64 protein-coding genes (2 of these 64 only partly in view) are annotated in these 57,552 nt (G+C 35.7%); 24 read left to right on the top strand and 40 right to left on the bottom strand.

Translation table 11 applies throughout. The annotated features are described in order from the left end of the window. Positions 1-651, top strand: the final stretch of a protein-coding gene (locus tag ACK4M9_RS13495; RefSeq protein WP_409851423.1) for a peptide chain release factor 3. It extends 945 nt beyond the left edge of the window; 651 of the gene's 1,596 nt are visible here — the last part of the coding sequence; its start codon lies beyond the left edge, outside the window; it ends in the stop codon at positions 649-651. 22 nt (positions 652-673) lie between these two features. On the opposite strand, the gene ACK4M9_RS13490 is transcribed toward ACK4M9_RS13495, so the two are convergent. The 5 genes from ACK4M9_RS13490 to ACK4M9_RS13470 all read right to left on the bottom strand — a co-directional run bounded on the left by ACK4M9_RS13490 (position 674) and on the right by ACK4M9_RS13470 (position 3,815). After that, positions 674-841 carry a hypothetical protein gene (locus tag ACK4M9_RS13490; protein WP_409851420.1) on the bottom strand — a complete coding sequence of 56 codons (168 nt, stop codon included), beginning with the start codon at positions 839-841 and terminating at the stop codon, positions 674-676. Between the two features lie 15 nt (positions 842-856). Then, a complete protein-coding gene (locus tag ACK4M9_RS13485; protein WP_409851418.1) occupies positions 857-1,777 on the bottom strand; it encodes an NAD-dependent epimerase/dehydratase family protein in 921 nt (306 codons plus the stop codon). Between the two features lie 133 nt (positions 1,778-1,910). Then, a complete protein-coding gene (locus tag ACK4M9_RS13480; protein ID WP_409851415.1) occupies positions 1,911-2,654 on the bottom strand; it encodes an alpha/beta hydrolase in 744 nt (247 codons plus the stop codon). Positions 2,655-2,827: 173 nt separating this feature from the next. Continuing rightward, complete coding sequence (locus ACK4M9_RS13475; protein ID WP_409851412.1) at positions 2,828-3,013, bottom strand: YjzC family protein; 186 nt, start codon at positions 3,011-3,013, stop codon at positions 2,828-2,830. Between the two features lie 82 nt (positions 3,014-3,095). Beyond that, on the bottom strand, positions 3,096-3,815 hold the full coding sequence (locus tag ACK4M9_RS13470) for a YwiC-like family protein (RefSeq protein ID WP_409851409.1): 720 nt from the start codon (positions 3,813-3,815) through the stop codon (positions 3,096-3,098). 250 nt (positions 3,816-4,065) lie between these two features. Here ACK4M9_RS13470 and ACK4M9_RS13465 point away from each other — a divergent pair, with 250 nt between their 5' ends. Further along, positions 4,066-4,605: a hypothetical protein gene (locus ACK4M9_RS13465; protein ID WP_409851407.1), complete on the top strand. Its 540-nt coding sequence runs from the start codon at positions 4,066-4,068 to the stop codon at positions 4,603-4,605. 79 nt (positions 4,606-4,684) lie between these two features. Here the strand turns inward: ACK4M9_RS13465 and ACK4M9_RS13460 are convergent, their stop codons facing one another. The 10 genes from ACK4M9_RS13460 to lpdD form a co-directional block, all read right to left on the bottom strand. Beyond that, a complete protein-coding gene (locus ACK4M9_RS13460) occupies positions 4,685-5,395 on the bottom strand; it encodes a Crp/Fnr family transcriptional regulator (protein WP_409851404.1) in 711 nt (236 codons plus the stop codon). Positions 5,396-5,608: 213 nt separating this feature from the next. After that, a complete protein-coding gene (locus ACK4M9_RS13455; protein ID WP_409851402.1) occupies positions 5,609-7,111 on the bottom strand; it encodes an MFS transporter in 1,503 nt (500 codons plus the stop codon). A gap of 101 nt (positions 7,112-7,212) precedes the next feature. Beyond that, positions 7,213-8,508, bottom strand: coding sequence for a NarK family nitrate/nitrite MFS transporter (locus tag ACK4M9_RS13450; protein WP_409851400.1), 1,296 nt, complete (start codon positions 8,506-8,508; stop codon positions 7,213-7,215). A 240-nt stretch (positions 8,509-8,748) separates the two neighbouring features. Then, a complete protein-coding gene (locus ACK4M9_RS13445) occupies positions 8,749-8,943 on the bottom strand; it encodes a hypothetical protein (RefSeq protein WP_409851398.1) in 195 nt (64 codons plus the stop codon). Beyond that, positions 8,936-9,469 carry a Rieske 2Fe-2S domain-containing protein gene (locus ACK4M9_RS13440; protein WP_409851395.1) on the bottom strand — a complete coding sequence of 178 codons (534 nt, stop codon included), beginning with the start codon at positions 9,467-9,469 and terminating at the stop codon, positions 8,936-8,938. The genes ACK4M9_RS13445 and ACK4M9_RS13440 overlap by 8 nt, the downstream gene beginning before the upstream one ends. A 220-nt stretch (positions 9,470-9,689) precedes the next feature. After that, entirely contained in the window at positions 9,690-10,232 is a 543-nt protein-coding gene (locus ACK4M9_RS13435) for a 4Fe-4S dicluster domain-containing protein (RefSeq protein WP_409851393.1), read from the bottom strand. Positions 10,233-10,253: 21 nt separating this feature from the next. Then, positions 10,254-12,377: a formate dehydrogenase subunit alpha gene (gene fdhF, locus ACK4M9_RS13430; protein ID WP_409851390.1), complete on the bottom strand. Its 2,124-nt coding sequence runs from the start codon at positions 12,375-12,377 to the stop codon at positions 10,254-10,256. Then, a complete protein-coding gene (locus ACK4M9_RS13425; RefSeq protein WP_409851387.1) occupies positions 12,378-13,583 on the bottom strand; it encodes an MFS transporter in 1,206 nt (401 codons plus the stop codon). It abuts the gene before it with no gap. A gap of 459 nt (positions 13,584-14,042) precedes the next feature. Continuing rightward, on the bottom strand, positions 14,043-15,137 hold the full coding sequence (locus ACK4M9_RS13420; protein ID WP_409851385.1) for a TIGR04053 family radical SAM/SPASM domain-containing protein: 1,095 nt from the start codon (positions 15,135-15,137) through the stop codon (positions 14,043-14,045). A gap of 302 nt (positions 15,138-15,439) precedes the next feature. After that, positions 15,440-15,766, bottom strand: coding sequence for a prenylated flavin chaperone LpdD (gene lpdD / locus ACK4M9_RS13415; RefSeq protein WP_409851382.1), 327 nt, complete (start codon positions 15,764-15,766; stop codon positions 15,440-15,442). 324 nt (positions 15,767-16,090) lie between these two features. Between lpdD and ACK4M9_RS13410 the strand changes: the two genes are divergently transcribed. Then, positions 16,091-16,777 (top strand): Crp/Fnr family transcriptional regulator, encoded by a 687-nt coding sequence (locus ACK4M9_RS13410; protein ID WP_409851379.1) that lies wholly within the window; start codon positions 16,091-16,093, stop codon positions 16,775-16,777. A gap of 414 nt (positions 16,778-17,191) precedes the next feature. On the opposite strand, the gene argF is transcribed toward ACK4M9_RS13410, so the two are convergent. The 7 genes from argF to argC form a co-directional block, all read right to left on the bottom strand. After that, a complete protein-coding gene (gene argF, locus ACK4M9_RS13405) occupies positions 17,192-18,154 on the bottom strand; it encodes an ornithine carbamoyltransferase (protein WP_409851470.1) in 963 nt (320 codons plus the stop codon). 26 nt (positions 18,155-18,180) lie between these two features. Continuing rightward, positions 18,181-21,357 (bottom strand): carbamoyl-phosphate synthase (glutamine-hydrolyzing) large subunit, encoded by a 3,177-nt coding sequence (gene carB, locus ACK4M9_RS13400; RefSeq protein WP_409851377.1) that lies wholly within the window; start codon positions 21,355-21,357, stop codon positions 18,181-18,183. Continuing rightward, entirely contained in the window at positions 21,350-22,429 is a 1,080-nt protein-coding gene (locus tag ACK4M9_RS13395) for a carbamoyl phosphate synthase small subunit (RefSeq protein ID WP_409851374.1), read from the bottom strand. Before ACK4M9_RS13395 ends, carB begins: the two co-directional genes overlap by 8 nt. Positions 22,430-22,611: 182 nt before the next feature. After that, positions 22,612-23,766 carry an acetylornithine transaminase gene (gene argD, locus ACK4M9_RS13390; RefSeq protein ID WP_409851372.1) on the bottom strand — a complete coding sequence of 385 codons (1,155 nt, stop codon included), beginning with the start codon at positions 23,764-23,766 and terminating at the stop codon, positions 22,612-22,614. Between the two features lie 69 nt (positions 23,767-23,835). Next, complete coding sequence (gene argB / locus ACK4M9_RS13385; RefSeq protein WP_409851370.1) at positions 23,836-24,624, bottom strand: acetylglutamate kinase; 789 nt, start codon at positions 24,622-24,624, stop codon at positions 23,836-23,838. A gap of 17 nt (positions 24,625-24,641) precedes the next feature. Continuing rightward, positions 24,642-25,880: a bifunctional ornithine acetyltransferase/N-acetylglutamate synthase gene (gene argJ / locus ACK4M9_RS13380; protein WP_409851367.1), complete on the bottom strand. Its 1,239-nt coding sequence runs from the start codon at positions 25,878-25,880 to the stop codon at positions 24,642-24,644. A gap of 92 nt (positions 25,881-25,972) precedes the next feature. Beyond that, the gene (gene argC / locus ACK4M9_RS13375; RefSeq protein WP_409851364.1) at positions 25,973-27,010 is read right to left on the bottom strand and encodes an N-acetyl-gamma-glutamyl-phosphate reductase; all 1,038 of its coding nucleotides are present in this window, start codon (positions 27,008-27,010) and stop codon (positions 25,973-25,975) included. Between the two features lie 299 nt (positions 27,011-27,309). Between argC and ACK4M9_RS13370 the strand changes: the two genes are divergently transcribed. The 4 genes from ACK4M9_RS13370 to ACK4M9_RS13355 all read left to right on the top strand — a co-directional run bounded on the left by ACK4M9_RS13370 (position 27,310) and on the right by ACK4M9_RS13355 (position 29,910). Beyond that, positions 27,310-27,849, top strand: coding sequence for a DUF2249 domain-containing protein (locus ACK4M9_RS13370; RefSeq protein WP_409851362.1), 540 nt, complete (start codon positions 27,310-27,312; stop codon positions 27,847-27,849). Positions 27,850-27,853: 4 nt separating this feature from the next. Beyond that, positions 27,854-29,137, top strand: a complete 1,284-nt coding sequence (locus ACK4M9_RS13365; RefSeq protein ID WP_409851359.1) for a hypothetical protein — start codon at positions 27,854-27,856, stop codon at positions 29,135-29,137. A 60-nt stretch (positions 29,138-29,197) separates the two neighbouring features. Then, on the top strand, positions 29,198-29,503 hold the full coding sequence (locus ACK4M9_RS13360) for a metal-sulfur cluster assembly factor (protein WP_409851356.1): 306 nt from the start codon (positions 29,198-29,200) through the stop codon (positions 29,501-29,503). Positions 29,504-29,691: 188 nt separating this feature from the next. Continuing rightward, a complete protein-coding gene (locus ACK4M9_RS13355; protein ID WP_409851354.1) occupies positions 29,692-29,910 on the top strand; it encodes an aspartyl-phosphate phosphatase Spo0E family protein in 219 nt (72 codons plus the stop codon). Positions 29,911-30,102: 192 nt separating this feature from the next. Here ACK4M9_RS13355 and moaD read toward each other — a convergent pair whose 3' ends face one another. The 7 genes from moaD to ctaG all read right to left on the bottom strand — a co-directional run bounded on the left by moaD (position 30,103) and on the right by ctaG (position 34,871). Next, positions 30,103-30,336, bottom strand: coding sequence for a molybdopterin converting factor subunit 1 (gene moaD, locus ACK4M9_RS13350; RefSeq protein WP_409851351.1), 234 nt, complete (start codon positions 30,334-30,336; stop codon positions 30,103-30,105). Next, a complete protein-coding gene (locus tag ACK4M9_RS13345) occupies positions 30,336-30,803 on the bottom strand; it encodes a molybdenum cofactor biosynthesis protein MoaE (protein WP_409851349.1) in 468 nt (155 codons plus the stop codon). Before ACK4M9_RS13345 ends, moaD begins: the two co-directional genes overlap by 1 nt. Further along, positions 30,796-31,323, bottom strand: coding sequence for a molybdopterin-guanine dinucleotide biosynthesis protein B (mobB, locus tag ACK4M9_RS13340; protein ID WP_409851347.1), 528 nt, complete (start codon positions 31,321-31,323; stop codon positions 30,796-30,798). Before mobB ends, ACK4M9_RS13345 begins: the two co-directional genes overlap by 8 nt. A gap of 11 nt (positions 31,324-31,334) precedes the next feature. Next, positions 31,335-32,603, bottom strand: a complete 1,269-nt coding sequence (locus ACK4M9_RS13335) for a molybdopterin molybdotransferase MoeA (RefSeq protein WP_409851344.1) — start codon at positions 32,601-32,603, stop codon at positions 31,335-31,337. 270 nt (positions 32,604-32,873) lie between these two features. Beyond that, on the bottom strand, positions 32,874-33,323 hold the full coding sequence (locus ACK4M9_RS13330) for a FixH family protein (protein ID WP_409851341.1): 450 nt from the start codon (positions 33,321-33,323) through the stop codon (positions 32,874-32,876). Between the two features lie 12 nt (positions 33,324-33,335). Next, positions 33,336-33,944 carry an SCO family protein gene (locus ACK4M9_RS13325; RefSeq protein WP_409851338.1) on the bottom strand — a complete coding sequence of 203 codons (609 nt, stop codon included), beginning with the start codon at positions 33,942-33,944 and terminating at the stop codon, positions 33,336-33,338. A gap of 12 nt (positions 33,945-33,956) precedes the next feature. Continuing rightward, positions 33,957-34,871: a cytochrome c oxidase assembly factor CtaG gene (gene ctaG, locus ACK4M9_RS13320; RefSeq protein WP_409851336.1), complete on the bottom strand. Its 915-nt coding sequence runs from the start codon at positions 34,869-34,871 to the stop codon at positions 33,957-33,959. Positions 34,872-35,079: 208 nt separating this feature from the next. Between ctaG and ACK4M9_RS13315 the strand changes: the two genes are divergently transcribed. The 6 genes from ACK4M9_RS13315 (at position 35,080) to ACK4M9_RS13290 (ending at position 38,227) form a co-directional block, all read left to right on the top strand. Beyond that, entirely contained in the window at positions 35,080-35,892 is an 813-nt protein-coding gene (locus ACK4M9_RS13315) for a Cof-type HAD-IIB family hydrolase (protein WP_409851334.1), read from the top strand. 92 nt (positions 35,893-35,984) lie between these two features. Continuing rightward, entirely contained in the window at positions 35,985-36,119 is a 135-nt protein-coding gene (locus ACK4M9_RS13310) for a hypothetical protein (protein ID WP_409851332.1), read from the top strand. A 3-nt stretch (positions 36,120-36,122) separates the two neighbouring features. After that, entirely contained in the window at positions 36,123-36,353 is a 231-nt protein-coding gene (locus tag ACK4M9_RS13305; RefSeq protein WP_409851329.1) for a DUF3813 domain-containing protein, read from the top strand. Positions 36,354-36,493: 140 nt separating this feature from the next. Continuing rightward, the gene (locus tag ACK4M9_RS13300) at positions 36,494-36,949 is read left to right on the top strand and encodes a GNAT family N-acetyltransferase (RefSeq protein ID WP_409851325.1); all 456 of its coding nucleotides are present in this window, start codon (positions 36,494-36,496) and stop codon (positions 36,947-36,949) included. Between the two features lie 201 nt (positions 36,950-37,150). After that, entirely contained in the window at positions 37,151-37,750 is a 600-nt protein-coding gene (locus tag ACK4M9_RS13295) for a hypothetical protein (RefSeq protein ID WP_409851323.1), read from the top strand. A gap of 276 nt (positions 37,751-38,026) precedes the next feature. Then, a complete protein-coding gene (locus ACK4M9_RS13290; RefSeq protein WP_409851321.1) occupies positions 38,027-38,227 on the top strand; it encodes a hypothetical protein in 201 nt (66 codons plus the stop codon). Positions 38,228-38,420: 193 nt separating this feature from the next. Here the strand turns inward: ACK4M9_RS13290 and ACK4M9_RS13285 are convergent, their stop codons facing one another. After that, on the bottom strand, positions 38,421-39,785 hold the full coding sequence (locus ACK4M9_RS13285) for an efflux RND transporter permease subunit (RefSeq protein WP_409851319.1): 1,365 nt from the start codon (positions 39,783-39,785) through the stop codon (positions 38,421-38,423). A gap of 25 nt (positions 39,786-39,810) precedes the next feature. Beyond that, entirely contained in the window at positions 39,811-41,157 is a 1,347-nt protein-coding gene (locus ACK4M9_RS13280) for an efflux RND transporter permease subunit (RefSeq protein ID WP_409851316.1), read from the bottom strand. Positions 41,158-41,387: 230 nt separating this feature from the next. Here ACK4M9_RS13280 and ACK4M9_RS13275 point away from each other — a divergent pair, with 230 nt between their 5' ends. Continuing rightward, positions 41,388-41,741, top strand: coding sequence for a DUF1360 domain-containing protein (locus tag ACK4M9_RS13275; RefSeq protein ID WP_409851468.1), 354 nt, complete (start codon positions 41,388-41,390; stop codon positions 41,739-41,741). Here ACK4M9_RS13275 and ACK4M9_RS13270 read toward each other — a convergent pair. Then, the gene (locus ACK4M9_RS13270; protein WP_182081093.1) at positions 41,738-41,935 is read right to left on the bottom strand and encodes a hypothetical protein; all 198 of its coding nucleotides are present in this window, start codon (positions 41,933-41,935) and stop codon (positions 41,738-41,740) included. The two genes, ACK4M9_RS13275 and ACK4M9_RS13270, sit on opposite strands and share 4 nt — an antisense overlap. Positions 41,936-42,093: 158 nt before the next feature. On the opposite strand from ACK4M9_RS13270, the gene ACK4M9_RS13265 reads away from it, so the two are divergent. Further along, on the top strand, positions 42,094-42,651 hold the full coding sequence (locus ACK4M9_RS13265; protein WP_409851313.1) for a hemerythrin domain-containing protein: 558 nt from the start codon (positions 42,094-42,096) through the stop codon (positions 42,649-42,651). Positions 42,652-42,754: 103 nt separating this feature from the next. On the opposite strand, the gene ACK4M9_RS13260 is transcribed toward ACK4M9_RS13265, so the two are convergent. After that, positions 42,755-43,009 carry a DUF6154 family protein gene (locus ACK4M9_RS13260; protein WP_409851466.1) on the bottom strand — a complete coding sequence of 85 codons (255 nt, stop codon included), beginning with the start codon at positions 43,007-43,009 and terminating at the stop codon, positions 42,755-42,757. Between the two features lie 138 nt (positions 43,010-43,147). Here ACK4M9_RS13260 and ACK4M9_RS13255 point away from each other — a divergent pair, with 138 nt between their 5' ends. From ACK4M9_RS13255 to ACK4M9_RS13235, 5 genes are all read left to right on the top strand, one after another. Next, positions 43,148-43,891: an AzlC family ABC transporter permease gene (locus tag ACK4M9_RS13255; protein ID WP_409851311.1), complete on the top strand. Its 744-nt coding sequence runs from the start codon at positions 43,148-43,150 to the stop codon at positions 43,889-43,891. Then, positions 43,891-44,205, top strand: coding sequence for an AzlD domain-containing protein (locus ACK4M9_RS13250; protein ID WP_409851309.1), 315 nt, complete (start codon positions 43,891-43,893; stop codon positions 44,203-44,205). Before ACK4M9_RS13255 ends, ACK4M9_RS13250 begins: the two co-directional genes overlap by 1 nt. A 185-nt stretch (positions 44,206-44,390) precedes the next feature. After that, entirely contained in the window at positions 44,391-45,977 is a 1,587-nt protein-coding gene (locus ACK4M9_RS13245; RefSeq protein ID WP_409851306.1) for an SWIM zinc finger family protein, read from the top strand. Continuing rightward, positions 45,967-48,984, top strand: coding sequence for a DEAD/DEAH box helicase (locus tag ACK4M9_RS13240; protein ID WP_409851303.1), 3,018 nt, complete (start codon positions 45,967-45,969; stop codon positions 48,982-48,984). Before ACK4M9_RS13245 ends, ACK4M9_RS13240 begins: the two co-directional genes overlap by 11 nt. Before the next feature lie 85 nt (positions 48,985-49,069). Beyond that, positions 49,070-49,240: a hypothetical protein gene (locus ACK4M9_RS13235; protein ID WP_409851301.1), complete on the top strand. Its 171-nt coding sequence runs from the start codon at positions 49,070-49,072 to the stop codon at positions 49,238-49,240. A gap of 20 nt (positions 49,241-49,260) precedes the next feature. On the opposite strand, the gene ACK4M9_RS13230 is transcribed toward ACK4M9_RS13235, so the two are convergent. Next, positions 49,261-49,719 (bottom strand): BsuPI-related putative proteinase inhibitor, encoded by a 459-nt coding sequence (locus tag ACK4M9_RS13230; RefSeq protein WP_409851299.1) that lies wholly within the window; start codon positions 49,717-49,719, stop codon positions 49,261-49,263. Positions 49,720-49,773: 54 nt separating this feature from the next. Continuing rightward, entirely contained in the window at positions 49,774-50,595 is an 822-nt protein-coding gene (locus ACK4M9_RS13225; protein ID WP_409851297.1) for a YitT family protein, read from the bottom strand. 177 nt (positions 50,596-50,772) lie between these two features. Here ACK4M9_RS13225 and ACK4M9_RS13220 point away from each other — a divergent pair, with 177 nt between their 5' ends. From ACK4M9_RS13220 to ACK4M9_RS13205, 4 genes are all read left to right on the top strand, one after another. Further along, complete coding sequence (locus ACK4M9_RS13220; protein WP_409851295.1) at positions 50,773-50,907, top strand: DUF3941 domain-containing protein; 135 nt, start codon at positions 50,773-50,775, stop codon at positions 50,905-50,907. A 308-nt stretch (positions 50,908-51,215) separates the two neighbouring features. After that, a complete protein-coding gene (locus tag ACK4M9_RS13215; protein ID WP_409851292.1) occupies positions 51,216-51,908 on the top strand; it encodes a DUF1538 domain-containing protein in 693 nt (230 codons plus the stop codon). Next, positions 51,905-52,657 (top strand): DUF1538 domain-containing protein, encoded by a 753-nt coding sequence (locus tag ACK4M9_RS13210; protein ID WP_409851289.1) that lies wholly within the window; start codon positions 51,905-51,907, stop codon positions 52,655-52,657. Before ACK4M9_RS13215 ends, ACK4M9_RS13210 begins: the two co-directional genes overlap by 4 nt. Then, positions 52,632-53,366 carry a P-II family nitrogen regulator gene (locus ACK4M9_RS13205; RefSeq protein WP_409851286.1) on the top strand — a complete coding sequence of 245 codons (735 nt, stop codon included), beginning with the start codon at positions 52,632-52,634 and terminating at the stop codon, positions 53,364-53,366. The genes ACK4M9_RS13210 and ACK4M9_RS13205 overlap by 26 nt, the downstream gene beginning before the upstream one ends. A 128-nt stretch (positions 53,367-53,494) precedes the next feature. Here the strand turns inward: ACK4M9_RS13205 and ACK4M9_RS13200 are convergent, their stop codons facing one another. The 5 genes from ACK4M9_RS13200 to ACK4M9_RS13180 all read right to left on the bottom strand — a co-directional run. After that, positions 53,495-53,863: a rhodanese-like domain-containing protein gene (locus ACK4M9_RS13200; RefSeq protein WP_409851284.1), complete on the bottom strand. Its 369-nt coding sequence runs from the start codon at positions 53,861-53,863 to the stop codon at positions 53,495-53,497. Positions 53,864-53,941: 78 nt separating this feature from the next. Then, a complete protein-coding gene (gene pfkA, locus ACK4M9_RS13195) occupies positions 53,942-54,898 on the bottom strand; it encodes a 6-phosphofructokinase (RefSeq protein ID WP_409851282.1) in 957 nt (318 codons plus the stop codon). Between the two features lie 137 nt (positions 54,899-55,035). Beyond that, the gene (locus ACK4M9_RS13190; protein ID WP_409851279.1) at positions 55,036-56,121 is read right to left on the bottom strand and encodes an AI-2E family transporter; all 1,086 of its coding nucleotides are present in this window, start codon (positions 56,119-56,121) and stop codon (positions 55,036-55,038) included. A 135-nt stretch (positions 56,122-56,256) separates the two neighbouring features. Continuing rightward, on the bottom strand, positions 56,257-57,291 hold the full coding sequence (locus ACK4M9_RS13185; protein ID WP_409851277.1) for a LacI family DNA-binding transcriptional regulator: 1,035 nt from the start codon (positions 57,289-57,291) through the stop codon (positions 56,257-56,259). Between the two features lie 77 nt (positions 57,292-57,368). Further along, positions 57,369-57,552 carry the end of a glycoside hydrolase family 31 protein gene (locus ACK4M9_RS13180; protein ID WP_409851274.1) on the bottom strand. 2,195 nt of this gene lie beyond the right edge of the window, so only the last 184 of its 2,379 coding nucleotides appear in the window; its start codon lies beyond the right edge, outside the window; the stop codon is at positions 57,369-57,371.

The raw sequence follows: 57,552 nt of genomic DNA, 5'->3' as shown, positions 1-57,552 counted from the left end.
TTTCTACGAATTACTTCTGGGATATTTAAAAAAGGAATGACTGTAAATCACGTCAGATTAGGAAAACCATTACGTTTAGCACAACCAACACAGTTTTTAGCTCAAAGTAGAAATACTGTTGAAGAGGCTTATGCTGGTGATATTATTGGTTTGTTTGATCCTGGCACGTTCCGTATCGGGGATACACTTGTCGAAAATGGTTCGTTTGAGTTTGATGAGATGCCGCATTTCTCACCAGAACATTTTTGTGCTATAGCTGTTAAAGACGCCTTAAAGCATAAATCTTTTGAAAAAGGAATTCAACAACTAACAGAAGAAGGCGCAATCCAACTTTTCAAGACATACCAAAAAATCGTCGAACAACAAATTGTTGGTGTTGTTGGTGTCCTTCAATTTGAGGTCCTTGAACATCGCTTAAAGTCAGAGTATAAAGTTGATATTCGCCTTGAACGCCTACCTTTTTCTTATGCAAGATGGGTTTCAGGAGATAAAAAGGACATAGAGGCATTCACTCGTACACAACGTAATCTAGTGAAAGACCGAGATGATCGTCTCGTTGTCCTATTCGAAAATGATTACCAAATGAGGACTGCCCAAGATAAATATCCTAAAATTAAATTCTTCGAGAATTCATTCATTAAAGAAAGCTAGGTCAATTGACCTAGCTTTCTTCTCATTGATTTTTTTTACGATATAGTATTTCTGCTCCAAAGCCACCAACAATCGCGAGGATCACATTAACAGCTTCATTTAATTGAAATACATAACTTAACAATAAAAACAACCCGACAGTAACGCTAATAAATAGAGCTACCCCAATTACAATTTGCTTTGCTCCCATTACTTCTCTCCTAAACTACTTTACATAAAGATGCTTATACTTTGTCATATGTTCTTTTTGTGCCTCAATACCCTCTTCTAACGTTGTGATATGGCTAAATCCTAATTGTGTAATTACCTTTTCATTATTGATTGATACTTGTAGCCGTTCGTCTTTAGGAATGATACTGAAATCGTTACAAATAATTGCTTTCCCTCTATGCCACTGATTTATTTTCCCAGTAGCTAGGTTAAATACTTCGTTGCAACATGCTTCTTTCATTCCTGCATTTACTAGTGTATCAAGAATATCATCAATATACAAAACATCTTCTGTAACACGATCACTATCAATTGTTTTTTCTAAACCACTCATTTGCTTCATAATTAATTGACTATAAGTCATGTCACCTCTTTGCCAAGGTCCATAGATTGTTGGTAGACGAAATATGACAAAAGGCACTGATGATTTTATACATTGTGATTGAATTAGTGATTCAGCAGCCATTTTTGTTAGACTATAAGGAGTGATCGGATTTAACGGCGTCTTTTCTGTGATAATACCTGTCCTTTCCCCATATACTTGCGTTGATGAAGTAAAAATAAACTTTGTCTTGTTAGCACAGGCTGAAATCATTTTTCCAGTCACACCAACATTATCCTCAATCGTAGATCGAAGCACCCCCCAATTGCGATCTCTACTCGTCGCTGCGGCTAGGTGATAAACAACATCGATATCCATAAAAATTGTCCTTAAATCAATATCTTCAATCTTTTTATTAATAAAAGTAAACGAAGAATTCCTTCCTATCCATAGGAGTTTTTCCTCATGTAATTCTTTTAAACGATCATCTACCATCCCATCAATTCCAACGACTTCTATCCCTCGTTCTAACAGACGTTGGCACAAGGCAAAGCCAATAAAACCTAGGGCGCCAGTCACAACCACCTTTTTCATATTTAAACTCCCCCATAAGTTTTCATTTGTTATTTATATGTATAAAGATCACTAATTAGTACACGTACAGGCTTCTTAAAGATACTTAGTCAAAAAATATAAACACCCTCTCTCTCAATACTAAGGAAGGTGTTTATAAAAACTTTTGATGTTTTTTTAAGAAATGAATTGTCGGCTTTGCTAACTCTTGAAATGGCTTCGACTTTAGATATATGGAAACTTCGACGTTGCTAGTTACTTTATTGCATAATTGTTCATAAGGTCGGACATGACTTTGTAACGAATAGGGCGTTGCCTGTATACAATGAAAAATTTTTGTAGGTACAGAAATTATTTTATAATTGTTTATGTCCATTGCAATGATTGCTTTTTCGAGTTCTGTTTCCTCTAAATAATATGCCGATTTTAGCTCTTTTAAAATTCGCTTATAAAATAACTTATTATTCTTTTCGTTCTCAAAGTACTCCTTTAAACTGAGGCATGGGTTTATCATTACGACTGAGCGAAATGACGCTTCCATTTCCGGGACCAACTTTGCAGCTACTAATGCCCCCATCCCTTCAGCAATTAAATGCACCTTTTTATTTAAGATTTCCTTTTTCATCACTTCGTCGTAAAGCCTCTGCAACAATCGACAAGCTTCATCGCTGCCCCAATTTCGGCCAAACAAATTGGAATAAACGATCGTATAACCAGCACCTTTTAAGGTTTCGATAAATTTTGCTTGGTCTGGACGTTGATGCCATGAACTACTGTTTGACTGAACATAATGATTAACATCACCAATGATAAAGATAGCAAAACCATTGGGTTTGCTAGGTAAATGAATAACGTTCCATTCTCCTCCAACAATAAAATACCTCTCTTTAATCTTCATAATAATCCCTCACATAGGTTACTTCTTTTATAATGTATGCAAGGACCTTTTTTGATTGTATAGGACATTGCCTATTTTTTTATTCTCTCCACATTTGGATAAAAAAAAGCAAATGCTTTTAGCTAATAAGAGCATTCGCTTTACTTTTTAAACGATATTAGATCAATAAGTTGTTATCTTCCAAATTTACTTTTATATGTCCATTTACGGTTTTGATTGCTCGTTTCAGGAAAAGTGTCTCCAGCCTGTAACTTTACACTTTTCGGATTTTGAACCATGTCCCCTGTTTCACCTATTTCAACATAAATCCCGTTGTTAGGTGCTTTTTGACCGTGGGTAAATTGTCGACTTTGTCCCATTAATATCACTCCCAAAATAAATTCTCTTCTTTTGTTATTATGGTTATCTAAAGGATCTTTATTAAGGGAAATTTCTGCTAACTTAGTAATAGATTCCTATTAATACAACAAATATGATACTGTTTGCAATTTCAATAAGACCAATTTGAATCGGCTTATAACGTTTTGATTTTGGCATAAACCAAGCTTTAAATGCTCCTACAAGAAATGCAACAGCTATCATTGGCAGTCCTAAAAAAAGAAATAACACAAAGGTTCCACCATGAAAAAAATGAGACTTCCATAAAAATTTAATATTTTCTCGCTCACGTATCAATGTTTTTACATGAAAAACACTTGCTGTAAAGAATACAATGTTAATAAACATAAGCATTATTGCCTTTTCATCAACATTACCGCTTCCAATAAAATAAGCAATGATGACTAAAAACGATAATGCGATAATAGCAATTAGGTCATTTACAAATAGACGTTCTTTTTTAAATTTAGCAAACAAAACATTTAATAAAAAAAACGGAATGATAAATAAACCAATAATAATAATTTTAGGTACTAAATATAAAATGGGAATAGTAAATAACGCTCCTATAAAGATATAAACACAAAAAGCTGGTATCACTTCTCTTTTAAGTTTGGGTTTTCGAATAACTGCCAACAACGGCCCTGAAGCAAAGTAAAATCCTAAAACACCAATAAAAAAAATGTAATGTAACCAGGTGATATTAGTAGCTAGCATTCCTAATAAATATGGAACAATCAACATTGCCCATGCTCCATGCTCTCTCGGTACAAACCAATTCATTACGACCCCTCGTTTCTTGATGATTAGAAAAGCAGAGAGCTACAAATTGCTCTAAATTCTGCCGCGTTCTAACATTTATTTTTATTTTTTTCGTAAGTTGCTTTTGACTTCATTTTACTGATAAAAGAACTATAACTAAGTGATTATTATCACTAATTATACCCTTTCACAGAATTGTGATATTTTACACTGTGCCTATAGCGTTTTCTTGATACTATCGATTATATACTAAAGTTAGGGGTTGATACGTTTGTTACAAGTAACTTTTTACTATGAAGGCGAACATTCAATTTTTGAATTATTAAGCGAACTGAAATTTAAATATGATAATGGTACCTATGTATTAAATGCGTCAACCTATACAGCTGTAATTGTCCATGATGCAGCTAATAAAAAATTACTACTAACATTTTCGAAAGAATTATCATTTGATCAATATAAATCCCTCCATAAAGTTATAAAAACAATTGCAGAAAACATTTCCGCTTCAGTCGATGACCATTTGGCGTTAATGGGGTATTTAGGAGATGGCAGTGAAGCATTCATATTTAACGGTTGGAGTCATTGGATGATCTTTTTGGAAGATGCAAAGCACGTATCAATGGAAGGACAAAAAGTTCAAGTTTTTAACAATGATGTTCTTTTAGGTGAAGGTATATTAATGGCTTTCCAAAAAGACAAAACTGTAAAAGAAGACTTCCGTATTATTGAATGTTTACTTATTACAAAAAATGGTGAGAGAACTCTTTTAGGAGATCATTTAAAAATTATCGCTACAGGTGAGTTTTAACAACAGAGCCTAATAGTGAATGTAAAGATATCTTCTAAGTGTCAAAACAAAAAGACATGAATGCGTTCATGTCTTTACACTAGATCGTACAAATCTCTACTGGGCAGTCACCACAATGCAAGTAATCTTTTAAAAATTTGATGTCTTTAATAGTTATAAACCCTTTTTCCATTGTAATGATCTTATCTTTTTTCAAGTCATTAAGCATCCGATTAATACTCTCTCTCGTCGTACCAATATAATTGGCAATGTCTTGATTTGTTAATTGGACGTTAATTAATATTCCATTATCAGACTTTACACCGTAAGAATTACTAAAGCGGATTAGCGTAGAGTAAAAGGCACCAGTTTTTCCACAGAGAATTAAGTCGCGAAACTTTGCTTGGGTAGACTGAGTATGCCTAGCAAACCACTTCATAAAGGCAACCGCAATCTCACCGTTTTCTCTAAATATAGCCTCAAGTGCTGGTCTTTCAAATTTAATTAATGTTGAATCCTCAATGACCTCAGCGGTAACACTAATAGACATCTCATTAAATAAGCCAACTTCACCGACAAGCTCATCTTTTTGCTTTAGATGAACACTAAATTCTTTACCGTCAGCAGTCATTTTACTTAAGCGAACTCTTCCTTCACGAATTAAAAACACATTCTCAGGGAAATCGCCTTCATGAAATAAAAACGTTCCACTCTTTGCAGTTATTTCCAAGCCAATTGATAATAACAATTCTTGGTTTTCTTTTGACAACTCATTAAAGAAACGCTTCATTTCCAGCTCTTTCTTTTCCATTAAGAAAACCTCTTTTCCTATTTTTTTTACTAAAACGTTACATATTGATTACTATAATATTAACACTATCTTAGTGTTATTAAAAGTGTAATATACATAAAAACAATTTAGTAGCTTTTTGTCGAATTTGTGGACAGTATACGTTAAAGATTGTAACATTAAGTGGTCTATAAGTACAATTGAAAGATCAAAAAAACAAGCAAAAGTGACTATCTAAGCCCCTTTTGCTTGTTTTTCTTTCAATTGTTTTTCATGTTGTGCTAAGTCAACACTAGATAATTGGTACTCTTCACTATGTGATCCTTTTGGCTCATCTAAAAACAATAAGCAAAATATGAAACTTGCAAATGCTCCACTAGCTAAAATAAAGAAAAACGTTTGTGGTGTGACTAATGTAAAAATTGTTAAGTAAACTACAGCGCCTACATTACCGTATGCACCTGCCATCCCAGAAATCTGCCCTGTAATTCTTTTTTTTATTAGTGGAATGACAGCAAAGGTCGCACCTTCAGCTCCTTGAATGAACATAGAAGTTAGCACGGTAATCGCTACTGCGAAAATTAATGGCCATTCTGAATTAATTAAACCCATCCCAATAAGCCCTAAGCCAATCCCGAACATGTAAATAAGCATTACTGTTTTTCGACTTGTCATTTTATCTGAAAGCCAACCACCAAAAGGTCTGGCAAATAAATTAACAAAAGCAAATGAAGACGCAATTAAGCCTGCTGCTGTTACAGTCAAACCAAACGTACTTAAAAAGAATAATGGTAGCATCGAAACGATCGCTAATTCTGCACCAAAGTTTGCAAAGTAGGTTGTATTTAAAGCGGCTACATTTTTAAATTTATACTTATCGTCCTCAGGCACTCCCTCTTTTAGGATAGGCAAATTGACTCTTAATATTTGAACAATCTGGAAAACTAATATGAAAATTAACGAAATATAGATAATGATTAATGCTTGCTCCGAAATAAACTGTAAATTCTTTAAACGCCATGAAAGTAAACCTAATGCACCGACTAATGGTACCGTCCAAACTATTAATTGAATCATATCACCGTAGGAACTTACTTCCATTGCCGCTGTTTTTCGTGGTTTTTGATAAACCTTGCCTTCAGGTGTATCACTCACAACGAACCAATAGATAATTCCATAAATAAAGCACGCTAATCCGCTAAAAGCAATCGCATAACGCCAACCATCATCACCACCAAACAACGTTATAGCCAGCCATGGAAGAACAATTGCTGCGGCAGCGGATCCGAAGTTTCCCCAACCTGCATAAAATCCTTCAGCAAAGCCTACACTTTTTGGTGGAAACCATTCTGACACCATACGAATTCCAACTACAAAACTAGCACCGATTGAGCTTAATAATAATCTTGAAATGAACAATTGCATCCATGAATCACCAAAGGCAAACATAAATGTTGGAAAAGCCATAGCGATGAGCAAAATTGAAAATACTCTTCTCGGTCCATATTTATCTAGTAACATCCCAATGACGATACGGGCAGGGATTGTTAAGGCAACGTTAATAATCGCTAAAGCAGACATATGATCTTTGGTTAACCAGCCTACAGACTCAATCATTGTTCCTGCAAGCGGTGCCATATTAAACCAAGCAAAAAAAGAAATAAAAAATGCAATCCATGTTAAATGAAGAGTTTTCGTACGTGGGTTTTTAAAGTGGAATAATTCTTTACTAGACAAAATAACCATCCCCCATCAAAAGGATATTTAATTACGTTATGTAGCTAATCTTCCATCAAGCAAATGATGGAAGATTAGTTCTATTGCATCTTTTTAACTTCTTAACACTTTACTTCTGCATTTCTACGCGAGTAGTAATACCAAGTAACCACTAAACTTACGACATAATAAGCAATAAAGATATAAAGGGCAGTATTTGCCATTCCAGTTGTGTCAATAGACCACCCAAAGATTTTTGGAATTAAGAATGCACCATAAGCTCCGATTGCTGAAGTCCATCCTAAAACAGCTGCTGCTTCCTTTTGGTTACTGAATATGAAAGGAATCATTCTGAATGTTGAACCGTTGGCGATCCCCGTAGTGACGAATAAGATGAGGAACATAATTAGAAATCCTGTAAAATTCCCTTGATTATAGAAATAAAGTACACCTAACGTTGCAAAAATCATCACAATGATATCGATAAATGTAACAATTGCTCCTCCTACTTTATCTGATACCCAACCTCCAAGAGGACGTATAAGTGCACCAACTAGTGGACCTAAAAAGGCAAATTGTAATGCGTTGACATCTGGAAATTCTGTTCTAATAAGTAGCGGAAACGCTGCCGAATAGCCGATAAATGAACCAAAACACATAACATAAAGAAATGTCATAATCCATGTATGTTTATTCTTAAAAATTACTGCTTGCTCTTTAATTGAAGCCTTCGATCCAGGTAAGTTATCCATTCCAAAAATTGCTGCGATTACAGTTAGGATAATTGGAATGATCCAGACAAATGCTGCATTTTGAACCCAAATATGAGATCCATCTGGTAACACCTGCGGATTACCAGCTACTGCTCCGAAAATCCCCATAGTCACCACTAATGGAGCTACAAACTGAACCGTACTTACACCTAGATTTCCAATTCCTGCATTTAAACCAAGTGCTGTCCCTTTTGCTTTTTTCGGATAGAAGAAACTAATATTAGCCATTGACGATGCAAAGTTTCCGCCTCCTAGACCACATAACGCAGCTAAAATCGCCATTGTCATAAATGATGTTTCAGGGTTTTGTACAGCTAAACCAATCCCAATCGCTGGTATTAATAAAGAGGCAGTGCTGATTATTGTCCAGTTTCGACCACCGAAGATTGGTACAACAAAGGTGTAAAATATTCTCAGCGTTGCTCCAGAAAGTCCAGGAAGTGCAGCTAAAGTAAATAATTCAGACTTTGTAAAATTAAAACCAATATCATTTAAACTAGCTGCTGTTACTGACCAAATTTGCCATACAGCAAAAGCTAATAATAAAGCAGGAATTGAAATCGATAAGTTTCGCTTTGCATGCCTTTTCCCTTCCGCTTCCCAAAATTGTTCATTTTCCGGCTCCCATCTTGTGATCCTCGCCATAATAATTCCTCCCAAATTTTTAGTTCTTCCTAACTTATTATGCTTCATTGAAGTTACTTTCATGATAGTTAATGGTCTATCGAATAGATGTGAAAAACCTCACTATTTTGTCATTATTGTGAATTGTTCAATTATGTATATATAAATGTATAATTAAATTAATAATTATACACTTAATGTGACTATATTTAGTAAGTTTGTATTTTTCATGTGTTTTATTCACTTGACTCTCTTTAAGTATTACTTTTTGTATTCGAGCTTTCTCCATTGTAAGTAAGTTAATAACGCTATGAAGGCAGAGACAATACTTATACCGCTATAAATTAAAATACTCTCATACTCTCTTCCATAATAAGCTTGAACTGTCCATTGTAGCATTACAACGTTAACAATAATTGAAACGATTATGATTGACCAACAGGTTTTTTTATCCATGACGGTATTGCCTCCCAACTGCGTAGACAATGCCATTTTCTACTTCAATCTCAATTAGCGGAAGCTCACGTTGTGGCGGACCAGCTTTTGGGTGACCGTTATTAACATCAAAATAGCCAGCATGACAAGGGCATAAAAGAACGTCTTGAGTTTTCTCATAAAATACCGGACACATAAGGTGCGTACAAGCACTATTATAGGCTTTTAAATCACCATTTACAGTATGAATCAAGAGAGCAGCATCATTTTCAGAAGGGTAATTAAATGTTACGGAATGTCCTTCTGGAAGATCCGAAAGCTTTGCAATTTCTACCCTTTCATATTCCTTATCAGCAATTCCAAGCACAGCTTTTACTGAAAATGGAATTGTTGCTACACCTAACGCTACCGATGTCCCCACAGCAGTTTTTAAAAATGCACGACGGTTATATTTTAGATCGTCTTCACGGTTTAAATTGTCAACTAAATTAATCATGTCATCGTCAGTATCTTTTTGATTACGAATTATCTTCTTTTTATCTGTCATAATATACCCTCCATTCGTAAATTTGTTAGAAACACATAGCTCTGCACAAAATCAAATTTCCTAAACTGACCCTCGTACAATTGTCATTAAAAGAAGTATGTGACTTGGCATAATACTTTATGTTTCTTATACTTTTATCCTTTACAAAGAAAGTATTTAAAGTATGAATTAAAGCGAGAGTTTACCCTCGCTTTAATTTAGGATGGGCACTCCTCATCGATTAGTCACTGTATACCCCGAAAAACTCTGGTACGTATTGCCATTTATCTTGTTCTGTAGGTTTCTTACCTTCGATTAAATTCATCTGTGTTCTACGGCGACGTAGTGCCTGCATTTCATCAAAGTCGATAAACCGTATCGCATCACTTGGACAAACTGAAGCACACATTGGCGAAATTCCATGTTGTGTTCTGTCATAACACATGTCACACTTATACATTTTATTCTCTTCGAAATCAAACTTTGGAATCCCAAATGGACATCCAAACGTACAGTTTCTACAGCCAATGCACTTTTCTTCCATCGCTGAAAGAACTACGCCTTCTTCAGTAATTTGGATCGCATTTGCTGGACATACACGGGCACATGCAGGATCCTTACATTGCATACATAGCATTGGGAATGTTTGACGGCTTTCTAGAAAGTCAACATATTCAACATAGTTACGTTCCTTTGCATCGTGACCACCACACTCGCGACAAGCAGCTTGGCATGAACGACACCCAATACAACGTTCAAATTCTAAATACATTATTTTATTCATGGTCGAATTTCCCCTCTCCATTTACGCTCTTTCTATTTTAACGGCACAAACTTTAAATTCAGGCATTCTTGAAGTCGGATCAAGCGCAGGGTTTGTTAACTGATTAACAGATAATTCTTTACCCCAATGATAAGGAACGAACACATGATCATTTCTAATCGCCTTTGTTAAGCGAACATCTAACACCATTGTTGAACGTGGTGTAGATAGCCTTACTTTATCCCCATTCGCTAAATTGTATTGACTAGCAAGCTCTGGATGCATTTCTGCATATGGGAGTGGACATTGCTCCATTAAGAATTTTGTTCTTCTCGTTTGTGTTCCTGAAAGATAATGGAATACTACACGACCAGTCGTTAATATATGTGGATATTTATTCGTCGGAATTTCTGCTGGTTCTTGCCAATCAACAACTGCTAAATTCGCTTTTCCATTTGGAGTATCAAATTTTTCTTTGAACATTGTCGGTGTTCCAGGGTGGTCCTCTGACGGACATGGCCAGAAAACTCCATCTTCTTTATCAATTCGATCATACGTAATTCCGTAATAATCGGCTTTTCCACCTTTTGTCGCTAAGCGAAACTCTTCAAAAATTTGTGGCACATTTTCATAAGGGAAGTACTTCCCTTTATCCATACGCTCAGCAATTGCCTGCATAATTTCCCAGTCTGTTTTAGACTCACCAACCGGATCTTTAACTTTACGAATACGAATAACGCGACCTTCAAGGTTTGTTGTTGTCCCTTCGTCTTCTGCCCATGTTGTCGCTGGAAGGACAACATCTGCAAATTCAGCCGTTTCCGAGAGGAAGAAATCACTTACAACTAAGAAATCTAGCTTTCTAAAGCTGTCCCAAACGTATTCAGTGTTAGGTGCAGATACGGCCGGGTTACTACACATTACATGCATCGCTCTAATATTCCCTTTTTGAATTTCATCAAACATTTCATAAGCAGAAACACCAGCTTTTGGCATTTCTTCAGGTTCAATTCCCCAAACTCCTGCAATATATTTAACATGCTCAGGATCTGCTATCTTTCTGTAACCTGGTAGTGCGTCAGCTTTTTGACCATGTTCACGACCACCTTGGCCATTTCCTTGACCAGTTACAGTTGCGACACCAGATGCAAACTTTCCAATTTGACCTCTGAGTAAGGCCATTGAAGTATAAATGCAGACATTGTCTACTCCTTTAGTTTGTTGTTCAATACCACGACAAAACATCACAACTGAACGTGGCGATTGCCCATAAATTCGAGCAGCTTTTTCAATTTTTTCAACAGCTACGCCTGTGATTTTCGACGTATATTCTGGAGTGAACAGTTTCACTTTTTCTTTCATTTCTTCATAATTATTGCAACGTTCATTAACATAAGCTTCATCTACAAATCCATCACGAACAATAATGTGTAACATCCCATTGGCTAAAGCTGAATCGGTACCAGATTTTAAATCTAAGTGAACGTCAGCAAGTCTAGCAATTTGAGTTTCCCGAGGATCTGCAACGATCATTTTCGCACCTTTGTCTCTAGCTTTCCACAACCACTGAATTGAAGTAGGGTGACATTCCGCTGCATTCCATCCTGAGATAAAGAAACAATCTGTATGCTCTAAATCAGTCCATGGGAATGTAGAACCACGGTCTGTTCCAAGTGTCTTCATGAAACCACCAGCAGCAGAACTCATACAAAATCGGCCGTTATAATCAACAAAACGTGTTCCTAGTGCTACACGAGCATACTTTCCAACTAGATAACACTTTTCATTTGTCATAGACACACCACCATAAACTGATAAAGCATCTTTCCCATACTTACTTTGTAAATCTTTAAAGTTCTTTTCAATTAGATCAAGCGCTTCTTCCCATGTTGCTTTGACAAACTGACCATTTTTCTTAATTAGTGGTGTTTTAATTCTTTCCTCATGATCAACCGTTTGATAAGCTGTAACACCTTTTGGACACATTTTGCCTAACGTCACTGGCCAATCGTAGCGAGGCTCTACTCCAACAACCTTACCTGTTTTTTCGTTTAATCTTATATGCATCCCACACTGCATCCCGCAATAACAGCAATGAGTGGTAATTAATTTTTCACCTTCATGGTGGAGATTTTTTACGCCTTCTTTAGCTAAAAATTGTGTCATTTACTTTTCCTCCCTTGTTGACTCGTTATAAAACTCATCGGATCTTTTTCTACCAAAACCAGGAATATGAATACCGTTATTAGTCTGAACTGGACCGTATGGGTTTCCTTTTACAGAACCTAGATTTAATTGACTCATTACCCGAATTCTACGACGACAACTAGTGCAGTAATCTGCTAGATATGTGCCATCTTCAAGTTTTAAATCAAACTGCTGTGCATGTAATATTGATTTCACGTCTGAAATTTGATCGTCACTACTATATTTCGTACCACACTTTTTACAAGATCTAGTATCAACCATAGGTTCCTCCTGATAATTCATTGGTACTGCCGTTGCTAACGGACGAATTGGGAGATGAAATAACTTACCAAATGGGAAATAGATTAAAAATAGAACGACAGTAATCTGGTGGATTAATGATAATTGCGGATGGATGAAACCACCTAAAAATTTATATGAAACTGTTAAGAACAAACCAGATACCGTTACGGCTAAAAGGATATAAAGTGGTAATAAATCAAATTCTGCTCGCTCAGTAACCTTTAAATCATGATTATGAATTCTTCTTACAAGGGCCATAATGATACCAACTAATAGCATTAATGCTGTGATGTTTAGGCCGTTATAAATCATTTCTGCAAGAAAGCCATTCGCTTGCATTTTTATCGTTGGTAGATTAAATACCATTATTTGATAAGTTGTTGCATCAATTAACTTAAAGTGCATCCAACCAAATGTTAAAGCAAATGTTATTGCGAAGGAACCGATACAGCCCCAAGCGATTAACCAATGCTGTACACCACGGTATATACCGCGTTTAAAGATAAATTTTTGTAAAATAATATTGTCAACAAGTGTTTTCAGGATTGCTAAGACATTTCGTTTTGTGCGTTTCTTTGTTAAAAAGTTTTTGATACTTCTTTTAACCATCTGACTAGTCGCTGGGCGAATTAACCATGATGCCATTCTAACCGTAATACCAATCGCAAATATAAAAGAGGCGACCATATATCCTGCAAGCATTAAATCAACCTTGGCGAATTGACCTGTGCCTATCCACATAGTTAGGAATAAAAATGCTGTAACAAGAAATGCATACATACTAGTTTTTGAATAGAAAGATCTTTCGAAATCTTTTATTAATGAATTTTTAGTTTCCATTGTTTCAATATTAGTACGATAATTTTTTTCAAGATTGTTCATTTGTATATCACTCCTTTAGAGGTAATTGCACGTTTGTCAACTATAGGCCTTGTAGCTGTGAGATGTGCTCACTGTTTTTTCTTACTCTTATTGTAGAAGAGTAAATACCCTGCAACTGTATAAATTATCACACTGCCCCTGTGAATTTTCTCACAGAAATATCTTTTATCACATTTACATAGTGTAAAAACAGTTAACGATCGTTGGTATATCAACAACACTTTATCACACTAAAGAGCTTTCCGTTCACAAAATAGTCATATATTCTCTAGTAGTTGGTATTTGTATTCTCATCACACATGAAAGTTGTTTAATGTCATTTTCTCTTCGCTGTAAAACTCTAACGAATTTTAAAGTTTCGTTCAAGGAATTCCAGCGACATATAGTTAATACTGAAAAACCAGTTTTCATCCAAAAAAGGTTAGCTAATAATTAAATTAGCCAACCTTTTTGGTGAAGTTATTGTAAAACTTTTGGAATATATGCGCAGTAAGGATCACTTTCTAAATAATCTCCAGTTAGCGCATAAGCTCTTGCACGTGATCCACCACAAATCTCTTTAAACTCACAAACACCACACTTACCTTTAATCAACGTTTTATCTCTTAATTCTTTTAAAACGGGGCTTTGTCGATAAATTTCAGGTAGAGGTGTTTCGCGAACGTTGCCACATTTGACTGGTAAAAATCCGCTAGGATAAACGTCACCAATGTGACTAATAAAGATGAAGCCGTCGCCATCATTGACGCCTTTCGGTGCTCGTCCTAGCGTATCAAGGCGTTTGTTTCCTTGTTCATTTCCAAGCTTCAAACGTTTTTTCTCTTGGAGCACAACACGACGATAGTGTGGTGCTTCTGTTGCTTTGACGCCATAAGGCATTTCTTGTTGAATTGTAAATAACCATTTCATAACTTCTTCATGTTCATCTGCAGTGATCATATCTTTTTCCATACCTCTACCTGTTGGAATTAAGAAAAATAAACTCCAAAGAACCGCATTCATTCCTTTTACCTTTTCTGCCATAGCAGGTAGATCCCCTAAATTATATCGAGAAACTGTTGTATTGATTTGAATCGGTATATCTAGTTCCTTTAAATAATCAATACCCTTCATTGTTAAATCGTAGGACCCTTTTGTCCCGCGAAAATGGTCATGAATTTCTGCTGTTGACCCATCTAAGCTAAACGCCCATCTAGAGAGACCAACTTCTTTTGCTTGATCAATCGCTTTTTTTGTTACTTTCGGTGTAGCACTCGGAGTCATTGACACCGGTAACTTCTTTTCTTCAATCGCATACTTAGCCAATTCATAAAGGTCAGGTCTCATTAGGGGATCCCCGCCTGTAAAAACGAATAACGGGTTATCCATCATCGCGATTTCATCTATTAATTTCTTGCCTTCCTCAAAAGAAAGCTGTCTTGGATCTGCTTTATATTGTGCCTCTGCTCGACAATGCAAACATTTTAATGCACATGCTCTTGTTACTTCCCAAATAACAATGAACGGATTTTCATCATAATTTTTTGGTTTCATTGATAAGAAAGATAAGTCCATTTAAATTCCTCCGCTCCATTAAGGTGTGAGTATTTTCTTCTTAGTTTTATCATAAGGCAGTATAGAAATAACCACAGTGAGATAAATCACAGGTAAGTGAATTCCTTAACCAATAAACCATACAATAGACACAAAAGGCTCACTCAAGAACTCGACCGATAGACATGCCCCTGCCATCTCCGTTTTGACAATCGCTGGCTTCTAAGGAGATCCAGCGACATTTAGTTAATACTCAAAACAGTTTTCATAAAAAAAGGCGAGGAATCCCTATATAGAACTACCCACCTTTACCGTATATCTTTTTATACTTTACAAGCTTTTTGATCTGCCATCAAATGAAAAAATTTATCCCATGTTTCATTGACAAGGCTTTCTATTTGTTCTTTCGTAGCATTATCAATGTGAATACCACCTAAAATTACCGTTTTTTCTTGAAATGTATTGCACCAAACTTTAGCTAAATCTGCAAATAAATCTTCTTCTTTATGGTGTTCAAACCCGTAACTAACAATTTCAACCCCACTTTGCTCATAGGATGCAATAACTACTGCACCTATATGTGGTGCTGTTCCTCCTGAAACGACTATAACATTATCAGTACCGACACGGTTTAACTCACAACTGATCATAATTTGCTCCCCCTATATCAGTAGATTTGATCCTATCTTATCAAATCCCAAAAGGAAATAATGTGAAACAAATCACACTTACTTTTCATTAGGCCGTCACCAATCATTATTTAAAGATATTGACACAAATCTCTTGAAATGTGGCAAAAAATTAACCATTAGAAAAACTAAAAAAATCTCATTACCCTGATGCGTTTTTTATGATATTGTAAAGAATAATGGAATTTTTACTAAATAGACACAGCTTCCTACTATTTAGTATACTGAATTATTAAGATCAAAAAAGTGATGATTGATACAATTTTAAAAAAAGGGGCTGGAATTATGTCTAGTACCAATTTTATTGATAACATCCCATTTTTTTCTGGTTTGCCAGTTGAACAGAAATCTCAAATTTCAGAAATAATTCAGACAAAAAAAATGACAAAAGGCGAAGTGCTTTTTCACGAATATGATGCTGCAGAATCGATCTTTTTTATCAATCAAGGGAAAGTCCGTATTAGTAAAAGTACTCCGGATGGAAAGGAAATTGCCTTAAGTATTCGTCAGAGTGGTGATATGTTTGCTGAAGTTGCATTATTTTCTAAAGAAGGTAGTACTTATCCAGCAACAGCAATCTGCATTGAAGGAGGATATGTCTCTTATATTAAAAACGCAGAGCTTGAAACATTCTTACTTAATCACCCTCAACTCGCTATATCAATGTTTCGGTTTGTATCCGAGAGACTTCGTATTTCTCAAGCAACTTTAAGAGATGTAGCCCTTTATGGAAAATTTGGTGCCTTAGCTGCAACTTTAGTACGTCTAGCAGAAGAATATGGTGAAACAGATGGGGACGGTATTACGATAAAATTAAAGCTTACCCACGAGGACTTAGGGAGTTTTTTTGGAGCAACAAGAGAGAGTGTAACACGCCTTATGAATCAATTAAAACAACTAAAAATCGTTACCAAAAAGGAAGGTTATTTAGTTATTCATAATATGGAATTATTAAATGAATATATAAACTAAAAGAAACTTAGGCGAGCGCCTTAGTTTCTTTTTATTGGTCGTCGCTGGATGTCGGTTTTCTGCAAAAAAAAATAACGAACGAGTTCGTTATTTTTATGTTCAATAGATTGGGGGTCAAATGAACATTAAAGAATTATTTCATGCATTTACTCATTATTAACGTTGTTATTTGGGAACATTTGGTTTGACTAAATCAAACTTTCTATCTCTACTTATTTGCTTTGTTATGAGAGGTTTTAAACAGAAAACTAATTCACTTAATATTTTGGGCGAATATTAACTAAATTGTCTTTCGTTCTTTGTTTAAAAAAACCATCACTTGTTTAAATTTATAGTAATAATTTTGAGAGTGTTATTCTGTGACAATCGTCACATTTCGACATATATTCATGTGACTTTTTTGTGAATAAATGTTCAATTCCCCATCAAAGCTACTAGGATTGCTTTTTGAACATGAAGACGATTTTCAGCCTGATCAAAGATGAATGAGTTTTTCCCATCAATTACTTCAGCGGAAACTTCTTCTCCACGGTGAGCTGGTAAGCAATGGAGGAACATGTAATCTCCCTTAGCATATGTCATCAGATCTTTATTTACTTGAAACTGACTAAAATCTTCAAGTCTCTTAGCCGTTTCCTCTTCGTAACCCATACTCGTCCAGACATCTGTATAAATGACATCTGCATTGCGAACGGCTTCAATAGGATCATTTGTTAGAGTAAATTTCGCTCCTGTTTCTTTACAAATCGTTTCAATTTCATTTACAATCCATTGTTTCGGTTCGTATCCCTTTGGTGTAGCAATCGCAACATCTATACCAACTTTCGCACAAGCTATTAATAATGAGTGGGCAACATTGTTCCCATCGCCAATGTATACAGCCTTTACCCCTTGAAAAGTTCCTTTCACTTCAAATATCGTCATAATATCAGCCATTGCTTGACAAGGATGAAAATCGTCTGTTAAAGCATTAATAACAGGAACTGTTGAGAAGCTTGCTAACTCCTCGATGATTTCGTGCCCATGTGTTCGAATCATTATTCCGTCTACATACCTAGAAAGAACTTGGGCGGTATCCGAAATAGGCTCTCCTCTACCTAATTGAGAATCTTTTGAACTTAGAAATAACGCAGCTCCCCCCAATTGTGTCATTCCTACTTCAAAGGAAACCCTAGTTCTTGTCGAAGATTTTTCAAAAATCATTGCGAGAGTCTTTCCAGCTAGAAATTGGTGTGGAACACCTTCCTTTTGATACTTCTTTAATAATAATGAAAATTCTAACAGTTCCTTAATTTCATCTGAAGAATAATCAAGTAGCGTAAGAAAATGTTTACCTTTGTGCTTTTTAAGATTAATTCCTGACTCTAGTATTGACATAACAGTCAAGAGCTTCACATCCTTTCTCAATTTGTTTTTATTAAACTACCTTTATGATTTTCGTAAGCTGCTAACCATTGATTTATGGACTTTACAGAGAAACTTTCGCTTAATAAACAACTAACCATATAAGAGAATGTTGAAAGTTCCGTAACAACTGGTAACCGACTTTTTAAGGCATCTTTTCTTCTTTGTTTAGAGACTCGGTCATTCATATCAACACAAAGGTAACAAACACTGTCAACACCCTCTAACCATTGTTCAAATGACATATCCTCGTCACTAACTACATCATACTGCAGCCTCTTTAGTTCCCCTTTTACGGAATGAAAATCTGCTCTCTGACTTAACGCGATGTCACAATATATACTTCCTTTCTTCTTGAAAAGCTCTGGAATATCTCTCTCACCCCAAATGAAAGCTTTTCGAAAAGCGGCTTCGACTGTTTCACTGATTGCAATTAATTCTCCAGTTGACTTCATTTCTGCTTCTAGCTTTGGATCTAGATCTGGAAGCTTCGTATGTGAAAATATCGGTGCTTTCACAGTAAAATACGGTGGCTCAACTTGATAACCTAGATTATCGACAAGACTTGCCAGTTTTTCGTTCATTAGAAGCTTAATAGTAAGGGCGATCATGTTCATTCCAGTCACTTTACTCAAGATCGGCACCGTTCTTGATGCCCTCGGGTTAACTTCTAAAACATAAATACAATCATTATAAATGACAAACTGAATATTAAAGACACCTTTAAATTTGATACCTCTAGCGATCCGCTTTGTATAATCAATGATTGTTTGTTTATGAACTTGTGTAATATTTATTGGCGGTATAACAGAGAAACTATCTCCGGAATGAACTCCTGCTCGTTCAATATGCTGAAACATTCCTGGAACAACAATATCCTCTCCATCAGTTAAAGCATCTACTTCTACCTCTATTCCAGGATAGAACGCATCTAATAAAATCGGAAAAGATGTAACATTTAATTCACCATTTAGAAAATCCTTCATCTCTTCACGAGTTTCAAAAGTCATCATCCCTTGGCCACCTATGACGTATGAAGGACGAATTAATACTGGAAAACCTATTTTCTCAGCCTTGTTTAATAAGTCAACCTCATCATAAGCAGTTACGCCTGGGATATGAGGAACATTAACTTCCTTCATAAAATGATAAAAACGATCTCGATCCTCTAGTTTATCGATCGTGTCATGGTTTGTTCCTATAAGTGGGACACCCGCATCCTCTAAGTTTTTCACTAAAGATATTGCTGTTTGACCACCGAGCTGAACAATTACCCCCTCGGCTTTTTCAAGTTCAATAATATTCAATACATCTTCTGTCGTTATCGGCTCAAAATAAAGTCGATCTGCTATTTCATAATCTGTACTGACTGTTTCAGGGTTATTATTAATCAAAATCGCCTCATAATTTTGCTCCTTTAGAGCTAAAACTCCATGGACTGAACAATAGTCGAATTCAATACCTTGACCAATTCGAATTGGGCCTGAGCCGATAATGATTATTTTCTTTTTAGTTGATTCGATATCAACATCCTGTTCACCAGACCAACTCGAATAATAGTAAGATGTCTTTGCAACGAATTCACCTGCGCAAGTATCAACCATTTTATATGAAGGGTGAATATTAAATTCATCACGTTTCTTTCGTAAATCGTTTAAAGAAACAGACCAAATATTCGCTAACCATTCATCAGAAAAACCATTTTCTTTCAAACGTTGAAGTAGTTCTTTTGTTACAGTAGAATACGAAAGCTGTTTTGCATGTTGTTCCTGCTCAATTAAAAACTGCCAACTATCCAAGTAGAAATAATTAATTTTTGTAGAAAGGTATATTTCTTCTACTGTTACCCCACGCCGTAATAATTCTAAAATCGCAAAAAAACGAAGATCATCTGCTTCCTTTACACTACACCACAACTTTTCTTGAGTGAGTTTTTTTACAGATGCCATTTCTAAACCAGAAACACCTTTGATATCTAAAGAACGAACTGCTTTTTGAAACGCCGATTCTATGTTTCTTTCAATTGCCATTACCTCGCCAGTTGCTTTCATTTGCGTTCCTAACTTCCGATTTGCATGAGGAAATTTATCAAAAGGCCACCGTGGGAATTTCACTACACAATAATCTAAAGCCGGCTCAAAACTTGCGTACGTATGTCCAGTTACAGGATTTAATAATTCATGCAAGCAATAACCTAAGCTTAACTTTGCTGCAATCCGCGCAATTGGATACCCAGTTGCCTTTGAAGCTAGAGCACTCGATCTACTAACACGCGGATTTACTTCAATTAAATAATATTGTTTACTATTAGGGTCAAGAGCAAATTGAATATTACAGCCTCCAACAATCCCTAATGCGCGAATGATCTTAACAGATACAGATCGCAGCATCTGATATTCAACATCTGTTAATGTTTGAGAAGGAGCTACTACGATGGAATCTCCCGTATGAATACCTACTGGATCAATGTTCTCCATGTTACAAACGGTAATGCATGTATCATTGCCATCTCTCATTACCTCATATTCTATTTCCTTAAAACCGGCAATACTCTTTTCAATTAAACACTGTCGGATTGGACTAGCATTAAGTCCACCTTTTACAATTTTTTTAAGTGAAGCTTCATCGTCAACAATTCCACCACCTGCTCCACCTAACGTATAGGCGGGGCGGACGATGATCGGAAAGCCAACTTGATTTGCAAACTCTAATGCTGCATCAATTGTTTCGACAATTTCACTATCCGGAACTGGTTCTTCAAGGAGGTGCATGAGGGCACGGAATTCCTCACGATCCTCTCCTTTCATAATTGACTCGATTGGAGTTCCTAAAAGAGGAACATTATACTTTTCTAAAATACCTTCATTATGGAGAGATAAGGCTAAATTCAAGCCTGTTTGACCTCCTAGAGTTGCTAATATACCATCAGGCTTTTCTTTTTGAATGATCTTTTCAACACTTTCTACCGTTAATGGTTCAAAATAGACGACATCAGCACATGCGTTGTCAGTCATAACAGTTGCAGGATTATTATTGATGAGAATTACTTTGCAACCCTCCTCTTTTAGGGCAAGACAAGCTTGTGTCCCTGCGTAATCAAACTCAGCTGCTTGCCCAATGACAATGGGACCAGAGCCAATGACTAGTATCTTGTTAATGTCTTGACATTTAGGCATACACTTTTTCTCTCCTCTTGCTACTCATGTCCGTTAGAAAATGTAAAAATATTTCTTCTGAATCAGCTGGACCTGGATGAGCCTCAGGATGAAATTGTACAGAAGTAATTGGGTATAAATTGTGTGACATTCCTTCGATTGATCTGTCATTTATATTTACGTAACGTGGAGTAAAACCCGTTTTTGTTAAGCTCTCGTTTGTTACAACGTAGCTATGGTTTTGTGATGTTATATAGATTTTCTTTGTAATTGTATCTTGCACTGGTTGATTTGCACCACGATGCCCAAATCGTAGTTTTTTTGTATCACCACCAAAGGCAAGAGCTAATAGCTGATGTCCTAAACATATTCCCATCGTTGGATACGTCATTGCTAATCGTTTAATTTGTTCAGTTAAATGAAGAAGTCTTTTTGGATTTCCAGGCCCATTTGATAAAAGGATCCCATCTGGTTTAAGTCCATTAATTGTTTTCTCATCAGTATTAAACGGAACCACCGTTACTTTACACCCTAAATTCAATAACGATGTTAAAATAGATTTTTTGTAACCAAAATCAATCATAACAACGTGATAGTCACCTTTTCCAAATGTCTCAATCTTAGGTGTTGATACTTCTTCAACAAGATTCCTTGTTCCGATTAATTGTTTTTCACTAAAATCAATCGTCTCCAGGTTTGTCGTGATAATTGCACCCATGTCACCCAATTGGCGTATTCGCTTCACGACTGCTCTAGTATCTACGCCAACTAGGATCGGAATTTGATTTTTATTTGCATATTCCTCTAAAGATTCAGTTGCCTCGTAATGGTAGCCATGTTTCCTACAACTATGCATAATTAATGCAGACGCTTGTGTCTTTTCACTTTCTTGATCTTTTCGATTTATCCCGTAGTTCCCAATTAACGGATACGTAAAAACCACCATTTGTCCTCTAAACGAAGGATCAGTTATAACTTCTTCATAGCCAGTCATGCCTGTAAAAAACACAACTTCACCATAGACTTCCTTTTCACTACCTATTAATTCTCCTTCAAAAACTTCCCCTGATGATAATACTAAATATCCCTTCAATTCCGTACCTCCTCTAACCAAAACGAATAATAATTTTATTTTATGAATTTTTATACATAGGTTTTCAAAAAAAATTATTTAAACGTGACAGACACCAATGAAGGTTCACTTTCACCAACACGGATTGTATTTATGACCGACACAAAACTTCTAATCAAAGAAAGTGAACCTTCCTGTAGAAACTATTTACAGGTAGACACTTTAGTAAGTGCCAATGATATTAACTCAACTGCCAAATCTATCTCAGCTTCTGAAACCGTTAATGGTGGTAAAAGCCGTATCACATTCGGTCCAGCATTCAAAACAAGTAAGCCATTTTCTCTTAATGATGATATGATCGTGCTAACCTCTTCGTGACACTCAATGCCAATCATTAACCCTCTTCCTCGAACTTCTTTCACAATTGTTGCAGAATGTAGTGTTTCTTGCAACTTCGAGAAAATGTAATCGCCTTTTTCAACAACAGCATCTATGAACTCTCTACAGAAAATTGTTTCAATCGTAGCATATGCAGCAGCCATCGCTAAAGGGTTTCCGCCAAACGTTGAGCCATGACTACCAGGTCCAAACGCATTGATTAAATGTTTTTTTCCAATAAGTCCTCCAACAGGAAAGCCATTCCCTAACCCTTTCGCGATTGTAATAATATCGGGATCTAGATCATAATGTTGATAACCAAATGGCTTCCCGGTTCGACCAATTCCGGTTTGGACTTCATCGACAACTACTAGTAGATTGTGCTTTTCTTTTAACTCATTAATTGTCGCTATAAATTCACGTGTTGCCTCATGGACGCCACCCTCACCTTGGATTACTTCAAGAAAGATTGCTGCCACATCACCATCGATCACTGATTTTAAAGCATCACAGTCGTTATAAGGAACATATACGAAACCTTCTAATAAAGGTGCAAAACCTTGATGGACTTTATCTTGCCCAGTAGCTGAAAGGCTCCCCATTGTTCTGCCATGAAAAGATTGGAAGAAAGTAATAATTTTCAGTTTACCAGTAGCTTTTCTAATCAATTTAATAGCAGCTTCATTTGCTTCTGTACCACTATTACAAAAAAACACCGCATCACCGCTAGAGTGCGCCACTAACTTATTTGCCACTTTCTCTTGACCTTCAATATTGAACAAATTGGAGACGTGTACAACTTTATCTAATTGATTTTTGATTGCCTCATTAACATCGGGGTGACAGTGACCTAAATTACACACAGCAATACCTGCAACAAAATCTAAATAGCGCTTTCCATTATTATCAATGAGCGTAGTACCTTTGGCTTCTTGCACTGTAATTGGCCATTTATTATACGTAGGAAATAAACTACTCATAAAAACACCTACTCCTTATAAAAATAAATGTATTGACGGAAAAAGGAGAGTTCCTCCGTTTTTTATTATTTAATCTAAACTAAAAACCGGTTCCTTTGATGCAACAATTTTAGTGCCAACGATTTCTCCACCTACCATTAGAGATTCGCTTTTGCCATTAATAATATATACTTCCTCAATATTACCTTTAAGACATTTGGTTGCGGCTTTTACTTTCGGAATCATGCCACCGTAAATTGTACCTTCACTAATCATCTCATCTATTTCTGATACTGATAAAACTTTTTGCAACTGATTATTTTTTAATATTCCATCAACATCAGTCACAAAAATCATTTTCTTAGCATGAATACTTGCAGCAACAGCTGCTGCTGCTGTATCAGCATTTATGTTTAAGTGATTACCAGCTTCATCCATACCAATTGGAGCAATAACTGGCACAACATCGATCGCCAATAGTTGCAACAGCAATTCACTATTTACACTTTTTACTTCCCCTACAAAGCCAAGCTGGTCTTGATCAATAGCTGATGCTAGCAGTAAGCCACCGTCGCATCCTGAAATACCAATCGTACTAAGTCCAGCATTTTGAAGTTTCGTAACGAGGAGCTTATTAACCTTACCTGTTAACACCATTTCGGCGACTTCCAACACTTCTACTGTCGTTTTTCTTAGGCCATTCACAAATTCACATGAAACTTCTAATTTATTTAACATCCTATCTATTTCAGGACCACCGCCGTGAACTACAATTGGTGTTATATTATTCTCCTTTAAAAGCTTCATACTAGAAAAAAACTGACCTGATAGCTCATTTAATGTGCTGCCACCACACTTAACAACAATAATTTCTTTCATCAGTTCTTACCTCCTAGTTACGTTCGATACCCTGCATTTATCCTTACATAATCATAGGTTAAATCACAGCCCCATGCTTTCCCAAAGCCATCACCTATGTGTAAATCAACATATATCGTAATATTTTCTGTTGCCAAATAGTTAGTAGCTTCTTCTTCCGAAAAAGGAATTGGCATGCCATCTTTCAAGGTTTGTATGTTTCCAATTGATATGTCAATCGTCTCTGGGTCAATATTTGCTCCACTATATCCAGTTGCACAAATAATTCTTCCCCAGTTAGCATCTGTACCGAAAATTGCTGATTTCACTAGTGACGAGCCAACAATTGCTTTTGCTACTTTACCCGCTTCCTCGTTATTAGGTGCGCCTTTTACTTGTACCTCAATCAATTTTGTCGCCCCTTCACCATCACGGGCAATTTTCTTTGCTAGATGTTCACATGTCATTTTTAAAGCATATATAAAACGTTCCCACTCAGGGTGAGATTCAGTTAACGAATCATTATTTGCTAGGCCACTTGCCATCACAATTACTGTGTCATTCGTTGATGTATCACCGTCAACGGTAATTCGATTAAAGGTTACGTCAATCACTTGATTTAATGCTTTTTGAAGCGATTCAGGTTCGATATTTGCATCTGTAGTCAGGAAGGCAAGCATTGTAGCCATATTAGGATGAATCATCCCAGAACCTTTGGCAGCCCCTCCAAACGTAATTGTTTTGCCATCAATTGTTGTTTGAAAGCAAGCTCTTTTATTTATTGTGTCTGTCGTTAAAATCGCTTCATTAAAACGCTCAGCAGCGTCGAATTTCACTTGCGTTAATGCTTTAATTTTTTTTATGCCATTGACAATTTTCTCGATTTGAAGAAACTCACCAATAACTCCCGTTGATGAAACAGCGACAAAATGCTCTGGAATGTTAAATACTTCAGCAGTTGTTTTTCGCATTTTATAGGCATCTTCAACACCTTTTTTCCCAGTACAAGCATTGGCATTTCCGCTATTAACAATAACAGCTTGGAGCTTTCCTGCTTTTGCAATACTATCTTTCGTAACTTTTATTGGTGCTGCTTGCACTTTATTTAACGTATAAACAGCTGCACTACTTGCTGGTACTTCACAGTAGATGACTCCTAAGTCTAAGCGGTAACGCTTTACACCTGTGTGTATTCCTGCTGCAGAAAATCCTTTTGGAGTAATTATACTACCCGCCTCAACGGGGCTAACTGAAAAACTTTTCATCGTTGTTTCCACTTTCTTCACCTCATTAATAATTACACTTGTGATCTAACAGATCATTTCGCTTGCTATTTTTTTCTTCTACCTATTCAAGACGCCTACGCCTATTATGGAAAAACTGGAGGCCCTAACAGAGCTGTCTTCTCATCAATTCCTAACATGACATTTAAATTTTGAACTGCCTGACCAGCAGCACCTTTCATCAAATTATCGATAACTGATACAATCGTAATCCAGCCAGTACGTTCATCAAAAGTGATCCCAATATCACAATAGTTTGAACCGTACACTTCCTTTGTTGCTGGATATTCCCCAATACGCCTGATACGCACAAAAGGGTCATTTTCATATTGATGGACATACAATTCTCTTAGCGCTGTTTCTGAAATGGAATTAAGCGGTTTACAATAAATCGTAGCCATAATTCCTCTTGTCATTGGTACAAGATGAGAATTAAACTTAATTGGTCCTAAATTGCTGTTCGCCACTTTAAGGGCCTGCTCAATTTCCGGAATATGCTGATGCTCATTTACTTTATAGATACGAAAATTTTCATTTATCTCGCAATAATTTGTTTGAAGACTTGCTTTCCTCCCAGCTCCTGAAACACCTGACTTAGCATCAACGATAATCGAATCCAAATCTATTGCTAAGTTTTTTAATAAGGGATATAACCCGAGGATTGTTGCTGTAGGATAGCAACCAGGGTTGGCAATTAAACTAGCAGTCTTAATTTTTTTCCGATTTAGTTCTGTTAGTCCATAAACGGCTTTTTCTAATAGTTCCCTTGGTGCAGTTGTTTTCTTGTACCATGTTTCATACATCACCGGGTCACTAAAGCGAAAGTCGCCAGATAAATCAATAACCTTTACTCCATTTTCAATAAAGGCTGGAGTTAGTTGACTAGAAATACCTGATGGTGTTGCCATGAACACAATCTCTGCTTCCTTTGAAATCTTCTCAATTTCTATAGTTTCTAATTTTTGTTTTGAAATATTACTTAAATGAGGGTAACTTTCAGTTATTTGAACTCCAGCTTGTGAAGAGGAGTGCAGTGAATATTTATTAATAAACTTATGTTGGTGGAGAATTCGAACTAACTCTACTCCGCCGTAACCCGTAGCTCCAATTATCGCTACCTTCATACTTTCCCCTCACCTTCAAATGTTTTCCCTATATCAGTTTTATGTTGTTTTTAATTATATGTGTGAATAAAAATAAAATCAACTGTATTTTTATATTTTATTTGAAAATTTAAATTTTAACTTCGTTTATATAAAACCTTAATATCTCGCTATAATATTTTCAATCTTAAAATTAGAAAATTAATTTTTATGCAAATTAAATAAAATGATAATGATTATCATTTGTGACAACTATCACTGCGTATTAGTAAATGAAAATTTATAATGAAGGAAGAATAACAAAGAAGGAGATGGAAGCAATGCCAGAAAGAATTGTTGAATTAGATGTACGAGAAGATTTAAAAAATAAACTTGAACCTTTTCAAAAAATAATGAGCGCTGTCAAAAAATTAGAGAAAGGTGACGTATTTGTCTTACACAGTACAATAAAACCTACCCCATTAATGACGATTATGAAAACAAAAGGCTATGCAAGTGAAGTTGAAAAAAAGGGAAATGATCATTTCATTACAACCTTTAAAAAGAAAAAACGAAGTTTATTATTTTGGAAAAAGACTGAAGAGACTGCTATACGACCTCCTTGTCCACAACAAGACGAGCTAGAAATAAACGATCAGAATTTATATTACCTTGATAATCGCGGTTTAGAACCTCCGCAACCAATGATGCGTACATTAGCAAGATTAAACTCAATGTGTAATGGTGAAAAGCTTACTATTCGTAACGACCGACTTCCGGCCTTTCTAATAGAGGAATTAAATCAACTAGGTTACGATTATACACCTAAAGAGATGGAAGATGGTTCTGTCGAAGTCACAATAGTTAAGATAGAAGATTAAAGTCATGACTATAACTACAGGTAATCTCATAGCAAAGGATCAAACGAGAGCCAACTTCTATTTACCACTTTCGTTTATGATTACAGCATTCCTATCATTGTTTATTTTCTCTATTATCCTAATCGTTGGTGGTTCGCTTTTTTCTGGGGCTAATATCCGATCGACTCTAGGAATTGGTGCGATGCACTTGTTTATACTAGGGTTTGCTACAATGCTAGCAATGGGGGCCGTTTATCAACTTGTACCAGTTGTTATCAATGAAAAACTGTACAGTATTCGTTTAGGGATTATTCACTATTTTTTATTTACCACAGGTTCTATTGGTCTGTTAATCGGGTTTTTTCAATTCAATAAAAATGTATTAATCGGTTCTTCAATCATTGCAGTCGCTGGAGTCCTTATTTTTATTGTAAATATATTTTTAACAATAACTAAGACAAAAGCATTCAATAGCATTTTATTTGCCACAGTTAGTTCGTTTATATATTTATTCCTTACAGTGATTACAGGATTACTTATGGGTCTTAACTTTTCATTTCGTATTTTCCCAACGCTACACTCTGCTATTTTAGCAGCACATATATGGTATGGGTTTATCGGCTGGTTTTTGTTTTTAATTGTCGGCTATAGCTTTAAAATGCTACCAATGTTTTATTTAGCTCATGGGCAATCTATTAAATTACAAAAATGGATCTTACTCGTGTTCCATCTCAGTCTAATTCTAATCTCACTCAATTTCTTCCTACAAGTAGGGTTCTTTCTTACAATTATTGGGCTCGTTATCTTTTTGATAGCTCTTGGCTTATACCGCTATCACATTTATCAAATCCAACAAAAAAGGTTTAAACGAAATCCTGGAAAAGGTATAACATTAACCGTTTACGCAGTTGACGGGTTTTTACTAGTCATCGTTTTATCAATAGTGGCATTAGTGCTAGAGCCAAAGCTGTTTCAATCATTGCACTTTTTAACAGCAGTAAGTGTGATTTATTTATTTGGTTGGGTAGGTGTGACGATATTAGGGTATTTATCGAAAATTGTTCCTTTCCTTTGGTGGACTTTTTGCTTTGGGGATCGAGTCGGGAAAGAGGAAGTTCCTTCGTTACAAAATATGATAGATGAGAATAAAGTTTTTTACAGACTCTTATTTGTTTGTCTTTCAATCACTTTATTAGCAATTGGTATACTCTTACAAATGGCATTACTAACATTTATAGCACAAATATGTCTTGGAATCTTTATCACCTATTATTTTATCCACATCCTAGCAGTGTTTACTTATTCATAAGAGTGAAAAGTACAACTCTTTAACAACTGATATATATTTTAAAAATGAGGAGTGACAATAATGGAATTTACATTAACAAACGAAGAGGTTTATAAAGCACTAGAAAAAGTATTAGACCCTGAACTTGGGGTTGACGTTGTTAATCTTGGCTTAATCTACGACGTTCTAGTAGAAGAAGACAATAGTGTTTGTATTAAAATGACGTTAACAACACCAGGATGCCCGCTACACGATACGTTAACAAATGGGGTTAAATCTGCTGTTCAATGTTTACCGAACGTCACAAAAGTAGAGGTTGACTTAGTGTGGGAGCCTGAGTGGACACCTGAGAAAATGAGTCCGAAAATTAGGGATATGTTTGCTTAAACTGAAAAAATGTCGGATTAAGCTAAATCGTATTAGTTAGAGATCTATATAAAAAAAGGATGCAAAAATAGAATTGCATCCTTTTTTTGTTTTATTGTTTACAGATTACGAATAAGCTTACATTTAGCTAAAAACTTTTCATTACTTTGATAAACCATGTTATTTTTTTTAGGTGGTTGAGCAACCTATTGAAAAAAGGATTGTTGTTGCTAATGACTGAGATCAAACAAACTCTGACAAAAGAACAAGAGTTATGGAAAAAAATTGAAAACCTACGTAGAGAAATGGTTAAGATTGCAACTGAAAAACAACTTAATTTTTTACACCCCGAAGTATTGGAAGCCTCTCAAACCTTAAACGCATTGCTTGTAGAATATGAAAAGCTATTGCATAAGCAAACAAGGTAATCAATGAGGCTGTCACATAAGTTTAGCACACCTCCCTGTAATACTATATATAAGAGTATATGTTTTATACACAATCTCTTTCTAGTAGACAAGTGACGTTGCTATTTGGACAGCCTCAATATCCATATATTATTAGGTAACTACTTCAAAGCCTTACTTAGAACTCGTTACCTTGGTGCACTTGTAATTTTCTCAGCCACCACTAACTGGCGGGATAAAGGCCACAATGTCATTAGCTTTCACAACGTCGGTTTCTTTGACATACTCTTCGTTTACAGCCATCATGGCTCTGTCGATTGGTAACGTTGGAAATCGTTGTTTTAAGTATCGTTTCACTTCAGATACTGTCATCTCTGCGCTATCAATTGTTAGTTCTCTGGCTCCGACAATTTCTTCTAATTCAGCAAAAAATAATAATTTAATCATTATAAATGCTCCTCCTCAGGCTTTCCGGTTGGGTAAGACGTTTTTTCTAATTGATCGCCTATCCACTCTTCGCCATCTTCCCAATGCTCTTTTTTCCAAATTGGAACAATTTCTTTAATTCTTTCAATTGCATACCGACTAGCGTCGTATGAATCTGCTCGATGGGGAGTCGAAACAGCGATAACAACTGCTATGTCTGTAATATCTAACCGTCCAATTCTATGTGTAATTGCTACTAATGCATCAGGCCAACGCTCTTGAATTTCAACACCAATTTGTGCAAGTTTCTTTTCTGCCATGCTTGCATATGCATCATACTTTAAGTAAATTGTTTTCTTCCCCTTTGTTAGTTCACGTACAGTCCCAACAAAGGTATTAATTGCTCCGGCATTTGGGTGTACTACTTTATCTACAACTTCTTGAATAGAAATGACTTCATCGGTAATTAAAAATAATTTATCACTCATAGTCCTGTCCTTTCAGCTTCTTTAGTAGAAAATCTATATAGTTAGCCTCATCGTCCAATTGAAAATAGCAAATGTCATCATCTACTTCTTTGGGCGAAATTTGGAACCAACTTATTACACAAAAAATATTATCAAGTGTTTTTAATAAAGCCAAATCTGAAAAATCCCTTAAAATAACAACCTTTGGAAATGGTGTTGCTTTAAAGCCTTCAATAATTACAACATCAATAGGGAAGTTTTCATAAAGAGCGAGTAGTTCATCTGGCTCCCATAGATTGTCTTTGGCAACATTCAGTTGTAATGTTCCCTTACTAACCGCAGCGGAAACGATAGCTCCAGCTTGGCGATGCTTCCATGAATCTTTTCCTTCATCTAAAGAAGTAAGTTCACCACCATGACCATGATGTTTGATCGTTCCGACACGAACGGCTTCTTCACTAGCAGCAGCAACAAGCTTCTCAACTAACGTTGTCTTACCACTATTACTAAAGCCTGCCACTTGAATGATTTCTTTGGTCATATCATTAGCCTCTATTTCTTTAAAATTTCGGAACTTCCTTCACCATTCAGAAGTAGAATTTCAACTTCATCACCTTTTTTAAACCCTCGAGTTCCTCCTGGCAAAACAACCAATGCATCTGAATTAGCTAGCGATGTGACTACTCCCGATTTATCTAATCCGACAGGTTCAGCGTATACTTTCCCTTGTTCAATCGTCATTTTACTTCTAATAAAACGAACAAACGGATTGGGTTTTGGAAAGTCTGCTTTTAAGATTCCTTGCACAAGTTGTAAATGCGGTTTTTTAGACCCTAAATAGTGTTGGATCCAAGGGCGCGCTAACAATTCAAAACCAACGTAACATGCGGAAGGATTTCCGGACAGACCAAATAATAGCTTCCCATTATATTCAGCAACTGTTGTTACACTTCCTGGTCGCATCCCAATCTTATTAAACAATACGTTTGCCCCAAGTTTGTCATAAATCGCGGGTAAATAATCGAAATCTCCTACAGATACACCACCAGTAGTTATTAGAACATCGACTTCACCGAGAGCGTTTGCGACCGCTTCGTAGCAACGCTCGAAATCATCAACTAACTTACCATAGTACTTCGGAATTGCTCCAGCCTTTATTATTTGCGAATTAATCATATATGAGTTACTGTTACGGATTTTCCCAGGTTCAAGTGCTTCATCAACATCAAGCAGTTCTGTTCCTGTAGCATACACTCCAATGATTGGTTTTCTGGCAACTGGGACTTTGCTATACCCAAAAGTAGCTAAAAGCGCTTTCACACCAGGTTCTACCTGGCGCCCAGCTTCAACGAGGACATCTCCGTTTCGAGTTTCTTCAGCTCGGAATGATATATTATCCCCTGGCTTAAAAGCCCGCTTAATTGATATAAACGTTTTACCTTCTCTTTGGAATTCATTTGTTAATTCAAACATGACAATGGCATCCGTTCCTTCTGGCATTTTCGCGCCAGTCATAATGCGAATTACTTGTCCTTTACCTGGAATAAGTGTTGCTAACCCTCCAGCACCAACTGTTTCAATTACCTCTAACTCTATTGGGTTAGACTGAGACGCAGTTATTGTATCTTCCGCACGAACAGCAAACCCATCTAAAGGTGAACGGTCAAAGGGAGGAATATCATGGTCCGCTTTTATTGGGGCTTTTAATATACGATAGTCACTTTCATTAATCGGTACATACTCTATTTCTCCAGCTTTAGCAAATCGTAACACCGCCTCAACAGCTTCATGCACTTTAATTGGTTTACGGTCTAAATACATTTGATGTCACACCTTTCACAATTCTTTTACCATTTTATCAAATAAAATGCAAAGTAACTATGACCTTTCTCACAAAATCAAATTAAAACCATCTATTTGTCACAAAAAATAAAAAAGAGGACCCATCCTCAAGTAACAGTCACCTCAGACACGAAATGTAGAGTTTCATTTAAAAACAATACATGATTTCGTTCCTTGACAAGGTGAGCTATCACTTATGGGGCACCCTCTATTGTTTAACTTTTAGCAGCAATACGTACTCTTAAATTGTTAATGCATATGCTTTTTTGGTCTTTCATCGGGTGTTGCTAAGATTTTTTCAACATCTACATCACCAATAACAAACTGGTGTTTCTCCATTCTATGCATTCCTCTAGCTGTAACATGATAAAAGATATAATACACACCTTCTTCATTAGCCACCCAAGTGACTTCATAAATGCCATCACCCGCATTTACAGCTTCTACTGAACGGTACGTATCAGGCTTTCCATGTTGCCAAATTTCAAAAATAACTTCACTCGCATCAGAGACTTGATCATTATTTTGAGTAATCAGTGCTTGAGTATGAATTTCTTCATTAACAACTAGATCAGTTGATGTTAATTCAACTTCAATTGGATCGAGAAAGTTTACTTCTTCTGTATTCTTATGATCTTCATGCCCACAAGCTCCAAGTAAAAGAACAAGGATAATGCTTATTAAAACGGTTTTTTTCATAACAAAATTCTCCTAACGTACAATGGACTTCAAATCTTTTGTAATAGACTTCGCATCAAAGTCAGTGTTTCCATTATATATTCTAATAACCTTACCATCTCCATCTACTAAAAAGAAATTAACACTGTGCATAATATCTCTTGAATCAGGGATTTCTTGAATTAATGATTTAAACGATGCTTTGGCAAACTCAGTGATTTCTTCAAGACTGTACCCAGTTAAAAAGTGATAGTTTGAAAAATCAGCCCCATAAGCTTCTCCATATTTCTTCATTCCATGTGGATCATCAAAATCTGGATCTACTGTAAACGAAACAAACTGAACATCAATTCCAGCCTTGTTCGCCTCTTCTTGCAATGTAACCATGTTTGGCGTCATCGTTTGACAAACAGTAGGACATCTCGCAAATATCATGTTTGCAATCCAATACTGCCCTTTTAAATCGTTTGATCCAAAAGGGTCACCAAATTGATTTACATACTCAAAATCCGAAACATACCAATCTGCTTCTGTTAGATCGACCGCAGCTTTAGGTTTCGGTTCTGGTGAGCCATATAAGAAGCCGCAGCCAGCTAACGCTAAAACTAATCCTAATAATAATGCTAATTTAATAAATTTCATTTTATCACCATCTTATTTTATTTCTGGATTTAACAGATCAAAATTTGGTACGACAACTTTTTTTCGATCGCGTTTCATCCATTGCTTAAACGTATACCCAATGGCCACACCGTAAACTAATTCCTGTGTCACCTTCATAATCGCTCCACCGAACTGCTGATCCTGATATGGCGTTAATAGTGTAAGTGAGTTCTGTCCTGAGAATAATTCGTATGGTATGTCTGCTCCAGCTGGTAAACAGTAACTCATCGCTATAGCCCATGTACCAATATCCGTATAGGTTGCATAAAGTGCATCTCCTGAAAAAATAACTAAAACACAAGCAGGAGTAAACAATACACCACTTGCAAACATATAACCGATCTTTTTTAATTCTGAAAGCTGTCCTTCTTGGTTTGGAAAAACGGGTGTAATATGCCACCACATTAAAAAAGCTGCAAAAAGCATCCCTAGTTGATAAATATTATGAAGGCCTTCATTCGTCATCAATCGATCAAATGTAAACGGCAAATGATAAAATGAAAACATCGCATTAAATAATATCAGTCCAACTAAAGGCGTACCGAGTACTTTAAATGGAGCTTTTAATAATCGGTTTTTACCAAGTGTTAGAAAAAACCAATGGGGAATACCTAGTAAAAGAAGTGCCGGGGCAATTAAATAAACAATTGCCATTGAAAACATGTGCATACTAAGCATCATATGACCAAGGACATAAAGAGGGCCACCAAACCCAAAGTAAACGGCAATTAACCCTAAATGGAAATATACTTTTTTCCTTGTTGCCACTTCTTCACTGTTATCAAATCGATGCCTTTGTGGTCCTGTTAGGACTAAGTATATTCCACTTATTAATAATAAGAGAAAAATTAATTCGGGCGTCCAAATCGTTCGGAATGTAAAAGACGTGAAAAATTGCTCAACCATTGCCTTCCTCCTTGTTGAAAAAATGTACGGAGTTTCTGTGATAATACCTATACCTATTTATAACATGAATAAGATTTTAATTGAATTAATTTGTTTTGGTAATTCGACATAGGTAGTTATTAAAAGAACCACATATTTGGACAATATTACCGTCAAAGGTTAAAATAGCAGATACACCGTAAGAAACTTTGTTTATCAAGGAGGATATATGAAGCAACATTTAATCGCTATCGACTTAGATGGGACGTTACTTACAGACGATAAAATAATCTCAGAACGAAACAAACGAGCTATTCACAAGGTACGAGAGATGGGTCATATAGTTTGCATTGCCACTGGAAGACCCTATCGTGCTAGTCAAATGTATTATCAGGAATTAAACTTGAATACACCTATTGTTAATTTTAATGGGGCTTTTACGCACAATCCTCTTCATAAGGGGTTCGGTTACTACCACTCACCATTAGAGCTAAATACGGCAAAAACGATTATAGAAACATGTGAAGCTTTTCAAGTCAAAAACATTATGGTTGAAATCATTGATGACTTTTATTTGCGCTATTATGATGAAGTACTCATTGACACATTTACAATGGGGGAGTCGCCAGTTAAATTCGGAAACCTCCATCATATTTTAGCTGAGCACCCGACATCAATTCTAATTCACCCACAAGATGATCATGTTAACCAATTGCGTGAGCTATTGAAAACAGCCCATGCCGAAGTCATCGACCAACGTGTCTGGGGTGCTCCTTGGAATGTCATTGAAATTGTTAAAGCAGGTTTGAATAAAGCGGTCGGCTTAGAAAAGATTGCAAAATATTACTCTATTCCAAAAGAGCGGATCATTGCCTTTGGTGATGAAGATAATGATCTTGAAATGATCGAATTCGCTGGAATTGGTGTTGCTATGGAAAATGCAATACCAGAACTAAAAAATATTGCCAACAAAATAACAGTAACTAATGAAAATGATGGTATTGCTACGTTTTTAGAGGACTATCTCAGTATTAGTATCTAGAGACGCGTTAATTAGTAATTATCTCCTGAGTAATTTTACTGGCGTTTACAAAAAATAAGCTCGTATCTTTCTAGCTAAAGGAGAGAAAAACTATGAGCAAAAAATCAAAATCAAAACGTTTTGTCCAGCAAGGGAAAGATGTTGTTCAACCAGCAAATGAACGCGAACATAATGTAACAACAATGGATGAAGCAGAGAATAAAAATGCTAGTAAGGGTGGTTGCTAGCTGATGGGTAATCGACTATTCCAACAAGCAAGGTCTCGTGTAGAGCAAGCCGAAATCATGGTAAAAGAAGCGACAACTCCAGAACAACTGGCAAATGCTTCAGAAGAGATATCTAAAGCAAGAAATGATTTGTCAAGTGCTTTTGCAAACTCTACAATAGCCGAACAAAGGCAACTAGCCCAACTACAGGAGCAAATTGACCAATTAGAAGGAAGTCTTCCAGAATATCGTTAATAGAAATGAGGGTGACTGCCACCCTCATTTTTTGTTATTCAAACTTTTTCACAATTCCTTATGTATGTTTTTCTCATCTTCTGCTATTATTGATTTTTAGTAACTTTTATTTTTTCGTCTAGGGAGTAGGAGGTTATTACATGGAAGTTTTTTTAGTGGAAAACACTGCTGATCATGCTTTAAGGGAAAGAATAGCTCTACTCATGATGGGTCAAATGGAAGCTATTGGTGATAGGAATGCTTATTCTAACCTTATTGCAGCCATTGATTTAGCCCTACAAGAAGGTTCATCAGCTAAAATGTTCGCCGTTCAAGATAACGAACTAATCATAGGTTTAGCCTTTTTTAATATTGGAATTAGTTTGGAAAAGGGTGGCTATTATATTTGGTTAAATGATCTTTATGTTCATAATGATTTTCGCAAAAAAGGGATTGCAAAAAAACTATTGTTACATACTCTTTTTTGGGCTGAGCAAAACAACCTAAAAGGAATTGAGCTTGAAACAGGGGTAAATAATCAAGCTACAAAACGATTATATAACTCTTTTGGTTTCCACGACATCGTATCAAAGAGATATGGATTGGATATCACCTAATAATTTCAGCTAACCTCTAATAAGAACAAATAATGTTGATACCTCTGCGTATATCCTTCGCACGAAGAATCAGCATTTTTTTGTTTTTTACACTCTAAAATTTTCTATAACAAAATTAGTCATTTTCACTTCTTTTCAAACCGTCCCCTTCATACGATATAAAAAAAGCATTTGACTTTTGATTAAGGAGGGGTGTGTCAGATGGTTCCACATTTTTTTGAGGCTGAATTTCATGATTTACATGTAGAATTGTCAAAAAAATCACTCCAACAATTTATTAATAAAATGATGGAATATAAGTGCTCCCTTTATTGGCGATATAACGATGATATCATTTACTTAATTGTAGATACCAACCAATCTATCCACGAAATCCCCTTCAAAAAAAACGGCTCAAAACTTACAATTGACGTTAATTGCCTAAAGGTGAGTGAAGAATTAGTAGCAAGAGCTTTAGAGTTAGTTCTGACTGAATATCAAGGTAGCGGATTTATTAAGACGTATAGCGAAGAGCATCAACATATCACCATCTTCAAAGATGGAATTATTCAATCCATTACTGAAATTAATGGGGGTGAGAAAATCGTTATGAATCAATACGGTGCCATTGTTGAGTACCAGGAGTTCGATCATAACCTTGACCCAGAAACGATCATTAATATATTAGATATGGAAATTAACTACACACTAATGGAATTATACGACTCAATACAGATAACCGATAGTAAATTAATCACAGAACAAAAACAAAGACTCCGGAGACTACTAAAACGTAAACAAGAGATTGAGCAGTTAATTTAAAGAAGATTAGGTTCTTCAAGAGAGACTGTCCCATAAGTGTCAGAGCACCTCTACGGGCTACTTTATATAGAAGTGTATGGTTTGAATATACTCTATATAAAGAAAACCGAGGTGACTGACACTTTGTCTTTGGGACAGCCTCTTTTTATATTGTTGACTTCTCTTATTTCCAAGAGTGTTCTTCACACATCTTACCATTTTTTCGGAATTTGTTCACATTTCCTCACACAATCCAACCTCGTATTTAATTATGGAATAACACATACTGCACCTTATATGAGTGATGGAAAGTTTGCAACGTTAGAAGAAGTAGTTGACTACTATAATCGTGGTGGCGATACTCATCCGAATAAGAGTGGATTAATGAATCCATTAAATTTAACTTCTGAAGAACAGGAAGATTTAGTTGTCTTCTTAAGAGTGTTAGGGGGAGAACCACCAATTTTTACACAGCCTAAGTTACCTGGTATGAACTAAAAAAAAGAGACTATCTCAAAAGTAACAGTCACCTCGAGGTAGGCCGACACCTTTAGAAAAGTCTCAAAAATAAAAATTGAAAAACCACTTTTTATTATACTATAGAACTTCGAAAAAGTTAGCTAGATAATATTTCCAGCTAACTTTTCCCTTTTCGTTCAACCAATCTTTTACTTTATATGACTATAGTTGTTTATCCTTTAACTGTTACCTTCTTTCGATTGACGGCTGCGTAAAAGGCTGGGACTAGAACAACCGTAAAAATAGTTGAGAATAACAAACCAGAAATAATGGATATAGCTAAAGGTTTAAATAAAACATCTCCACCAAAAGCAATTGGGAACAAAGCAGCAATTGCTGTAAAAGCAGTCAGTAAAATCGGTCGTAATCGAGCACGTCCTGCTTCAATTACCGACTCATGAAGATCTTTTCCTTCTTTCAATCTTTGTTCAATAAACTCTATTAGAACGATTGAGTTTCTTACAACGATCCCAGCTAATGATACAATCCCCATCATCGCCATAAAGCCAATTCCCACTTGAGTAATGAATAGACCCAATATAGCACCAGAAATCGCTAAATAAACTGTACTCATCACTAAAATTGGTGTTACTAATGAATAGAATTGAACAGCCATGACAATGTATATTAAAAATACCACGATAAAAAATAACTTAGTAATTTCGATAAAGAAATCATTCCTAGCTTCTGATTCCCCACCCACACTTATCGTAAAGCCTTCCTTTAAATCGATAGCAGAAATAATTTCGTTAATGTTTTTTTCTAGCGCAGCTTTCTCTTCTTCTCCCGGATACGCTCTTATCGTGACGGTTCTTACTCCGTTAATATGCGGTATTTTTTGTATCTGTTCTTTTTTTACTTCTGTAAGCAGTTCATCAAAACCTACAAGTTCTGGCTGAAATTGTCCTTCTACTCTTTTATTGCTTGGTAATACGAGCGAACTTAGATCCAATGAATTCCCTTCGTCTATCTCATCAATGACAATCCTCATATCCCAGTTTTCGGTACCGTCATCGAAGGTTCCTAGCGGGATTCCGAGAGAAACTAAGCGAATTTGTTCACTTAATTGACGCATCGTTAATCCATGTTCTGAAAGGACTTCGCGATTTGGTTCGAAAATAACGGTTGGCCAAGGCGAGCCAACATCATCTAGAACAACCCCACTTCCTTCAATTTCATTGATCCCCTGTTTTAAAGTAGTAACAACATTTATTAGTTCGTCAAGGTCAGTCCCTGATACTTTAATCGCAATTGGCGCTCCTACTGGTGGACCAGTCTCAATTGTCGTCATTTTAATTTCAGCATCTGTAAACGAGCTTCGCAATTCGTTCGTCCACTTAGCGATTGTTTCATCCGCTCGCTGTATGTCGCGATTTACCCTTAATAAAAGTTGCCCTGTATTTTCCCCAGTACCAGCCATCATTTGACCAAAAAGGCCGGGTAATCCTGTGCCAGTATATATTGATATTTCGACTATAGCCTCATCCTCAGCTAACAAGTTAGCCATTTCAACTAAGGACTCATTTGTTTTTTCCATAGTCATATCTACTGGTAAAATTACATCAACAGGTTAAAAATAATAAAGGAAAGAAGGTAAAAACAACAGCTAGTGTAGACGTAATAATTGAGACCCTAACTTCTCTAGTGCCTTTTAATGCACCCTCTAACGGTCCATCACCTAGCTTATATCGCCTTTGGATGTTATCGTTGACAACAATTGCATCGTCAACGAGTATTCCCAGGGCAATAATAAATCCGATGATCGATATTTGATTTAAATCGACTCCAAGATAAGGAAGTGGGATAAGTCCTAAAATAATTGATGTCGGAATGGCTAACGCAACAATAATTGCAGATGTAATAGTCATACCTAATAATGTAATAATAACAACTGCAAAGATTGAGATCAGAAACGAAATCGAAAGATCTTTAAAAATTTGTTCTACAATCGTATTTTGAGTGTAAAACAATTCTAAACTAATTTGCTCAGGTAGTTCTTGACGTACGCTAGCTAGCTTTTCATCAACCTTTTTTTGCAGTGATGGAATATCGACACCTTTATCCGGTAACACAGTGAATGATAAAGCTGGCGTTCCATTAAACGTAATATAATCCCTTGGTTTAACGTTTCGAATTTCTACAGTTCCAATATCCTTTAAAAACACTTTTTCGTTTTCTCTTGTTAAACCGATAAAAACTTCCTCAATTTCTGGAATTGATTTGTACGATTGAAAAGCTAGTTGTACGTTTTTTCCATCGTTTTGTTGTCTACCAAGTGGAATTGTATCGAATTCACCCGTTAATCCATCAAGTACTTGCGGAAAAAAAATACCCTGTGAAACCATTTTTTCAGAATCTAAACTAATGACTAATTCTTGTTCCAAAAGCCCTTTAACAATCGTGCCCCTAACACCGTTAATAGACTCTATTTGCTTTTGCCATTTTTCAACTGTCTCATTTAAAGTATAAAGATTAGCACGATTTTCAGACAATAAATGATAGGAACTTAGTGCCCCCATTTGAATATCTTCTCTAATCGTTGGTGTAAAAACTTCTTCGGAAAACGTAGCGCTTACTTGTGAGACTATATTCCTTACTTTCCCGAAGACAATCATCTTATCAGAATTATCGCCGAGCTGTAATACGATGGTTGAAGCTCCTGCCCCGGAAACAGAAGTCATTTCCTTAACCCCTTCTATTCCCTTTAACGCTTCTTCTAGTGGAACTGTAACATTTCGTTCAACTTCTTCTGGTGTAGCCCCTGGATAGATCGTTGTTATCGTTCCAATGTTAAAAGTAAATTCAGGTATTTCCCGTTTCGGCAATTGAAAAAAAGTAATTGTACCTATTAACACTAACAAAGCTAGAAATATTAACGTAATTTTCGGCTTTTTAATGGTCATCTCCATCCTAGATTTCCCCCTATAATGTACATCCTTTTTATATTCGTTGTTTAACAATTTATCACACTATTTTTAAAACACCTAAAGATTTGAATTATCATTTTCTCCTTTTTTAATTAAAAAAGGAGAGATCCGCTCTCTCCTCTTTTTCTCTTGTATTAAATTGGACTTTTTAGTAAATAACATGAAAAGGTACATTAGTTAAGGGGGGAAATTTTTTGCTTAATATAAGTTGGATGATGTTCATTATGATCATTTTAGCCAGTTATCGCTTTACCCATTTAATTGTCTTTGATAAAATTACTGAGTTTATTAGAAAACCCTTCTTAAAAACAACAACTGTAACTGAGGATGGACATACAAAAACCAAAAAAGTACCTGACTCAAAGCTTGGCTACTTATTAAATTGCTACTGGTGTGCTGGATTTTGGAGTGCAATCATATTTGGTTTTGGTTATTGGCTATATCCTTCAATTTTTGTTCCCGCTATTTTTATTTTTGCGATTGCTGGCGGTCAAACAATTATTGAAACGTTTGTGGGTGTTGGGACTAAAGCTATTCACGCCTTAAGTAGAGACACAAAGCACTAATGAATTAATCTTTTTAACTCATCAATTAATTGGCGAGAGCGTTTTGCATTGCCCTCAGCGAATTCCCTTAAGCGAAGTTTTAATTCCTCGCTTTCATGAATTCGTTCAGCGGCTATTAGGTAGGTACGCATCATTTCTTCTTCATGATCTAAAGATGTTTGTAATATTTCCTGTAAGTTTTCATTTTCATTCATTATTATCACCTCACACTTAAAATTCCCTCTAGGGATTAAATACATGCAGTTAATCTTTTTAATTGTTTTGTGACGTTTATCACCTCATGAACGTAGAAACTTAGCTACACTAAGACTATGATAAAGAAATTCTTTTAATCCAAGGAGGAAAAACGAAAATGAACCATAACTCACCTTGTTCTGCAGCCTTTGGCGACCCGAAAGAAATTAACTATTGTGCCCCATTAAAACAATTAATCAGTGAGCATCCTTCCCTTTTGGCTAAAATGGCCGAATTTAATAAAATGGTCCAAGCTTTTGAAGCTGATGTTACTATCGAAAATTGGAATGATTGCATAAAACAACTTCATGACAAAATAACAGTTTTTATTGCTGAGCTCGATCCACATTCAAACCGGGAAGAAGATGTTTTGTTTGAAATGATGGTGAAATACATTGGTCGTGAAGGTGGACCAATCGCAGTTATGGAATACGAGCATAATACTGCAAAATTAAATTTAAAAGAATTTATGGATAAATCATCCACTATTCTAGAAGTAAACAAATCGATTTCTAAAGCCGAGGCTGAAGACATATTCCGCCATTTAAAAATTGTTTACTTAACACTAACTGACCATTTTATGAAAGAAGAAAATATTCTCTTTCCAATGGCGGAGCAAATGTTGTCTGACGAAGAAAAACAACAGTTAGCTGAAAAGTTCTCACAAATGGCATAGTCTTACAAGTACTGCAATTTCTTTTCATTAATAAAACGAGGATTTTTGAATGATTGGTTAACAGCATTTTGCTGCTCCTGTTCAAAATTCCTCGTTTATTTTTTTAGTGTAAAATGTTATTGCCTTGGTCATCACCATATCCAATATGGCCAATTCCCTCCTCAGCCATCTTAAGTCTAAGCTTTTCATATAAGTATAAAACGGTCATTTCAAACTTTTCTTCATAGTTCAGGTCTTGAAATAGCTTCACTAAGTCCTCAGTCTTAAACCCATCCAAAACCCCATAAATAATTATCAGGATATCCTCCTCATCACCTGTTAAATGGTTCCTATACATTTCATAAACATCATCAATCATTTTCAAGAAAATCACCTCTAAATTTTTTTTGTGATAGTTTATCAAATAACCTAAGATATAATCCAAATTATACATTTACAGAAATTATTGGATAGGAGTAATATAATACTATTATGCATTTTAAAAGGAGACGCGACTATGTTCTTCCGTACTAGACAAAATCAAGAAAATCAATTTTTTAGTGGAGCATTAGCTGGTATAAGTATAGCCCTTGGTTACTTACCTGTTGCGCTTACCTTTGGATTTATCGCTGAGGCAACTGGTCTATCCTTAGTTGAAACAATCGGAATGAGTGCTTTTGTGTTTGCAGGGGCTGCTCAATATATGTCATTGAGCTTAATCGCCATAGGCACTGGAGCCTTAGAAATTATCTTTACAACCTTCATTATTAATATTAGGCATTTACTAATGAGCACTGCTATTAGTGAGAAGGCCGAGCAGGATCATCCGATTGTCAGAGCTTTATATGCGTTTGGTATGACTGACGAAGTATTTGCTGTTACCTCAACAAAAGAAGGTCGGCTTACTAGTTCATACATTTTAGGGGTTGCGGTTGTCGCCTACTCTAGCTGGGTTATTAATTCAGGGATCGGTTATGTTATCGGAACATCTTTACCGGAAACGTTACAAAAAAGTATGTCCATTGCCCTATATGCATTATTTATTGCTCTTTTGGTACCGTCATTAAAAAAACATCGAAAAATTATCTGGCTAGCGTCTGTTGCTGCGGTATTTAATTCTTTTTTATTGCTTTTTATCCCAAGTGGTTGGGCAATCATTATTGCTACCTTAGCTTCAGCAATAATCATCGAAATTATTTATAGTAAGAAAACCAACTATTTCGATCATGAAAAAGCTACTAGTGAAAAGGAGTGTGGGTAATGTCCAATACAATGATTATTATAATTCTAGGGATGGCAGTTGTAACTTATATTCCTAGATTATTACCGCTCGTAACAATGAATGGAAAAGAAATGCCACCAAAGGTAACTGCAGTCTTGCAAAATGTTCCCTACGCTGCCTTAGGAGCACTTATTTTTCCGGGAATATTATTCGTACAAGAAAGTATCTGGTTTGGTGTCATCGGCGGTCTAACAGCTTTATTCGTTGCCTTGTTAAGTACAAATTTAATTTTTATTGTAGTTAGTGCGATTGCAGTATTAACTTTATATTCCTATTTAATCGCTTTTATTTAAATTATCACTATCTATATTTCTAGCCTAGTAAAACACCAAAAACATTATTTTGGTGTTTTTTAATGCTTATTCTAACAAATTTTTTTGATCAAAATATCGGTTTAATTGCTTGATCATTTGTTTTAAGTGTTTGTTTCGTATTACAATAGAGAGATGGAAATTAGAAAATATGTAAGTGGTGACTTATGAATAAAAAGCAATTGCGGACTGCTATCGATTATTTCTTGGAGAATAATTTTCAAAGTCGTATCAAAGAACGCGGCTTACATTACTTTTACGATGGAAAAGTAACAAAACTGGACTTAGTTAATGACAAGCTTTCGGCCACGGTTACTGGAACAACATTATATGATGTTGAAGTAAATTTGGAAAACTTGTCTTTAAGCCATTGTACCTGTCCATATGAAAATATGTGTAAACATCTTGTAGCTGTTCTGATGGAACTAAAAAAGTTACTAGACGATGCCCCAAGACTGTCATTACAAGGTACTATGGACTATCACCTTAATGAACCCATTGCTGTTATGGAACGATTAAGAAACGACCTTACACCTTATATTGAGGAAGTTTATCATCTTCTTTCAAAAAGTGGTCATTTTAGTCATGAGCACACTAAAATGATTGTGAAACAATTTTATGAAGAACTTCAACAAAATGTTACGAACGAATCTCACCAATTTCAAATAATAGCGATGACTGTTCTTATGGATGAGTTATATAAAAAGGCGATTAACTACGAGACCTTTTATTTTAGGCAAAATCGTTTTTTAGCATTTTTTAATGAATTGTTTCACGCTAGCTACCCTGCTTTGAAACAAGAGGTAACAAATGGCTCTTCATTTACTAAGTGGTATACAACTTATCTTTTTAATCAATTACCACATATAGAAAGTGGTTCTCCTTATCAAAGTCTTATTTCAACATGGCTTCTCTGTGAAGAAAGAGAAGTCGTATTATTAAAACATGCCCAAATGCTCTTGAAAAAACCTTTAAGTAATCATTTCTTTTTAACAAAACTAGCTAGTCTTCTATGTCTACAAGCGAATGATGGAGCTCGATCAATTGCATTATTAAAAGAACTCAAAGATAAATTACACCATAGCGATTTAATTGATCATTTCTTGATCATGGAACAAAAAGATGATTTTGTCATGATGAAACATTGGTTCGAGTTATTTTTCCCAAAAGAAAAACCAAAACAAGGTACTGTTCTAGGAAAACTATATGAAGATATGCTTGTAGAAACGGGAACAGACGAAGAAAAGTTGACGATTGTTTGGAAGAATTGGCTTAATCAGCCATCTTTTCTAACATATAAATCAAGAATGAATAAAAGTAATGCCGAGGAAAAACAAAAGATTTTACAATACATCATACCAAAATTACAGGCCGACCTCTATCGATCGCAAACAGAGGCGACCTTCTATCAGATTGCTACACAAGAAGGTCTTTTTGAAGAAGCCCTTACATCGCTATTAACACACAAAAAGGAAACCAATATTATTACCCCTGAAATTGAAAAATTATTAAAGGTGGTTAAGAAGCAAAACCCAGTTTTACTTCTCCCCTTCTATCACCAACTTGTTGAAAGATTAGTTCAAAAAAAATCGAGAGTATATTACGAAGAAGCTGCTCTGTACATCAAACAATTGAAGGATATTTACGAAAAAATAAACAAACAGCAAACATACACTTCCTATGTTGTTGGCTTAAAACAGAGATTTAAAACTTATCGTGCGTTTATTCAGGAGCTGAAAAGAATTGATAAATAGTTACAATCCAAATCCAATTATTGTTCATGGTGGAATATTAAAAGAGAAATCCGGATATAGTTTATTTATTTGGGGAGAACAAAAAAAGCACAAAAAATACGTTGACATCGAACCTTTTAAATACCCATTTCTTTATTCTCCTTTTGAATTAAAACTATCGTTGTTTCGTAACCATGAAGCTTCTTTTTACGGCACGTTTTTAGATACAAAAGAATGTCAACTTCAAGTCCCTTTAAATAATCGCTTATTTTATAGTTTAGTCGGAAATGTACCTGTATATCACGTTCCATCAAGCCATGAAAATCATCAATTCCCGATTAGTGGTCTTGAGATATCTTTAAGCGATATGCATCTATATATCGCCACTTTAATCAAGTTAGAAAATACATCCGAATGGAAACTTGCTGATGATTTACAATTTATTCAACAGCTCATGAAAGCTCTCTTAGGCGAAATAAGTCTAGGTCAATTAATTCCAAATCAAAATGGAACTTGGGAAATACCGAATTTTCCATATCATGAATGGGAAGAAATTGCACCACCGTCTCTATTATCGTTAATTACAACAAATCATTCTTTCATAGATAAAGCAATTGAAAAGCCGTCGTTTATTGACTTTTGTAAACTGTTTGTCAATAACTATGTTACAGCTTTGCTAAAATTGGATGATACTGTTATCGCAACTTTTAAAGACTTGCAACAAACTCAATCCGCACCTATGAAAAAGCTGTTAGGTGGAATTACGAAAGAAGACCAAGCTTTTCACTCTGCAGAGGCACATCAGCAATTTTTAGAAAGCATTGGTGCCGTTGAAGTAGCACCTTTCAAACTGGGCATAAGAGTTGAAGAAGAAAAAGGCTCAGATCATTGGCAACTAACATTGTTCATTCAAGATCGAATTGACCACACACTGATGATTGATGTTGCTGACTTATTAATTGGAAATCATCCTTGGCGTGATAATCCAATCACTTTCTTTAAAGATGCCTTAATTAAGGTTAAAAACAGAGTTAAAGAATTCCAAAAGTTTTCTTTAACAACGCCATCAATCAATACTACGATTGATGAAGCATACGCGCTATTAACCGAAAACGATCGTACCTTTCGAGAATTAGGGATTACGATTCTTGTACCTAGTTGGTGGAATAAAAAAGAGGATGATTTTTCTGTAACGTTAACACAAAAGGAATTAACTGAAACAAGAGGAAGCGTTGAACCTTTATTAAACTGGCAAGCGATCGCTGACTTTGACTACTCCATTTCTGTTGGCGGAGTAACTGTTTCTGAACAAGAATTTCATGAACTTGTTAACCATAAACGCCCGATTGTGAAATTAAGAGGCAAATGGATTTTTTGGGACGTAACTACAGCAGAGCAAATCCAAACAAAAATAAAGGCTTATAAGAACAAGGAAAAACTGACGTATATGGACGCTTTTCAGCTTCAGCTTCATGACGAAAAAGTGGAAAATATCCGCTGGCAAGCACGTTGGAACCAAAAGATTAACACTTTACTAAAGCAACTAACTGTTCATTCTTGGCAAAGAGCATCTGTTCCTATTGAACTAAACGGATCTCTAAGAGCATATCAACACGACGGATACTCTTGGCTTTTAAACATGAGGAAAATAGGCTTCGGAGCCTGCCTTGCTGATGATATGGGCTTAGGAAAAACAATCCAAACGATTACCTACCTGTTGGCAGTTAAAGAAGCTCATGAAAACAGCCTTAAACACCCTTTTCTACTCATATGTCCTACTTCGTTAATAGGGAACTGGGAACACGAATTAAATCTTTTTGCTCCGAGTCTAAAAGTATATGTCCATCACGGACAACACCGTTCTATCGAAGAAGACTTAAATAACTCTCTAGAAAATATAGACATCGTCATTACGTCCTATGCACTAGCTGTTAGAGACGAAAAGATTTGGACAACAAGGAAGTGGGAGGTATTAATCCTAGATGAGGCACAACATGTTAAAAATGTGGAAACAAAGCAAAGAAGAAGTATTAAAGAAATCGATGCTGTCCACCGAATTGCCTTAACAGGAACTCCGATTGAAAATCGATTAAAAGAGCTTTGGTCTATTATCGATTTGCTGAATGATCATTTTCTTGGATCATATCAACAGTTCTCTAAAGTTTTTATTAAGGAAATTGAAGGTGCTGAACAAAACAAGGAAAAGCTTAACGAATTACGTTCATTGATTTCACCATTTTTACTTAGACGTACAAAACAGGATAAAGATATCCATTTACAACTTCCGAGTAAAAAAGAAATTATTCATCGTGTTGGCTTAACTGTTGAACAAGCAAGTTTGTACCAAGCAGTTATTAATGATCTATTTGAAAAGGTTGATACTGTTTCTGAAATGAAACGTAGAGCATTAATCTTAAGTAGCTTAACGAAACTTAAACAGATCTGTAACCACCCAGTACATTATTTAAAAGATCGTGGCACTCTTGAAGATCGCTCAGAAAAATGGGAAGAACTCATGTTACTTTGTGATACGATTGCTTCTAATCAGGAAAAGTCGCTCATTTTTAGCCAATACAAAGAAATGGGAGCTATTATTCAAAAGGGCTTAGAGGAAAAGCATAACAGGCCAATTCCATTTTTACATGGAAGCTTACAGAGGCAAAAACGAGAAGAACTTATTTCTGATTTCATGACTGGAGATGCCCCGTTTTTTATCCTTTCCTTAAAGGCCGGTGGTGTTGGTTTAAATTTAACTGCAGCTACTCACGTAATCCACTATGATCGTTGGTGGAATCCGGCCGTAGAAAATCAAGCGACTGACAGAGCTTATCGTATCGGTCAAACCGAGGATGTTACTGTCCATAAGCTTTTAACCAAAGGAACGTTAGAAGAAAAAATTCACCAAATGCTTGAGAAGAAACAAGCTCTTTCTGATCAAATCTTAAATGCTAACGAAAATAAACTGTCGGAACTAACTACAAATGAATTAGAGGAATTTTTAAAATTACGTATCACTAATTTATCGTAAGAAAAAATCCTTAGCGACTGTCTCGAGATAGTTGATGACCTTTTCCATGAGGAAGTATTTTTTGATTTTATAAAAGGAGCTGCCTATGTCAGAAGATAAATTACCTGAACCATTTAATCATTATTGGAAAATGAGCAAAAAGCCTCCAAAAGTCGATACTCCACCTCTTCAGAAGAATCATTTAAGTAAGGAGTGGAACTCATTTATAGAAGCTGTCAGCAATCGCGTGAAGAAAGATATAGAAAAAGAAAAGTAGGTGGGGCAAAAACAACCCACCTACTCTTTAATCTGAATCGTTTTTTCAATTTTGAACTGCTCACGATCAACACTTTCACCGTTAATAGACATGATCTGAAGTTCACCTGTAACTGTATAAAGTCCTGGCGTTGCTTCCTCCCACTCATCTCTCCAAACCAATGTCTCGCTCGGTGCAATTTCCCTCATCACAAGCGCCATCGTAAACATCTTACCATCACTATACCTATAAACCTCTTGATTATCTTGATTTCTAACGATAATCTCAAATTGTTGTCCCGATGGAAATTGTATAAATGTTTTCTCATCTCCTTCATTTGTTAATGAAAGTTCAAATCTCATTCTATCCCCCACTTCCTCGATATTAAAAGTAGCTTTTACACCTGTAGCGTCATCATCATAATTTATGCTTTCAATTTCCGTCCCACAACCAAGAATGAATAAAAAAAACGCAAACATAATAGAAACTACTTTTAACAACAACCTCACCCCACAAAAATCAATTTACCTTAATCCATAGACAAATCTTCAATACTAATTATCTTTTCTAAATAACCCATAAATCCCTGCTGTTTCTATAATATTGGTAAAGGCTTTTTCATCAACTTTAGCAATAATTTGCTTTAAGCTATATAGTTCATATCTGGTAATAACGATCATTAGCATTTCTTTGTCTTCCTTTGAATAGCCACCTTTAGCAGGAATTCGTGTTATTCCTCTCGTAAGTTGTTCATGGATTGCCTTTTGTAAATCATCAGGTTTTTTAGTTACAATCATTGCTGTTAATTTCACATGACGAGTATGAATGGCATCTATGATTCTTGAACCTACATATAGTGTAACAAGTGTATATAAAGCTTTTTCCCAATCAAATAATAGTCCCGCTGTTAATACGATAATGCTATTAATAACGAAAAAGTATGTACCAAGTGGCCGTTCACTATATCTCGCTAAAACTAAAGCGATGATATCGACGCCCCCAGTAGAAGAGCCATACTTTAATATTACCCCAGCCCCAATCGCCATAATAACCCCACCAAATACAGAATTTAATAAAATATCCTCTGAAATTTTGATGACTGGAATAACTTCAAGAAAAAAGGTAGAGATGGCTACGTTTATAAAGCTAAAAACAGTGAACCGTTTACCGATTTTTCTCCAGCCAAGGATAGCAACTGGTATATTTAAGATAAACAAAGATATCCCTGTAGAGATTGGGGTTAATGTTGCCAAAATTTGAGCAATTCCCGTAAATCCACTTGCAAATACATTTGCAGGGATGAGAAAAAAGTTTAGTGAAATGGCTAATAATAAACAGCCAAATATATAAATGATTATATTTTTTAAAGTTTCCACGAATCAATTCCCCTTTCTTTTTTACTATTCCCTAAAACACAAAAGCCCGAACATTTATGCTCGAACTTTTCATAAAAATGTACAATTCTCAAGCTCTTTGTTTATTATTTTCTGTATACATACAAACCGTCGACGAGGAAAACAATATAGAGAAGAAAAGATTGAAAGGAGATTACTATGCCTCATACTAAAGATGACGACAAGAAGAAACAAGATCATAATGCCCAACGCCAGCAAAAAAACGTTCTAAAGGAAAAAAATGCTGAGGAACGTGGCGAAAGGCAATATTCGAAGAAAACAAATCACTTATAAGAAACACTGGGCTGACTTTAAGTTAGCCTCTTTTTAATGATAACTGCTCAACAGCTAATTTTTAATCCTCCCAATCCTCCCTGTCTTCAAGCCATCCAAAAAGATGAAACATTCATCAATGCCTCGCCAAAAAGTAAGGTCAATTATTTTCCGTAGTGGGTTCAGATTTTTGAATCGTTGAATATATGTTAAAATACAAAATAAGCATAAATTCCAACCACGTAAAAGAGATGTTTCAACTCCAAATCGAAGACACCATTTATTAATCCACCAAATTTTATTTGATTGAACATTGAGAGGAGTAGTTTATGCAAAATATTAAGGACACAATCAAGGAAGTTGTTTATGCGGTTATTCCAATTACATTAGTTGTCATCATTCTTCAATTTACGATCATTTGGTTACCGCTTGAAATGTTTTTTCAATTTCTAATCGGGGTTGCCATGGTAAGTCTAGGTCTTATTCTTTTTCTTTTAGGTGTACATATTGGCCTTCTTCCTGTTGGTGAAATGATTGGATCAGCTCTCCCAAAAACGAACAAATTGTGGATGATTTTGTTTTTTGGATTTCTCCTCGGCTTTGTTGTAACAGTTGCTGAGCCTGACGTGAGAGTTTTAGCAAATCAAATTGACCTCGTGTCAAATGGGGAAATTTCTAGTAACATTCTCATCTATTCCGTTGCTCTAGGCGTAGGAATTTTCGTTACATTTGCTTTGTTACGAATTATTTTTAACATTAAGATTACCCATTTACTTATGGGTGGATATGGATTAGCATTTTTATTAGCTGCATTTACTCCCGCCAATTTTATTCCTATTTCATTTGATGCAGGTGGTGTAACAACTGGTCCAATGACGGTTCCATTTATCTTGGCATTAGGAGTCGGGGTTGCTTCTGTACTAAAAGGAAAAGCAACAGCTAGTGACAGTTTTGGGCTCGTAGCCTTAGCTTCAATAGGTCCAATCTTAGCTGTCTTAATTTTAGGGGTGATTTACGGATGACAATAAACGTATTTAAAGGATTCGGTCATATTTTACTTGAAGTAACATTTGCGTTACTTCCATTAGTCATCTTTTTTCTAATCTTTCAATTTTTCTTTTTAAAGCTAGAACGGAAAAAATTGATTAACATAGGGAAGGGGCTAGTGTTATCCTTTTTAGGACTAGCTTTCTTTTTACAGGGAGTCCATGTTGGTTTTTTCCCGGTGGGCGAAATGATTGGCGAAAAGTTAGGTAGTTTATCATATAATTGGGTACTAATTCCAATTGGATTTATTTTAGGGTTTGTAGCTACATTCGCCGAGCCTGCAGTTAGAATATTAAATCATGAAGTTGAAAAAGTTTCTGGTGGTTCGATTTCTCAAAATGTAATGCTGTACACCCTTTCTATCGGGGTAGCATTTTCAATCGCCATATCAATGCTTAGGATTTTAGTAGGTATCCCATTATGGTATTTTATTATTCCAGGATATCTGATTGCAATGGTGTTAATGTATTTTTCATCAAAAAGGTTTACTGCCATCGCCTTTGATTCTGGTGGAGTAGCTACCGGACCAATGACGGTTACATTTATTTTAGCGATAGCAGTTGGTGTTGCATCTGCTATCGAAGGAAGAGATCCTCTTTTAGACGGATTTGGTATGATTGCATTAGTCGCCTTATCCCCAATCATCTCTGTTCTCATATTAGGTTTATTATTTGAAGGAAAGGGGCGAGAACGTAGCAATGAACATCGTAAACAAGGAGCATAAGCTCATCATTACAATTGTCAAGAAGGGCCAAGCAAAGAAAGCCGTAAAAGCCTCGAAGCTAGCTGGAGCTGAAGGTGGAACAATACTACTTGGGCGAGGAATGGGGATTCATGAGAATAAATCGTTTTTAGGGATTCCGATTATTCCAGAAAAAGAAATAATCTTAACCCTTGTCACTACTGAATTTAGTAGCAAGGTTCTCTCAGCAATCGAAGAAGAAGCGAAGCTTTCTTGTCCTAGGACAGGGTTAGCCATGGTAATTAATACGAAGGCAATCACAGGAATTGCTCATTTACTTGGGATAAATTTTGATTCAAATGAACGGACGGAGGGTAAAACCGAAATGGAAAAGCAAGCAGTACTATACGATCTCATTGTTACGATAGTGAATAAAGGAGACTCTGACCACGTTGTTGAAGCTTCGAAAAAGGGTGGTGCTGAAGGTGGGACGATTATTACAGGTCGTGGAACAGGAATTCACGAACAGGCTAAATTATTTAATATTCTTATTGAGCCCGAAAAAGACATCGTTTTAACATTGATTGATCGAACGAAAACGTCAGATGTATTAAAACAGATTGACGAAGATGCAGGGCTTAACCAACCTGGGAAAGGAATTGCCTTCGTTCTAGAAGTTGAGAAAACGATTGGTATCAATCATATCCTAAATAAAATGGTAAATGACGAATTTGAAGCTTTTAACGACTAAAAACCAAAACGCTTCGCTTATACTAGGAGGTAGGTTTATAGAACAAGACACCCTTTTGAAAATAAGCGGTGTCTTGTTGTGTGAATTATTTGGTACTATAATAATTGAGTAAGCAGAAATTTCCCTAATTACTCATATAATTTCGAGATATCTGTGACCACATTTTCTAAACCTGTACGAACTTCATCATCCCATGTCAACATTCCACCATAGAAGTTATGAGCATCCTTAATGCCATTTTCGATTAAGAAACGGGCAACATGATGACTTCTATTTCCACTACGGCAAACAAAAATATATTCTTTATCTTGCTTCAAGTCAGAAAGGACATTAGGGATATTTTGCATGGGGATAAGTGGTATCCCTGGTATATGAAATTCATCATATTCCTCCCTTTCCCTTACATCTATGACTACGATGTTCTCTTGTTTCGTTTTTAAAATTTTTTTAAGCTCGTTTACCTCGATTTGTTTTACACCTTCATGGATAAAAGCCATTATTTTGTACCCCACTTTCAAATCATTAACTAAGTTAACTTTACATAAGAGGAAAAGGAAATACAAGAAATCTAACTTCTACTTAGATAAGTTCTTTGCAATATGGTAAAGCTTATAATCAAATTGAGCTTTTTTACTTAATACTTCTTTTATAGGGTGATAAGTAATTTGGTTGCCCTCAATCCCTATCGCCACACCTGATATACCTTTTTCAATACACTCAACAACTTTATCTCCCATTCTACTCGTGAAAATTCGATCAAATGACGAGGGGCTACCGCCGCGTTGTACATAGCCTAACTTTGTACTCCTAGCTTCGAGTCCAGTCCTTTTTTCGATTTCTGTAGCTACATCCTCGCCACTAGCAGCACCTTCGGCAACGACAATAATCCCATGTTTTTTCCCTCTATTAAATCCTTCGAGAATGATATTGCATACTTCTTCTAGTTCCCACGGAACCTCTGGAACAATAATGGCGTCAGCCCCGCTTGCAACGCCAGCATGCAAGGCGATATTTCCTGAGCCTCTTCCCATAACTTCAATAATACTTGTTCTTTCATGACTAGTTGAGGTATCACGAACATTATTAATAAGACTCACAACAAGGTTAACTGTCGTATCAAAACCAATCGTATAATCAGTATAAGCAATATCATTATCGATCGTGCCAGGCAAACAATATGTAGAGATCCCTTTTTCAAACAATGCTAATGCACCCTGATAGCTACCATCACCACCGATGACTACTAAATGATCTATATTGGCTTCCTTTAATTTTTGAATAGCTCTTTTTTGTCCACTAGTCTCTTTGAATTCAAGGGATCTCGCTGACTGTAAAAATGTTCCGCCCCGGTGTAAAATATCCCCCACGTCTCTTAAATCTAATGGTATAAATAAACCCTCCATTAAACCTTGATATCCTTTTGTAACACCATAGACTTTATGCCCTTTGACAATCGCAGTCCTTGTTATAGCCCGAATCGCACTATTCATTCCTTGACTATCGCCACCTGAAGTTAAAATTGCAATATTCACTAGAGAACCTCCTCTTGTTTTCATCCACTATTAATATTCACTATTAAAAGAAATTAAAAACCTGCCCATACTATTTAAAGTGAAAACGAAAAAGGTTGTCCCAAAAAGCTCTCACTTATAGGACAACCTTATTTTAGTTATTCAATAGTGTTTCTTAATTTATATAAACGATACGTATGACTGACGACAACTTTACATACAGCGTATGTTGGAACTGCTAATAACATCCCGATAATTCCTGCAAATCTTCCTGCTACAATTAATAATAAAATAATTGTAAGCGGGTGGACAGCAAGTTTTTTCCCCATAATTTGTGGCGAAATAAAGTTACTTTCAAACTGTTGAACAACTAGGATGACAATTAATACTTTGGCAATCATAAATGGTGAATGGATAATTGCTACGATAAGGGCTGGAACTGTCCCAATCCATGGGCCGACAAATGGAATGACATTTGTAAACATTGCAATTAACGCAAGGATTAACGAGTATTCAATACCGATAATCAAAAATCCAGCGTACATAAGTATACCAACACATAGACTAACAAGAATTTGTCCTTGGATATAGGAACTTAATTTAACATCCATATCATTAAGGATTTTTCTTCCTTCAATCCTTTGTTTTTCAGGTAACAGCTTAAGTACTTGAATTGGCGCTTTCTCTCCTTCTTTTAACATGTAAAAGAGAATAAAAGGAATAATGATAAAAATAATAATCAAGTTCGTAACAAAGGCAATTAGCCCTGTAATATTTGTACTAATAATGTTAAAGGCTTGATTAATATATTGAGTCATATTTTCTGAAATTTTATTTAAAGATAATGTCTCGGTTGCTTGAAAACGATTAAACCATTCATTTTCCTGCAACTGAACAATAATCGCTCTAATTTCGTTAATTAAGTATGGAAAATTATCAACTAAGCTATTTACCTGTCTCTGGAGTATCGGTCCAACTAATAATACTAAGATTGTTATTACACCAATGACCGACAAATAAATAGAGATGATCGCTAATGTCTTAGGTACTTTTTGTTGATCTAAAAAATTAACAATTGGTCGAAATAAATAGTATAAAACTCCTGCTAAAAGAAAAGGGAAAAATAATGTTTCAACAAAAACAACGATCGGTCGAAAAATAAATTGAACAAGTGTTCCTAAATATAAAATCAAAAATAACATAATAACCGCTAATCCAATACGAAACCACTTATATTGTGACAATAACTACACCTGCCTAAAGGAATATAATAATTTATTATATCACAAAAAATCTAATATTTTTACAATTTTGGCTAATATTAGTTGCGTTTGTTAATGAAAAATGAAAAAGATGACAAGTTACTGTCATCCTTTTTCCTAACTGTTTTGAAAAACAACCTTTTTACACGTTTGTCGCTTTACTAATTTATGTGGAATAATAACATTTTTAGGTTCTAAAGAAGGCTGTTTAATTTTTTCAATGACTAAGTTTGTTGCTTCAAAGCCTAAACCAAATATATTAATATCCACAGTAGACATTGGTGGCGATGAAAGCTCAGAGATGAGGACATTGTTAAAGCTCACAATTGAAATATCATCAGGAACTCTAATGCCCATTTCACTTAACATTCTCATCACACCAAACGTCATAATATCATCGGAAACAACGAGTGCAGTAGGTGGTTGCGTTAAACTCATTAGCTGAATGATCGCATCCTGACCACCTTCCTGTAACTCTTGTTGAAAAACAACATACTCATCGTTCAGTGGAAGGTTTGCATTTTGTAGGGCTTGTTCATAGCCCTTTTTATGGTCAACTGTTACAACGAAATCTAGTTCCCCACCGATAAAAGCAATATGATGGTGACCAAGTAAAAGTAAATACTCCGTTACTGTTTTTGCTGCTTTATAATTATCATTATTTACATAGGTTATTCCTTGATAATCACCATATGGACGCCCAATAAGGACGAAAGGGAAATTTTGTTGTTGAAGATAGGGCATGATTCGGTCATTAATTCTTGAATATAACAAGATGATCCCGTCAACTCTTCCACCTTGGACCATATGAACAACTTCTTCGAAAATTTCATCTTCGGTTTGTCCGGTCGATAAATACAAACCAAAGCCTTCTTGATGCGCTTTTGTACTAATTCCCCTCATGACCTCAGGGAAAAACGGGTTTTGAAACGCTTTATTTGCGGAACTAGGCATGACTATTCCAATTGTATTTGTACTTTTATTTGCTAAACTTCTCGCATTAAAATTAGGATGATAGCCTAGTTTTTCCATTGCCTCCCGTACTTTATCTTTTGTTTTTTGACTAATTCTAGGGCTATTAGCAATTACTCGAGATACTGTGGAAGGCGCAACATTTGCTAGCTTTGCAACATCCTTAATTGTTACCGCCATAGTTACTCCTCATTTCTTGCAACTTTTTTATCTATTTTTAGTTTAGCTATTATTACGATGCTTAACAATGTATTTTTTTATCTATCAATGGTAAATGTTAAACTTTTTTTCAATTTATTGTAATTCTTTTGTGAATGATCAACTTCCTCACCATTTATAATGATATCTAAATCGTCTTCGCAATGGTGTAAGACGAAAGTCTCCTTTATCCAAGTCGGATCATAACTACCATTTGATTCCTTTAAAGAAATCGAAATTAAG

Origin of the sequence: Anaerobacillus sp. (assembly GCF_046314235.1) — a bacterium.
Classification (GTDB): Bacteria; Bacillota; Bacilli; order Bacillales; family Anaerobacillaceae; genus Anaerobacillus.
The sequence above is the reverse complement of the archived record's forward strand: the minus strand, read 5'-3'. Positions and strand labels throughout refer to the sequence as shown.

Bases quoted from the DNA above. Each gene is read 5' to 3' on its own strand.
- ACK4M9_RS13290 (WP_409851321.1), top strand. From the start codon at position 38,027: ATGAGTGATGGAAAGTTTGCAACGTTAGAAGAAGTAGTTGACTACTAT.
- ACK4M9_RS13185 (WP_409851277.1), bottom strand. From the start codon at position 57,291: ATGGCGGTAACAATTAAGGATGTTGCAAAGCTAGCAAATGTTGCGCCT.
- fdhF (WP_409851390.1), bottom strand. From the start codon at position 12,377: ATGACACAATTTTTAGCTAAAGAAGGCGTAAAAAATCTCCACCATGAA.
- ACK4M9_RS13215 (WP_409851292.1), top strand. From the start codon at position 51,216: ATGCAAAATATTAAGGACACAATCAAGGAAGTTGTTTATGCGGTTATT.
- ACK4M9_RS13305 (WP_409851329.1), top strand. From the start codon at position 36,123: ATGGGTAATCGACTATTCCAACAAGCAAGGTCTCGTGTAGAGCAAGCC.
- ACK4M9_RS13280 (WP_409851316.1), bottom strand. From the start codon at position 41,157: ATGGAGATGACCATTAAAAAGCCGAAAATTACGTTAATATTTCTAGCT.
- ACK4M9_RS13345 (WP_409851349.1), bottom strand. From the start codon at position 30,803: ATGAGTGATAAATTATTTTTAATTACCGATGAAGTCATTTCTATTCAA.
- ACK4M9_RS13295 (WP_409851323.1), top strand. From the start codon at position 37,151: ATGGTTCCACATTTTTTTGAGGCTGAATTTCATGATTTACATGTAGAA.
- ACK4M9_RS13435 (WP_409851393.1), bottom strand. From the start codon at position 10,232: ATGAATAAAATAATGTATTTAGAATTTGAACGTTGTATTGGGTGTCGT.
- ACK4M9_RS13360 (WP_409851356.1), top strand. From the start codon at position 29,198: ATGGAATTTACATTAACAAACGAAGAGGTTTATAAAGCACTAGAAAAA.
- ACK4M9_RS13200 (WP_409851284.1), bottom strand. From the start codon at position 53,863: ATGGCTTTTATCCATGAAGGTGTAAAACAAATCGAGGTAAACGAGCTT.
- ACK4M9_RS13460 (WP_409851404.1), bottom strand. From the start codon at position 5,395: ATGGAAAAGAAAGAGCTGGAAATGAAGCGTTTCTTTAATGAGTTGTCA.
- argF (WP_409851470.1), bottom strand. From the start codon at position 18,154: ATGTCAATACTAGAGTCAGGAATTAATCTTAAAAAGCACAAAGGTAAA.
- argD (WP_409851372.1), bottom strand. From the start codon at position 23,766: ATGAGTAGTTTATTTCCTACGTATAATAAATGGCCAATTACAGTGCAA.
- ACK4M9_RS13260 (WP_409851466.1), bottom strand. From the start codon at position 43,009: ATGATTGATGATGTTTATGAAATGTATAGGAACCATTTAACAGGTGAT.
- ACK4M9_RS13485 (WP_409851418.1), bottom strand. From the start codon at position 1,777: ATGAAAAAGGTGGTTGTGACTGGCGCCCTAGGTTTTATTGGCTTTGCC.
- ACK4M9_RS13445 (WP_409851398.1), bottom strand. From the start codon at position 8,943: ATGGATAAAAAAACCTGTTGGTCAATCATAATCGTTTCAATTATTGTT.
- argB (WP_409851370.1), bottom strand. From the start codon at position 24,624: ATGAAAGAAATTATTGTTGTTAAGTGTGGTGGCAGCACATTAAATGAG.
- ACK4M9_RS13335 (WP_409851344.1), bottom strand. From the start codon at position 32,603: ATGTATTTAGACCGTAAACCAATTAAAGTGCATGAAGCTGTTGAGGCG.
- ACK4M9_RS13425 (WP_409851387.1), bottom strand. From the start codon at position 13,583: ATGAACAATCTTGAAAAAAATTATCGTACTAATATTGAAACAATGGAA.
- ACK4M9_RS13220 (WP_409851295.1), top strand. From the start codon at position 50,773: ATGCCTCATACTAAAGATGACGACAAGAAGAAACAAGATCATAATGCC.
- ACK4M9_RS13315 (WP_409851334.1), top strand. From the start codon at position 35,080: ATGAAGCAACATTTAATCGCTATCGACTTAGATGGGACGTTACTTACA.
- ACK4M9_RS13255 (WP_409851311.1), top strand. From the start codon at position 43,148: ATGTTCTTCCGTACTAGACAAAATCAAGAAAATCAATTTTTTAGTGGA.
- ACK4M9_RS13325 (WP_409851338.1), bottom strand. From the start codon at position 33,944: ATGAAATTTATTAAATTAGCATTATTATTAGGATTAGTTTTAGCGTTA.
- mobB (WP_409851347.1), bottom strand. From the start codon at position 31,323: ATGACCAAAGAAATCATTCAAGTGGCAGGCTTTAGTAATAGTGGTAAG.
- ACK4M9_RS13265 (WP_409851313.1), top strand. From the start codon at position 42,094: ATGAACCATAACTCACCTTGTTCTGCAGCCTTTGGCGACCCGAAAGAA.
- ACK4M9_RS13205 (WP_409851286.1), top strand. From the start codon at position 52,632: ATGAACATCGTAAACAAGGAGCATAAGCTCATCATTACAATTGTCAAG.
- ACK4M9_RS13285 (WP_409851319.1), bottom strand. From the start codon at position 39,785: ATGGAAAAAACAAATGAGTCCTTAGTTGAAATGGCTAACTTGTTAGCT.
- ACK4M9_RS13245 (WP_409851306.1), top strand. From the start codon at position 44,391: ATGAATAAAAAGCAATTGCGGACTGCTATCGATTATTTCTTGGAGAAT.
- ACK4M9_RS13450 (WP_409851400.1), bottom strand. From the start codon at position 8,508: ATGGCGAGGATCACAAGATGGGAGCCGGAAAATGAACAATTTTGGGAA.
- lpdD (WP_409851382.1), bottom strand. From the start codon at position 15,766: ATGATCAGTTGTGAGTTAAACCGTGTCGGTACTGATAATGTTATAGTC.
- ACK4M9_RS13440 (WP_409851395.1), bottom strand. From the start codon at position 9,469: ATGACAGATAAAAAGAAGATAATTCGTAATCAAAAAGATACTGACGAT.
- ACK4M9_RS13300 (WP_409851325.1), top strand. From the start codon at position 36,494: ATGGAAGTTTTTTTAGTGGAAAACACTGCTGATCATGCTTTAAGGGAA.
- carB (WP_409851377.1), bottom strand. From the start codon at position 21,357: ATGCCTAAATGTCAAGACATTAACAAGATACTAGTCATTGGCTCTGGT.
- ACK4M9_RS13480 (WP_409851415.1), bottom strand. From the start codon at position 2,654: ATGAAGATTAAAGAGAGGTATTTTATTGTTGGAGGAGAATGGAACGTT.
- argC (WP_409851364.1), bottom strand. From the start codon at position 27,010: ATGAAGGTAGCGATAATTGGAGCTACGGGTTACGGCGGAGTAGAGTTA.
- ACK4M9_RS13330 (WP_409851341.1), bottom strand. From the start codon at position 33,323: ATGAAAAAAACCGTTTTAATAAGCATTATCCTTGTTCTTTTACTTGGA.
- ACK4M9_RS13470 (WP_409851409.1), bottom strand. From the start codon at position 3,815: ATGAATTGGTTTGTACCGAGAGAGCATGGAGCATGGGCAATGTTGATT.
- ACK4M9_RS13250 (WP_409851309.1), top strand. From the start codon at position 43,891: ATGTCCAATACAATGATTATTATAATTCTAGGGATGGCAGTTGTAACT.
- ACK4M9_RS13275 (WP_409851468.1), top strand. From the start codon at position 41,388: ATGATGTTCATTATGATCATTTTAGCCAGTTATCGCTTTACCCATTTA.
- ACK4M9_RS13420 (WP_409851385.1), bottom strand. From the start codon at position 15,137: ATGGACTTATCTTTCTTATCAATGAAACCAAAAAATTATGATGAAAAT.
- ACK4M9_RS13210 (WP_409851289.1), top strand. From the start codon at position 51,905: ATGACAATAAACGTATTTAAAGGATTCGGTCATATTTTACTTGAAGTA.
- ACK4M9_RS13370 (WP_409851362.1), top strand. From the start codon at position 27,310: ATGCCAGAAAGAATTGTTGAATTAGATGTACGAGAAGATTTAAAAAAT.
- ACK4M9_RS13410 (WP_409851379.1), top strand. From the start codon at position 16,091: ATGTCTAGTACCAATTTTATTGATAACATCCCATTTTTTTCTGGTTTG.
- ACK4M9_RS13490 (WP_409851420.1), bottom strand. From the start codon at position 841: ATGGGAGCAAAGCAAATTGTAATTGGGGTAGCTCTATTTATTAGCGTT.
- ACK4M9_RS13310 (WP_409851332.1), top strand. From the start codon at position 35,985: ATGAGCAAAAAATCAAAATCAAAACGTTTTGTCCAGCAAGGGAAAGAT.
- ACK4M9_RS13270 (WP_182081093.1), bottom strand. From the start codon at position 41,935: ATGAATGAAAATGAAAACTTACAGGAAATATTACAAACATCTTTAGAT.
- ctaG (WP_409851336.1), bottom strand. From the start codon at position 34,871: ATGGTTGAGCAATTTTTCACGTCTTTTACATTCCGAACGATTTGGACG.
- ACK4M9_RS13475 (WP_409851412.1), bottom strand. From the start codon at position 3,013: ATGGGACAAAGTCGACAATTTACCCACGGTCAAAAAGCACCTAACAAC.
- ACK4M9_RS13235 (WP_409851301.1), top strand. From the start codon at position 49,070: ATGTCAGAAGATAAATTACCTGAACCATTTAATCATTATTGGAAAATG.
- ACK4M9_RS13365 (WP_409851359.1), top strand. From the start codon at position 27,854: ATGACTATAACTACAGGTAATCTCATAGCAAAGGATCAAACGAGAGCC.
- moaD (WP_409851351.1), bottom strand. From the start codon at position 30,336: ATGATTAAATTATTATTTTTTGCTGAATTAGAAGAAATTGTCGGAGCC.